This is a genomic window from Oceanobacter mangrovi (assembly GCF_019740315.1).
GTDB lineage: Bacteria > Pseudomonadota > Gammaproteobacteria > Pseudomonadales > Oceanobacteraceae > Oceanobacter > Oceanobacter mangrovi.
In genome coordinates this window covers 1-57,671 of the sequence record NZ_JAHXZR010000009.1, presented here as the reverse complement: position 1 = coordinate 57,671, position 57,671 = coordinate 1, and the positions used below count along the sequence as shown (strand labels likewise).

The 57,671-nt window shown below is 53.4% G+C and carries 54 protein-coding genes and 1 pseudogene (1 of these 55 running past the window's edge); 31 read left to right on the top strand and 24 right to left on the bottom strand.

The features are described 5' to 3' along the window. From K6123_RS17155 to K6123_RS17145, 3 genes are all read right to left on the bottom strand, one after another. Window positions 1–480, bottom strand: partial view of a DUF1513 domain-containing protein gene (locus K6123_RS17155; RefSeq protein ID WP_221799983.1) — the beginning only. The gene continues 693 nt to the left of window position 1, outside the view; only the first 480 of its 1,173 coding nucleotides appear in the window; the start codon lies at window positions 478–480; its stop codon lies off the left edge, out of view. Window positions 481–542: 62 nt separating this feature from the next. After that, window positions 543–1,982 (bottom strand): di-heme oxidoreductase family protein, encoded by a 1,440-nt coding sequence (locus K6123_RS17150; protein WP_221799981.1) that lies wholly within the window; start codon window positions 1,980–1,982, stop codon window positions 543–545. Between the two features lie 110 nt (window positions 1,983–2,092). After that, window positions 2,093–3,589 carry an imelysin family protein gene (locus K6123_RS17145; protein WP_221799980.1) on the bottom strand — a complete coding sequence of 499 codons (1,497 nt, stop codon included), beginning with the start codon at window positions 3,587–3,589 and terminating at the stop codon, window positions 2,093–2,095. 224 nt (window positions 3,590–3,813) lie between these two features. Here K6123_RS17145 and K6123_RS17140 point away from each other — a divergent pair, with 224 nt between their 5' ends. From K6123_RS17140 to K6123_RS17125, 4 genes are all read left to right on the top strand, one after another. Continuing rightward, entirely contained in the window at window positions 3,814–5,061 is a 1,248-nt protein-coding gene (locus K6123_RS17140; protein WP_221799978.1) for a cytochrome-c peroxidase, read from the top strand. Beyond that, window positions 5,048–5,593, top strand: a complete 546-nt coding sequence (locus K6123_RS17135) for an FMN-binding protein (RefSeq protein WP_221799976.1) — start codon at window positions 5,048–5,050, stop codon at window positions 5,591–5,593. Before K6123_RS17140 ends, K6123_RS17135 begins: the two co-directional genes overlap by 14 nt. Window positions 5,594–5,661: 68 nt before the next feature. Next, window positions 5,662–6,435 carry a PepSY domain-containing protein gene (locus K6123_RS17130; RefSeq protein ID WP_221799974.1) on the top strand — a complete coding sequence of 258 codons (774 nt, stop codon included), beginning with the start codon at window positions 5,662–5,664 and terminating at the stop codon, window positions 6,433–6,435. Between the two features lie 52 nt (window positions 6,436–6,487). Then, complete coding sequence (locus K6123_RS17125) at window positions 6,488–7,243, top strand: sulfite exporter TauE/SafE family protein (RefSeq protein ID WP_221799972.1); 756 nt, start codon at window positions 6,488–6,490, stop codon at window positions 7,241–7,243. A 76-nt stretch (window positions 7,244–7,319) separates the two neighbouring features. Here K6123_RS17125 and K6123_RS17120 read toward each other — a convergent pair whose 3' ends face one another. Continuing rightward, window positions 7,320–8,381 carry a 3-deoxy-7-phosphoheptulonate synthase gene (locus K6123_RS17120; protein WP_221799970.1) on the bottom strand — a complete coding sequence of 354 codons (1,062 nt, stop codon included), beginning with the start codon at window positions 8,379–8,381 and terminating at the stop codon, window positions 7,320–7,322. A gap of 686 nt (window positions 8,382–9,067) precedes the next feature. Between K6123_RS17120 and K6123_RS17115 the strand changes: the two genes are divergently transcribed. Then, window positions 9,068–10,036, top strand: coding sequence for a TRAP transporter substrate-binding protein (locus K6123_RS17115; RefSeq protein ID WP_221799968.1), 969 nt, complete (start codon window positions 9,068–9,070; stop codon window positions 10,034–10,036). Between the two features lie 159 nt (window positions 10,037–10,195). Next, window positions 10,196–10,462 (top strand): hypothetical protein, encoded by a 267-nt coding sequence (locus K6123_RS17110; RefSeq protein WP_221799966.1) that lies wholly within the window; start codon window positions 10,196–10,198, stop codon window positions 10,460–10,462. A 53-nt stretch (window positions 10,463–10,515) separates the two neighbouring features. Here K6123_RS17110 and K6123_RS17105 read toward each other — a convergent pair whose 3' ends face one another. The 7 genes from K6123_RS17105 to K6123_RS17075 form a co-directional block, all read right to left on the bottom strand. Beyond that, window positions 10,516–10,950: a hypothetical protein gene (locus K6123_RS17105; RefSeq protein WP_221799964.1), complete on the bottom strand. Its 435-nt coding sequence runs from the start codon at window positions 10,948–10,950 to the stop codon at window positions 10,516–10,518. A 213-nt stretch (window positions 10,951–11,163) separates the two neighbouring features. Continuing rightward, window positions 11,164–12,009 carry a class III extradiol dioxygenase family protein gene (locus K6123_RS17100; RefSeq protein ID WP_221799962.1) on the bottom strand — a complete coding sequence of 282 codons (846 nt, stop codon included), beginning with the start codon at window positions 12,007–12,009 and terminating at the stop codon, window positions 11,164–11,166. Beyond that, window positions 12,002–12,370, bottom strand: a complete 369-nt coding sequence (locus K6123_RS17095) for a protocatechuate 3,4-dioxygenase (RefSeq protein WP_221799960.1) — start codon at window positions 12,368–12,370, stop codon at window positions 12,002–12,004. The genes K6123_RS17100 and K6123_RS17095 overlap by 8 nt, the downstream gene beginning before the upstream one ends. A gap of 148 nt (window positions 12,371–12,518) precedes the next feature. Further along, complete coding sequence (locus K6123_RS17090; RefSeq protein ID WP_221800304.1) at window positions 12,519–13,391, bottom strand: amidohydrolase family protein; 873 nt, start codon at window positions 13,389–13,391, stop codon at window positions 12,519–12,521. 124 nt (window positions 13,392–13,515) lie between these two features. Then, on the bottom strand, window positions 13,516–14,589 hold the full coding sequence (locus K6123_RS17085; RefSeq protein ID WP_246624871.1) for a 4-oxalomesaconate tautomerase: 1,074 nt from the start codon (window positions 14,587–14,589) through the stop codon (window positions 13,516–13,518). Next, window positions 14,582–15,259 carry a 4-carboxy-4-hydroxy-2-oxoadipate aldolase/oxaloacetate decarboxylase gene (locus tag K6123_RS17080; protein WP_221799958.1) on the bottom strand — a complete coding sequence of 226 codons (678 nt, stop codon included), beginning with the start codon at window positions 15,257–15,259 and terminating at the stop codon, window positions 14,582–14,584. The genes K6123_RS17085 and K6123_RS17080 overlap by 8 nt, the downstream gene beginning before the upstream one ends. 26 nt (window positions 15,260–15,285) lie before the next feature. Continuing rightward, entirely contained in the window at window positions 15,286–16,296 is a 1,011-nt protein-coding gene (locus K6123_RS17075; RefSeq protein ID WP_221799956.1) for an amidohydrolase family protein, read from the bottom strand. A 259-nt stretch (window positions 16,297–16,555) separates the two neighbouring features. Here K6123_RS17075 and K6123_RS17070 point away from each other — a divergent pair, with 259 nt between their 5' ends. The 4 genes from K6123_RS17070 to K6123_RS17055 all read left to right on the top strand — a co-directional run bounded on the left by K6123_RS17070 (window position 16,556) and on the right by K6123_RS17055 (window position 21,564). Continuing rightward, on the top strand, window positions 16,556–17,782 hold the full coding sequence (locus tag K6123_RS17070; RefSeq protein ID WP_221799954.1) for a LysR family transcriptional regulator: 1,227 nt from the start codon (window positions 16,556–16,558) through the stop codon (window positions 17,780–17,782). 565 nt (window positions 17,783–18,347) lie between these two features. Continuing rightward, window positions 18,348–19,298 carry a Gfo/Idh/MocA family oxidoreductase gene (locus K6123_RS17065; protein ID WP_221799952.1) on the top strand — a complete coding sequence of 317 codons (951 nt, stop codon included), beginning with the start codon at window positions 18,348–18,350 and terminating at the stop codon, window positions 19,296–19,298. A 246-nt stretch (window positions 19,299–19,544) separates the two neighbouring features. Continuing rightward, a complete protein-coding gene (locus K6123_RS17060) occupies window positions 19,545–20,546 on the top strand; it encodes an aldo/keto reductase (protein ID WP_221799950.1) in 1,002 nt (333 codons plus the stop codon). Window positions 20,547–20,616: 70 nt separating this feature from the next. Beyond that, window positions 20,617–21,564, top strand: coding sequence for a helix-turn-helix domain-containing protein (locus K6123_RS17055; RefSeq protein ID WP_221799948.1), 948 nt, complete (start codon window positions 20,617–20,619; stop codon window positions 21,562–21,564). A 1,013-nt stretch (window positions 21,565–22,577) separates the two neighbouring features. Here K6123_RS17055 and K6123_RS17050 read toward each other — a convergent pair. Together K6123_RS17050 and K6123_RS17045 are read right to left on the bottom strand one after the other, a co-directional pair. Next, the gene (locus K6123_RS17050; RefSeq protein ID WP_221799946.1) at window positions 22,578–23,441 is read right to left on the bottom strand and encodes an NmrA family NAD(P)-binding protein; all 864 of its coding nucleotides are present in this window, start codon (window positions 23,439–23,441) and stop codon (window positions 22,578–22,580) included. A 47-nt stretch (window positions 23,442–23,488) separates the two neighbouring features. Beyond that, window positions 23,489–24,223, bottom strand: a complete 735-nt coding sequence (locus tag K6123_RS17045; RefSeq protein ID WP_221799944.1) for a DsbA family oxidoreductase — start codon at window positions 24,221–24,223, stop codon at window positions 23,489–23,491. A gap of 175 nt (window positions 24,224–24,398) precedes the next feature. Between K6123_RS17045 and K6123_RS17040 the strand changes: the two genes are divergently transcribed. Further along, the gene (locus tag K6123_RS17040) at window positions 24,399–24,923 is read left to right on the top strand and encodes a TetR/AcrR family transcriptional regulator (protein WP_221799942.1); all 525 of its coding nucleotides are present in this window, start codon (window positions 24,399–24,401) and stop codon (window positions 24,921–24,923) included. 521 nt (window positions 24,924–25,444) lie between these two features. On the opposite strand, the gene K6123_RS17035 is transcribed toward K6123_RS17040, so the two are convergent. Both K6123_RS17035 and K6123_RS17030 read right to left on the bottom strand, forming a co-directional pair. Beyond that, entirely contained in the window at window positions 25,445–25,909 is a 465-nt protein-coding gene (locus K6123_RS17035) for a hypothetical protein (protein WP_221799940.1), read from the bottom strand. 95 nt (window positions 25,910–26,004) lie between these two features. Continuing rightward, complete coding sequence (locus K6123_RS17030) at window positions 26,005–26,982, bottom strand: magnesium transporter CorA family protein (RefSeq protein ID WP_221799938.1); 978 nt, start codon at window positions 26,980–26,982, stop codon at window positions 26,005–26,007. 348 nt (window positions 26,983–27,330) lie between these two features. Between K6123_RS17030 and K6123_RS17025 the strand changes: the two genes are divergently transcribed. After that, a complete protein-coding gene (locus tag K6123_RS17025) occupies window positions 27,331–27,591 on the top strand; it encodes a hypothetical protein (protein ID WP_221799936.1) in 261 nt (86 codons plus the stop codon). Between the two features lie 23 nt (window positions 27,592–27,614). Further along, window positions 27,615–28,382, top strand: coding sequence for a hypothetical protein (locus K6123_RS17020; protein WP_221799934.1), 768 nt, complete (start codon window positions 27,615–27,617; stop codon window positions 28,380–28,382). Here K6123_RS17020 and K6123_RS17015 read toward each other — a convergent pair. Next, on the bottom strand, window positions 28,379–30,841 hold the full coding sequence (locus K6123_RS17015) for a DNA polymerase II (protein WP_221799932.1): 2,463 nt from the start codon (window positions 30,839–30,841) through the stop codon (window positions 28,379–28,381). The genes K6123_RS17020 and K6123_RS17015 overlap by 4 nt on opposite strands. Before the next feature lie 51 nt (window positions 30,842–30,892). Between K6123_RS17015 and K6123_RS17010 the strand changes: the two genes are divergently transcribed. Continuing rightward, complete coding sequence (locus K6123_RS17010; RefSeq protein WP_221799930.1) at window positions 30,893–31,231, top strand: pentapeptide repeat-containing protein; 339 nt, start codon at window positions 30,893–30,895, stop codon at window positions 31,229–31,231. Window positions 31,232–31,408: 177 nt separating this feature from the next. Here K6123_RS17010 and yddG read toward each other — a convergent pair whose 3' ends face one another. Continuing rightward, entirely contained in the window at window positions 31,409–32,317 is a 909-nt protein-coding gene (gene yddG / locus K6123_RS17005; RefSeq protein ID WP_221799928.1) for an aromatic amino acid exporter YddG, read from the bottom strand. Window positions 32,318–32,422: 105 nt separating this feature from the next. Further along, on the bottom strand, window positions 32,423–33,160 hold the full coding sequence (locus tag K6123_RS17000; protein ID WP_221799926.1) for a helix-turn-helix domain-containing protein: 738 nt from the start codon (window positions 33,158–33,160) through the stop codon (window positions 32,423–32,425). A gap of 43 nt (window positions 33,161–33,203) precedes the next feature. Between K6123_RS17000 and K6123_RS16995 the strand changes: the two genes are divergently transcribed. Continuing rightward, window positions 33,204–33,536: a Rieske (2Fe-2S) protein gene (locus tag K6123_RS16995; protein WP_343224011.1), complete on the top strand. Its 333-nt coding sequence runs from the start codon at window positions 33,204–33,206 to the stop codon at window positions 33,534–33,536. 21 nt (window positions 33,537–33,557) lie between these two features. Here K6123_RS16995 and K6123_RS16990 read toward each other — a convergent pair whose 3' ends face one another. From K6123_RS16990 to K6123_RS16980, 3 genes are read right to left on the bottom strand one after another with little or no spacing between them, the layout of a single operon-like run. After that, entirely contained in the window at window positions 33,558–33,980 is a 423-nt protein-coding gene (locus tag K6123_RS16990; RefSeq protein ID WP_221799924.1) for a hypothetical protein, read from the bottom strand. 58 nt (window positions 33,981–34,038) lie between these two features. Then, window positions 34,039–34,785 carry a DNA/RNA nuclease SfsA gene (gene sfsA / locus K6123_RS16985; RefSeq protein WP_221799922.1) on the bottom strand — a complete coding sequence of 249 codons (747 nt, stop codon included), beginning with the start codon at window positions 34,783–34,785 and terminating at the stop codon, window positions 34,039–34,041. Then, window positions 34,785–35,942, bottom strand: a complete 1,158-nt coding sequence (locus K6123_RS16980) for a pyridoxal phosphate-dependent aminotransferase (protein ID WP_343224010.1) — start codon at window positions 35,940–35,942, stop codon at window positions 34,785–34,787. The genes sfsA and K6123_RS16980 overlap by 1 nt, the downstream gene beginning before the upstream one ends. Before the next feature lie 363 nt (window positions 35,943–36,305). Between K6123_RS16980 and dksA the strand changes: the two genes are divergently transcribed. The 15 genes from dksA (at window position 36,306) to K6123_RS16905 (ending at window position 54,247) form a co-directional block, all read left to right on the top strand. After that, on the top strand, window positions 36,306–36,740 hold the full coding sequence (dksA, locus tag K6123_RS16975) for an RNA polymerase-binding protein DksA (RefSeq protein ID WP_221799920.1): 435 nt from the start codon (window positions 36,306–36,308) through the stop codon (window positions 36,738–36,740). An 85-nt stretch (window positions 36,741–36,825) separates the two neighbouring features. Then, window positions 36,826–37,770 carry a tRNA glutamyl-Q(34) synthetase GluQRS gene (gene gluQRS, locus K6123_RS16970; RefSeq protein ID WP_221799918.1) on the top strand — a complete coding sequence of 315 codons (945 nt, stop codon included), beginning with the start codon at window positions 36,826–36,828 and terminating at the stop codon, window positions 37,768–37,770. Window positions 37,771–37,849: 79 nt separating this feature from the next. Then, window positions 37,850–40,771: an ATP-binding protein gene (locus tag K6123_RS16965; RefSeq protein WP_221799916.1), complete on the top strand. Its 2,922-nt coding sequence runs from the start codon at window positions 37,850–37,852 to the stop codon at window positions 40,769–40,771. Next, window positions 40,768–42,183 carry a sigma-54-dependent transcriptional regulator gene (locus K6123_RS16960; protein ID WP_221799913.1) on the top strand — a complete coding sequence of 472 codons (1,416 nt, stop codon included), beginning with the start codon at window positions 40,768–40,770 and terminating at the stop codon, window positions 42,181–42,183. Before K6123_RS16965 ends, K6123_RS16960 begins: the two co-directional genes overlap by 4 nt. A 1,836-nt stretch (window positions 42,184–44,019) precedes the next feature. Further along, on the top strand, window positions 44,020–45,390 hold the full coding sequence (gene pcnB, locus K6123_RS16955; RefSeq protein ID WP_221800296.1) for a polynucleotide adenylyltransferase PcnB: 1,371 nt from the start codon (window positions 44,020–44,022) through the stop codon (window positions 45,388–45,390). After that, entirely contained in the window at window positions 45,390–45,911 is a 522-nt protein-coding gene (folK, locus tag K6123_RS16950; RefSeq protein ID WP_221799911.1) for a 2-amino-4-hydroxy-6-hydroxymethyldihydropteridine diphosphokinase, read from the top strand. The genes pcnB and folK overlap by 1 nt, the downstream gene beginning before the upstream one ends. A gap of 145 nt (window positions 45,912–46,056) precedes the next feature. Next, window positions 46,057–46,863, top strand: coding sequence for a 3-methyl-2-oxobutanoate hydroxymethyltransferase (panB, locus tag K6123_RS16945; protein ID WP_221799909.1), 807 nt, complete (start codon window positions 46,057–46,059; stop codon window positions 46,861–46,863). Next, complete coding sequence (gene panC / locus K6123_RS16940; protein WP_221799907.1) at window positions 46,863–47,735, top strand: pantoate--beta-alanine ligase; 873 nt, start codon at window positions 46,863–46,865, stop codon at window positions 47,733–47,735. Before panB ends, panC begins: the two co-directional genes overlap by 1 nt. Before the next feature lie 119 nt (window positions 47,736–47,854). After that, complete coding sequence (gene panD / locus K6123_RS16935) at window positions 47,855–48,235, top strand: aspartate 1-decarboxylase (protein WP_221799904.1); 381 nt, start codon at window positions 47,855–47,857, stop codon at window positions 48,233–48,235. Between the two features lie 247 nt (window positions 48,236–48,482). Then, window positions 48,483–50,141, top strand: a complete 1,659-nt coding sequence (gene pgi, locus K6123_RS16930) for a glucose-6-phosphate isomerase (RefSeq protein WP_221799903.1) — start codon at window positions 48,483–48,485, stop codon at window positions 50,139–50,141. A gap of 153 nt (window positions 50,142–50,294) precedes the next feature. Further along, window positions 50,295–51,332, top strand: a complete 1,038-nt coding sequence (gene mtnA, locus K6123_RS16925) for an S-methyl-5-thioribose-1-phosphate isomerase (RefSeq protein ID WP_221799901.1) — start codon at window positions 50,295–50,297, stop codon at window positions 51,330–51,332. Window positions 51,333–51,341: 9 nt separating this feature from the next. Beyond that, entirely contained in the window at window positions 51,342–51,992 is a 651-nt protein-coding gene (locus K6123_RS16920) for a methylthioribulose 1-phosphate dehydratase (protein ID WP_221799899.1), read from the top strand. After that, window positions 51,989–52,681 carry a 1,2-dihydroxy-3-keto-5-methylthiopentene dioxygenase gene (locus K6123_RS16915; RefSeq protein ID WP_425517712.1) on the top strand — a complete coding sequence of 231 codons (693 nt, stop codon included), beginning with the start codon at window positions 51,989–51,991 and terminating at the stop codon, window positions 52,679–52,681. Before K6123_RS16920 ends, K6123_RS16915 begins: the two co-directional genes overlap by 4 nt. A gap of 14 nt (window positions 52,682–52,695) precedes the next feature. Further along, a complete protein-coding gene (mtnC, locus tag K6123_RS16910; RefSeq protein WP_221799897.1) occupies window positions 52,696–53,415 on the top strand; it encodes an acireductone synthase in 720 nt (239 codons plus the stop codon). 214 nt (window positions 53,416–53,629) lie between these two features. Beyond that, window positions 53,630–54,247, top strand: a complete 618-nt coding sequence (locus tag K6123_RS16905) for a porin family protein (protein WP_221799895.1) — start codon at window positions 53,630–53,632, stop codon at window positions 54,245–54,247. A gap of 111 nt (window positions 54,248–54,358) precedes the next feature. Here K6123_RS16905 and fghA read toward each other — a convergent pair whose 3' ends face one another. Together fghA and K6123_RS16895 are read right to left on the bottom strand one after the other, a co-directional pair. Further along, window positions 54,359–55,195 (bottom strand): S-formylglutathione hydrolase, encoded by an 837-nt coding sequence (gene fghA, locus K6123_RS16900; protein WP_221799893.1) that lies wholly within the window; start codon window positions 55,193–55,195, stop codon window positions 54,359–54,361. Window positions 55,196–55,339: 144 nt separating this feature from the next. Beyond that, complete coding sequence (locus K6123_RS16895) at window positions 55,340–56,461, bottom strand: S-(hydroxymethyl)glutathione dehydrogenase/class III alcohol dehydrogenase (RefSeq protein WP_246624870.1); 1,122 nt, start codon at window positions 56,459–56,461, stop codon at window positions 55,340–55,342. 201 nt (window positions 56,462–56,662) lie between these two features. Here K6123_RS16895 and K6123_RS16890 point away from each other — a divergent pair, with 201 nt between their 5' ends. After that, window positions 56,663–57,532 carry a LysR substrate-binding domain-containing protein gene (locus K6123_RS16890; protein ID WP_221799891.1) on the top strand — a complete coding sequence of 290 codons (870 nt, stop codon included), beginning with the start codon at window positions 56,663–56,665 and terminating at the stop codon, window positions 57,530–57,532. A 17-nt stretch (window positions 57,533–57,549) separates the two neighbouring features. Here the strand turns inward: K6123_RS16890 and K6123_RS23525 are convergent. After that, window positions 57,550–57,671 (bottom strand): annotated as a pseudogene (locus tag K6123_RS23525) (IS3 family transposase); the annotation flags it as partial.

Here is a 57,671-nt window from a genome sequence, read left to right as displayed (position 1 = left end):
CGCCCAGTTACTGGTGTTACGAGCAATCAGCTTGCCGGTACCGCTACGGTAGTCCGATTCGGTTGTCAGCAGCCAGTTGCCATCCGGTGTATAGACGCCATGACCGTGCATATGGTGGCCATCGGCACACTCGAACACCTGTTCTACCGCGCCGCTATAAAGATTGACCACCAGCCCATGAGTCCCTGGACGACGGGAAAACATCACGGCCTGAGAAGGCTTGACCGGGTTCTGGGCCAGACCATGACCACGGAACTGGCTGGCAGCCGATTGCACCAGGGGCTGCTGTTCACCATCAAGAATCCAGCTGGCAAAATAGCCGGTCTCTTCATTGCCCTGGGCACTGATCCAGACTTCAGCGCCATCTAACGACTGATCAGTCACAGACTGACCGGCCATTACCCAGTTCGGTAACGCCAACAGGCCGGAGCCGATCAGCGCGGTGGATCCTGCTCCCGCCAGCAATTGCCGGCGGTTCATCTTCGGTTGCCCGGAATGCTCGAGGCATCCCTGTTGTTTTAGTTGTTTCATCATTGACCAACTCACAGTGATTCAACAAATTTGATCAACGCCTGCCGTTCACTGGCAGACAGATGAATAAAGCGCCCCTGTGCAGCTGCCGCTTCTCCGCCATGCCAGAGAATGGCTTCCTCGACAGAGCGGGCGCGACCATCATGCAGATAATGTCCGGCACCATTTACCTGGCCAAACAGACCTGCTCCCCACAGCGGTGCTGTACGCCATTCGCTGCCACTGGCATCGAAGTCTGGCCGACCATCCGCCAGGCCTGGCCCCATGTCATGCAGCAGCAGGTCGGTGTAAGGCCAGATATGCTGTCCAGCCAGATGCGGATAATCCGGGCTATCGCTCGTTATATAGTCGGGCTGATGACAAAGTTGACAGCCAGTCTGGTAAAACAAGGTACGGCCCGCGCTAACGTCAGCATCGTCAAGATTACGACGTTCAGGAACGGCCATATTACGACTGAAATCAATTACCAATTGCAATAAATCGTCAGGCAGTTCGAATCCGGCGTCATTGTTGCCATTGGTTTGCGCCAGACAAACTGGCTGCAACGGGCTGCAAGGCTGGTCAGGAAACAGTGGATTACTGATGCCAATATCATTGGCGAAGGCTGAGCCAACAATCATGTCCATGGTCGGGCGATTGGCCTTGAGACCAAACCTTCCCGGCTCGAGCTGTTGGCTACGGGCGTTCCAGGCCATGTTCTGACGGCCGGATATACCATCCTTGTTAACGTCATCAGGGTCAGCCAACGCCGCCAGATCAGCCTGGGGAATCAGTTCCAGCAGCCCCATGCCGTGAATCGCCGGGGCATTACGCAAACTGAAGCGGGTGTCGGCGGCAAAGTCGCCGTAGGCGGCATAACGCAAGTCGAGCTGGGGTTTACGCAACGCCATTTCAGACCCATCCGGGTACTGAAATGACTGCTGCAGCCATTTCACATAAGCATAGGCTTCCGGTGGCACTGCCCCTTCCGCAGCAATTTCCAGCGGCGTTTGCTTGCGCAGCTGGTGCATCAGGGCAATCGACTGGGTTTGTAGCTGATCGCCATAAACCGGATCAGGTATCACCCCCTTGCTGACAGGCACAGCTTCGCTGTCAACCACTCTGCTCATCCTCACCAGCGGGCCAAACAAGGGCGTTTGATCGTTATCAGGCATCACACTTTTGCCACCCCGAATGTGACAGGCAAGACAGGCACGGGCGTTATAGATTGGCCCCAGACCATCGCGAGCATCGGTCGCTGTTGGCGCCTTGACCCAGGGCTGGTGAGCCAGTGCCCGGCCGGCAAAGAAGTGGGGTTTGTCCTGTTCAGGATAATTGGCCACCAGCTTGTCAAAACTGGCGAACGGCGTCAGCCCGACCGTGGTTGCACCACCCGGCAGCGCTTCCGACGCATCGACGGCCGGAACCTGAAAGCCATCCGGCTCATCAGGCCAGGAACAGGCTGCCAGCAAACCACAACAAACCAGCAGAGATAAACACCAAAACCGGGACAGGCCCGGTCTGGTTTTTACACTGCTTGCTCGGAGCCAGCGGGCCCATGGCCCGCCATCTTGCAATCGGCTTACTCTTCGCATTCTGCGTCTGGAGTGGAGGTATCACAGGCAGTTGCATCATCGATGGTGACGTCACCATCCAGACCCAAGTCTTCAGCCAGGTTTTCAATCTGGGTCGCCTGGGCGTTCAGCGCCTTGATCGCCAGATAGGCTGGTTCAGTGGTGGTGGCATCCATGATCTGAACGTCAAACGGTGTACCGGCACGAGCCAGTTCATCGATAGCTTCGTATTGCTCAGCAGTTGCTGACAATGCAGTTTCGATGGCAGATTTCAGATCCGTCATGCCGGCGTCTGAGAGGTAATCATCAAAGCCATAGCCACTCACAGCATTGTCAGCGGCATCGTCGACACCATCCAGATCGCTGTCATAACCGGCGTAAACACCATAATAGCTGTTAGACACACCTTCGGCGTTCAGCCAAATATCACGATGGGTGTTATCGGAGAAACAGGAGTGTTCATCTTCCTGGGAGTTGGAGGAGAAAGCGATCTGCATACGCTCACCAGCCAGCTCACCGCGAGACAAGGTACCCATACCGGTGAGGATTTCAGTCAGCTTTTCCCTGGCTTCGGATTCGGTAGAAATGGTGGTGAAGGCAGTACGATAAGACGCGCCGTCAGCCCAACCATCACGCACGCTGGTCAGATCGTCAATCAGCTTGGCAACCGCGACTTCCAGATACTTGTGACGACGCATGCTGAGATCGCTGGAATCGTAATCCGCTTCGGTAGCGTAACCGGTAGCCAGATCAGACAACGGACGGTCACCACCAGCTGCATAGTTATAGGCTTCGTTGGATTTTACGGCGTATTCACGATCGGTACCGTCGGTGGTACTGCCATCGTCATTCAAATCCTGCCCCCACAGCAGGAATTCAATGGCGTGGTAACCGGCAATGACATCATGCTCATCATCAGCAGTGGCGGTGTTGGCCAGCAGGTCGGCAGTGATTTCGATATCGGTACGGCCAATAATGTTTTCACTGGCATCATAGTCATCAGCAGTAATCACATACGCGCCATCAACTTCTGTCCCAACCTCAACACTGTTGTCAGTTACGCCGATCTGGGCAGTAGCAAAGTCGGTAGTGTTGGTTTGTACATAGTCAATCAGGGCTTCACCCAGTGGCCAGGCGTTGATATCACCCTCAGGGCCGTCTTCGTCGGTGTAGTTGGTGGAGTCAATCGGGCTCAGGCGGAAACGGTACACTTCAGTCTGGCCATAAGGTTCACGTGCCACCAGCCAGGCTTGTTTGGCAGCAACAAAGTTTGCTTCGGTTGGATCTGCACGGAAAGTTGCCAGCGCAGTTTGCAGTGCTTCAGCAGTCGTCACCGCATCAGAGTATGCCGCGTATGCAATATCCGCATTGGTAGTCAGCAGCTTTTGGACATTATCGACATCAATAGATGAGCTATCTTTGCTATCGGATGAGCCGCCACCGCCACCACATGCAGTCAGGATGGACACTACAGCCACGGATGCTGCCATACGAGACAATTTCATAAATCACTCCTGTTGAGATTCGGTCATGCGGCGGCACAGGCCAAAAAGTTCCGCAATTGATCTGTAACAATTTGAAAAGACCGTTCAAACATTAATATCAATACGAATGATTTGCAAATGTCATTATTAAACAATTTCAATCAAATTCTTGTTATGAACTTGATTAAAGTTATAAATTTAGGAAAAGAAGCTGGTATAGACCAACCGAGATACGCAAGAACAGGATGAAAGCAACCGTGAAACGACTGGCCGTAATTGCATTAGGTCTGGCCCTGGGAGCCTGCGGGTCGTCCTCAGATTCAGATGATTCTTCTGCCTTCAGCACCCAGGAAGCCCTGGGTGAAAGTTTGTTTAATGACACTTCGCTGTCGTTTAACCGTACCCAGGCATGCTCAAGCTGCCATGATTCAGCCAAGGCATTTACCGACAGTAACCTTGATGACGAAGGCAATACAGTCGCTGTTTCACTGGGTGATGATGGTGTTTCCACTGGCGATCGCAATGCACCGACCGCAACCTATGCGACACTGACGCCAGAGTTCCAGAACGGCACGCGTACACGTTTCAACAGTCAGCAATCGGACTACAGCGGTTGGATTGGCGGACAGTTCCACGACGGCCGAGCCAGCACTTTAGCGGACCAGGCTGGCGGACCGTTTCTTAACGAAATTGAAATGGGCATGCCTAACAAGGCCAGTGTGATTGAACGTATTCTGGAAAATGACCAGTATGTCGAAGCTTTTGAACGACTGTTCGGCAGCGACGTTTTCGACGACACAGACACGGCATATACCGCATTGACAGAAGCCATTGCGGCTTTTGAAAGCACCGATGAATTTATGCCGTTTGACTCCAAATATGACCGCTCGCTACTGGATGAGGACGACCCTGACTACTATGACTATGGCGTGATTTCCAAAGTCGCTTCCGGCCGCACGCTATTTTTCTCACAGCAGTTCACCAACTGCGCCACCTGCCACCAGCTCAAACGTCAGGGCAGCGCCAATGAAACCTTCACAGGCTACGAGTACCACAACATCGGCGTGCCCGTGAATAGTGCTGTCCGTACCGCCAACGGGCTGGGAACGGACTATGTGGATACCGGCCTGCAAACCAATAACGAAGCGGTTACCGACGCCAGTGAAATGGGCAAGTTCAAGGTACCTACCCTGCGGAACGTCGCCATTACGGCTCCTTATATGCACAACGGCGTGTTCCAGGATCTGGCTACCGTGGTGAAATTCTACGATCACTGGATGACCGGAAGCAGCCACACCATCAACCCGGAAACCGGTATTGAGTGGGCAGATCCCGAAGTTACAGACACCATCAGTCTGACCGAACTGCAAGACGGTGCCTTGATTACTGACACCCGTGTCGAACAACTGGTTTGCTTTATGATGACCCTTACTGACGCCCGCTATGAAAGCCTGATCAGTGATGAGGATTGGGAAAACTGTGAAGCTGAATAACCCTCTGACACTGCTACTGGCAACTGTCTGCCTGCTGGTTGGCCACACGGTGCTGGCTGAGGAATTCCTCAGTCAGCAAGCGTTTCTGGAACAGGCGTTCGAGCATCAGCCCGCCACCAGCCAAACCCTGTGGCTGAAGCCGGAACAAAAGCAGGCCATTGAAGCCATACTCGCCCACCCTTACAAAGGTTTACGGGTGCGTTATTGGCAAAGCGCCGACCAGGCGAATCACCGTAGCGCCTGGATTCTGGAAGAAATTGGCAAGGAGCAACCGATTACCGTCGGCATAGTGATTGATGAACTGCAGATACGCAGCGTCAGTATTCTTGCGTTCCGGGAATCCCGCGGCTGGGAGGTAAAATATCCATTTTTTACCGACCAGTTTGTTGGCCAGCAGCTGAACAATGATCAGCAACTGAGCCAGTCGGTTGACGGTATTACTGGTGCAACCTTGTCGGTGCGAGCTGTGACAGCGGTCGCGCGCGTCGCACTTTACCTGGCTGGTCAGCGTCAGACTGCCAGTATCCATTGAGTTTTTTATAATCACTATTTATCAGCATCATCAATACCTATCACCAATAACGACAGACGGATTAAGTTGTGACCCTTGTAGCCCGCCTGATTCAATGGCACCGCCGTGCTGGACTACTGGTAGTCCCCATCATCCTGATGCTGACGATCACCGGCATCCTGATCAATCACAGCCAACAACTTGGTTTTGCCAGACAGCCGGTGTTTTCAGCCCTGATCGGCTGGTTATACGGTGTTGAACCACAAACGGCCAAACGCGGTTTTAGCAGTGCCGATAGCTGGATCAGCCAGCTGGGCCAGACCATTTATTTGAACGAGCAGCCGCTGGCAGAATGCCACAGCCAGTTGCTGGGAGCGCTGTTCTGGCAACAAACCCACGCAGTGCTGTGCGATAACCGCATCACCCTGTTCCTGCCCGATGGTCAGGCGGTTGAAGAACTGGCCGGTTTACCTGTTGCGGCGACGGCTTTGGGCTTGATCGATAACAACGGCGAAACGACTCTGGCTCTGGCAGCACCAGTCTGGTATCTCGATCAAAACGCCTGGCAGTGGCAAACGGCCGAGAATGGTGCTTTCCAGCAGGTTCAATGGGCGAGCAGCGAAGCATTACCGGCTGCACTGGCTGAACATCTCAATCAGCAACAACCACTGCCCGGCATCAACGTCGAACGAGTGTTACTGGACCTGCACAGCGGCCGCCTGTTCGGCCAAACCGGCGTTATTATCATCGACCTGGCCAGCTTGCTGTTTGCCTTTCTGGCTCTCAGTGGCCTCTACACCTGGTTGAAACGCACCCTGCGTTCCTCAAAAAACAAGCCGTTCAAACGTCGCCATCGTTACTGAATCTGGGGATAATCTGCGCAGCTTTCAACTGCGCTACTGCCGGGATTTCACCATGCTTGAGTGGCTTATGCCTGCCGACCTGACGCTGGCAACGTCGATATTTCTGATTATTGCTGCCGGTTTCACGTCGTTTATGACCGCCTCATTGGGCATTGGTGGCGGCTTGTTATTGCTGGCGCTGATGGCATCGACCGTACCGGTTGCGGCACTGATTCCGGTACATGGCCTGGTGCAACTGGGTTCTAACGGCAACCGGGCACTGATGACCCGCCAGCACATCGACTGGAACATGCTGAAGCTGTTTAGCGTCGGTGCTGTGATTGGTGCCCTGATAGCCTCTGCCGTCGTTGTGCAATTACCACTGTCAGTAATTCAGTTTGCGGTAGCCGGTTTTATTCTGTTTCTGGTGTGGGGTAACAAGCCCGGTAAAGCAGATCTGGGCAGCGGCGGCCGTATTTTTGCGGGCGCGCTGACCACATTCCTGACCATGTTCGTGGGCGCAACCGGGCCTTTGGTTGCCGGTTTTGTTCACCGCAATAATTACAGCAAACTGCAACTCACCAGCACCTTTGCTACTTGTATGACGCTACAGCACAGCTTCAAGGCGGTGGTCTTTACTGCGGTCGGCTTTGCATTCTTTGAGTGGCTGCCACTGGTGATCCTGATGATCGCCAGCGGCGCTCTGGGAACCTGGGTCGGCCTCAAGCTGCTCAACAAGATTCCCGCTGAGCGCTTCAAGCAGATCTTCAAGGTATTGATTACCGTGCTGGCCCTGCGGCTGATCTGGCAGGGCATTCAGAGTTTCTAGCCTGATACGATTCGAGACAACCAAGAAAGCCAGGCAGGAGTTGCTGGCAACATTCCTGTCTGGCCTTAACGAACGGTTAAACCAGCTTGCTGTGCATGGCCTGTAACAGGGTTTCAGTCTGATCCCAGCCAATACACGGGTCGGTAATCGACTGGCCGTAGACCAGCTTGCCATCCATTTTCTGGCTGCCTTCATTAATGAAGCTTTCCAGCATCACCCCAATAATCTTGTCGTTACCGGCGACCCGCTGCTCCACCACTTCCAGGGCAATCGGAATCTGCCGACGATGTTGTTTGCAGGCGTTGGCGTGGCTGCAATCAACCAGCACGCCAGCGTTGCAACCGGCGTCCTGCAACTGACGCTGGGCTTCAGCAATGCTCGCCGCATCATAGTTGGTGATGCCGTTACCACCGCGCAGCACGATGTGGGTATCCGGGTTACCCGGCGTCGTCAGCATCGCCAACTGGCCATGACAATCCACCCCCAGCGTATGATGACTGTGGCGGGCCGCCACCATGGCGTTCACTGCGGTGGTCATCGAGCCATCGGTACCGTTTTTGATGCCGGTAGGCATGCCCAGATGACTGACCATTTCGCGGTGAATTTGGGATTCTGCGGTACGGGCACCGATGGCAGTCCAGCTCACCAGATCATCCAGGTACATCATCACCATCGGGTTCAGTGCTTCAGTCGCCAGCGGCAGCCCCATCCGAATCAGTTCCAGCATCACCTTGCGGCTACGTTCAATGCCAGCCGCCATGTCGCCTTTGCCATCACGCTGCGGATCGTAGGCCAAACCTTTCCAGCCGATGTTGGTACGGGGTTTTTCAACGTAGGCCCGCATCACAATCATCAGGCGATCGCCCAGCTGGCGATTCAAGGCTGCCAGACGCTGGCCGTAATCCAGTGCGGCTTCTTCGTCATGGATTGAGCACGGCCCGGTGATCACCAGCAGACGCTTATCGTCACCGTTCATGATGTTGCGAATCTGCTGACGGTGTTGCTCAACCTGAACCTGATGTTTTTCAGGCAGCGGCAGTTGCGCCTTCAGCGTCGCTGGTGTGGCCATTGGGCGTACTGCCGGGTCATTGCTGGCAGTAGTTTGGTTGAGGCTGTTGTTGAGAGCTGGATTAGTCATTTTCTGGTCCTGTATTTCTGCATCTGAAAGTATTTTTTGTGATTAGCCTGTTGGTCCGGTGAGCAATCAGCCCCGCCAATATCGGGAGCAAATGCCACCGATGCTAAATCGCACTTTCTTCCGCAGAATCAGTACTGAACTGACTTGCTTGTTAGCTGTACTGAGCAAGCTGTACATCACAACCTCTCCACATTAACCCTTGAAAAATTCCATAAAAAAACCCCGGTTGGCAGACTGCCAACCGGGGTTCCCTTTGGCAGTCTGGCTTGGTGCCAAACTGCCGGGTGTTTTCACACTACAGGCAGCCTGGCTCCTGGCTAAAGTAGCCATAACCAAAATACCAATACGCCACAACCGCACTGCCACACGGACGCACTACCGCTGCAACTGCAGAGGTCTGATCCTTATAGTGGTGTACATGAGCTGAGGTCATTAGGGCGTAACCATTCAAATATGTAATACATCCATCCTAAACAGGAATGGATAGATTGCAACCAGAAATTTGGTATGTAGGGCCTGTACATACTATTCACGTGGTGAATAGTAGAAAAAACTTCACGTTTTTTGATTTAACCACTGTTCTGCAGCTGCCAAGGCGGCTGCCAAATGTTGCAACTTGCGCCAAACGGTATCATGGTAACGCTCCATAAAAATCAGCTCAGAAGAAACCCGTAAAGAGGCTTCATGTGAATACATTTACCCGACTGGCAACTACTTCCATCGCACTGCTTTGTAGCATTTTGGGCAGTACCCAAAACGCATCGGCAGAGACTGTTCGTTATGGTCTGGTTACCCCCCCAGGCCACACCCTGACCGAACTGACCACTCGTTTTGACGAAAACCTGAAACGCCTCAGCGATGGCCAGTTTGATCCTCGTCCATCCCGCCAGGCCAAAATGGGCGGCGAAGCATTTATTCTGGAGAATCTGGAAAGCGGTCGCCTGCAAGCAGGCATGCTGTCTACCGGCACACTGGAAAAAATCAATCCGGCATTCAATGTCTGGTATATGCCTTTCCAGTTTGAAAATGTTGAGGCAGCAGCTCGCGCCAGCCAGTCACATCAGGCCAAAGCCATGCTGAAAACCCTCGAAGCCAATAATTTGATTGGTTTGGGCTATGCCTTTTCCGGCATGCGTCAGCTGCTCTCTCCAACCGCTATCAGCTCTGTTGAAGACCTCAAAGGCAAAAAGGTACGTGCCTTTCCCAACAGCGTATTCAGCTACTGGTACAACCAACTGGGTGCCGAACCAAAAGCCATTCCGACTCGCGATATCCTGCCGGCACTGGAGCAAAACGAAGTCGATCTGATCGACTGTGATCTCGATATGCTGGTTGGCCTGAAGATCTATGAAAAGGCCCCCCACCTGCTGTTGACCAACCACATGGCTTTCCCTGCGGTCTTTGCGGTATCCAAAAGCTGGTTTGATGCACTGACACCTGAAAATCAGGAAATTGTCCGCAAGGCCTACAGCGAGGCCGAGCAATGGGGTATCGAGCGTCAGATTCAGGCCGAAAAAACCAATCTGCGCGAACTGGAGCAGGCTGGCGTCGATATCGTTCGTATGCAACGTCAGGACTTCGGTGCCGCACCGGATGCAGTGGTTGAACACTACAAGGCCGAGAATCCTGCCATTCGCCAGTTCCTGGAAATGTAAGACACTCTTGCTGACACACAAAAACCGGCCAAGGCCGGTTTTTTGTTTTCTGCTGGCTGACGCGCTGCCTTACACAAAACATGAGAAAACCACATCAGTCTTGTTATCTGTCCGCTGACGCCTTACTGTCGCGGCTGATTAACCAGCGGGATAAAACACATGAATCTGATTGAACTGGGTGAAAACACCGACGCGGAATACGACAAGGAACACAGCTGCGCAGCCAACGTTTATCCAGACTGCGACCGCCTGGTTCATTGCGTATCCCAATTCGATCAGCCGATGGACAGCTGGCAGCTCCACAACCTGCATTTTGCCGACGCCGAGGAAGTTGCGTTAGGCGACGCGGAAGACGTCGGCGAGCTGACCTATCACAGCATGATTGTGGTGAATTTCTGCCCGTTTTGTGGTGAGAAATTGAAGTAAGTTTGTTTGAAAAGCTAGAGAATGACTTAAAGATGAGTTACCCATCTTTATGACTAACTATTACATTCAGGTGAGTAATAAAGGGTTGTTCCACACTGAGGACAAAAATGCTCACGGTGATAAGTATGCTGCATTAACGCACGAACCTGTAGCTTCCCCCCTCCGCAACCAAAACACTGTATTTCCCCATTTGTAATCAAGTGGGGATATGTTCGCTTATACCAGTCGAACGTCTTTAGCCTGAAATCTCTTTCCAGTTTTTCAAATCGCTTGATCCTTTTCCATCCACCCAACAGAAGCACCAAGCCCACCAAGGCAATCCCGGCTCCTATTAACGCGGGAACATACATCACTCCAGGCTCGACCAATTCAGACCGTTCAAGCTTCGGGCCTGTAACAAACAGTATATCAATGCTACCTAAGGCGCCGTATAAAATGAGCCCGCCACCAAAGGCCAGTACAAACAATTTCGCTATGATTATTTTCATTGTCATTCCCTGGACAGATTAATCATTGGATAAGAAAGCCCAGTATCTACTGAAAGGAAAGAAGCTACTGAGCGTTAATACACAAAACCCCCAGCCGGTTGCCCGACTGGGGGTTTTGTTTTCAGGCGCTCTTTTCAGGCACTCTTTCAGGTTTGCTGCTACCAGCTGCTACGCTGCTTTATCAGAGCTGCTGTTACCTGCGCCTGTGATCGATCAGTCTTGCGGAATCAGCAACTGCACGCCAACACCTGTGTTGGAGATCGGTGATACGTAATTACGCATACGCTCTTCCGGAATGCCGTCACCCATAGCGCCACGCATGGCCAGCCACATGGCGATTTCAACCATCTGGGCGCCACCACGTTCGATCAGGTCAACGTTGCTGAACTGGGTGATCTCTTCCGGGTTGGTTACCAGTTTGTCCATGCACCAGTTGTCGAAGTCGGCATTCAGAATACCCGCACGCGGGCCATCCAACTGGTGAGACAGACCGCCAGTACCCAGCAGTACGACTTTCTGGTCCTTGTCCCAACAACGGATCGCATCACCAATCGCTTTACCAAACGCGTAGCTGCGGCTTGGCTTTGGCATTGGGTGACGTTCACAGTTGATGGCAACCGGAATCACCTTGATGCCCTGATAAGTGTGGTTTGGCCACAGCAGGGTCATTGGTACGGTGGCACCATGATCGACCTTGATGTCCTGACACACAGTCGGATCAAAATCGTTTTCGATCAGGTGGTTGACAATGTGCCAGCTCAGTTCGGTTTCACCGGTGACTGGCGGGATTGGCTTGATGCCCCAGCCTTCGTCAGCGTTCTGGTATTCCGGCGCACAACCAATGGCGTAGGTTGGCTTCTTGTCGAGCCACATTTCCAGACCGTGGTCGTTGTAGAACAGTACCGCGATGTCCGGCTTTTCTTCGCCCAGCCACTCGCGGATTGGTGGATAGATGGCGAACAGGTCGCGGTAGTACGGGGTGTCTTCCAGGCCCTTGTCGATTGCAACGCCGATAGCCGGAATATGAGATGTGGTGATACCACCGATAATCTTAGCCATTGGTTGTTTTCCCCCTGCCCTGACTGTCGAGATATGCCTGGAACTCTTCGGTAGTACGGCCTGATTGCATGCCGCCAATTACCTGCATGTTCCAGCCAAAAATACCGGCCAGTTTCGCCATGTAGTAGATGCTGCCGCCCAGTTCGAGCAACTTGTTCAGGTCCTTGTCACGCAGTGCCTGCTTGAAGTCTTCGGTCAGTTTGAATTGATCCATATAGGCTTCAGGGTCTGCCAGGAAAGCCTGACGGGCGTCTTCGTTGTTGAACGAAAAACACATCTTGTTGAAGTTGAACCCTTTGGTCGATTGCGCACCATCAAAATGGACAGTGCCTTCGACCGGCTTCATTTTGTAATCTGTCATGTTCAGCCCTCGCTGATCCAGCTATTGGGAACATCATCCATCAATCGAGCCTGATGTTCGAGAGTCTCGGATTTATCTTTTTTATAGCAAGACGCTATTAAAGCAACGGCCCAGATAGTCTGGGCCGTTTAAGATCACCGGGGTCGGATTACGCCCAATACAGACGCATCGGGTTGTCGACCAGCAGCATCTGCTGCAGTTCGGCCGTTGGTGCGATCAGCGGGATCACATCAACCAGCTTGCCGTCATCCGGTACATGAGACTTCATGTTTGGATGTGGCCAGTCGGTGCCCCACAGACAACGCTCAGGGAACAGTTCCACCAGCTTGGCCATGAAAGGCACCACATCGCTGTAGTCTGGCGCAGTCAGGGTCAGACGCTCTGGACAGGTGGTCTTGACCCAGACTTTTTCGTTGTCTTTCATCAGCTGGATGAAGCGCTGGAAGTCAGGGTGATCAACGCCCTTGGCAACGTCTGGACGACCCATGTGGTCAACCACAATGGTGGTATCCAGTTCGTTCAGGAACGGGATCAGCTCTTCCAGGTCTGGCGCTTCGAAGTAAACAACGATGTGCCAGCCCAGTGGCTTGATCTTTTCAGCAACAGACAGGAACACTTCTTTTGGCGTGCTATCAACCAGACGCTTGACGAAGTTGAAACGGACGGCACGAACACCGGCCTTGTCCATCGCTTCCAGCTCTTCAACCGTGATCGCAGGATCAACCACAGCGACACCGCGAGCCAGCTCGCCAGCGCTTTCCAGCGCGTCGATCAGGGCGGCGTTGTCAGTACCGTGACAGGAAGCCTGAACGATAACGTTGCGTTCGAAGCCCAGGTAATCACGCAGTTCGAACAGCTTTTCCTTCGGCGCATCACACGGCGTGTATTTACGCTTCGGGTGGTAAGGGAATTTTTCCGCTGGACCAAATACATGGCAGTGGGCGTCTACCGCACCAGCAGGTGCCTTGAATTCAGGCTTGCTTGGGTTGGCATGAAACGGCAGGTAATCCGGATCCATCATCATTAGTTACCAATAATTGTTATTGATGTCAGTGGCGCGGCCGTCACCCAGAGCAACAGGCGCCACGTGAATTCCGGGTCAGAGACGGGCAACACATCCGCTCTGGCCCGGCTGGTCATCCGGCTTAACCGAATACCAGCCCGTCAAACAGTTTGCGTGCAGTGCGCAGCAGTGCAGCCGAGGCAACATTGCCGTTTTCCATATTGAGGATAACGGTCATTTCGCCAATTGGGTGCTCTACTGACAGCGACTTGCGATCACCCGCTTCGACGATGGCAACTTCTGCCGCCGGAGAACCTGGCAATGCCGCCGCAGTCGCGACACTGACCGCGCCCAGTACGCCAATGGAAGCGTGACAACGGTGCGGGATAAAGGTACGGGTAGAAATAGAACCACCAGCAGTCGCAGCACTCACCATGCTCATCTTGGGAACGGATTTTTCTTTCACGTCACCCAGATTCATCAGCGGACCGGCCTGCAGACGAATGGATTCCAGTTTGGCGCGCAGCGCTTCGTTGGCTTCCAGTTCCTCACGGCTTTCAGTGCCGCTAATACCCATGTCTTCGGCGCGCATCACAACAACCGGCATGCCGTTGTCGATCATGGTCACTTCAACGCCATCAATCACATCCACCGCGTTGCCGGTTGGCAGCAGTGAACCACAGCTGGAACCTGCGGTATCCAGGAAAGTGATGGGAATGGAAGACGCGGTGCCGGGTACGCCATCAATTTTGGCGTCGCCACAGTAGCTCACCTTGCCGCCCGGAGTTGGCACGCTGGCAATGGCTACCTGACCGGTGTTCTGCATGAAAATACGCACATCGGTGGTGTCACCGGTGGCATCCACCAGTCCACGCTCGATGGCAAACGGGCCAACGCCCGCCAGAATATTGCCGCAGTTCTGGGCATCGGTAACGATGGCCTGATCAACAAACACCTGCAGGAACAGGTAGTCGACATCGGCATCTTCGCGCTCGGAACGGGATACGACAGCAACCTTCGAGGTCAGCGGGTCAGCCCCGCCCAAACCATCGATCTGGCGCGGGTCAGGAGAACCCATGACCCGCAACAGAAACGCATCACGTTCGGCCGTGTCGGCCGGCAGATCCTGCGTCAGGAAGTAGCCCCCTTTTGAGGTGCCACCTCGCATCCACATGCAGCGTACACCCGCTTGCGGGTCAAAACGCTGCTCAGACATATTTCAGACCTTTCTCTTCCAGGCGAGGACGCATGTTGTAGATGTCCAGGCCCAGTTCGCCATTGGCCATACGAACGCGCTTTTCTTCTTCCAGCGCCATACGAGCCTGGGCTTTTTCCAGTACCGCAGCCGCGTGTTCACGACGAACCACAACCACGCCGTCATCGTCTGCCACGATCACGTCACCCGGATTCACCAGCTCGTCTGCACATACCAGAGGTACGTTTACAGAGCCGACGGTTTCCTTGATGGTGCCTTCAGCGAATACGGCCTTGGACCAGACGTAGAAGTTCATCGCCCGCAGATCACGCGTGTCACGCACACCGCCGTCGATGATCAGACCAACCACACCACGGGCCTGGGCAGAAGTCGCCAGCAGGTCGCCGAAGAAACCGTGGTTGGAAGGAGACGTTGGCGCGAATACCATGATGTCGCCTTTCTGGCACTGTTCGATGGCCACGTGCATCATCCAGTTGTCGCCAGCAGCGCCAGAGATGGTCACGGCAGAACCGGCCACAGACACGTCCTGCTGGATTGGACGCATGTAGTGCGCCAGCAAACCGACACGGCCCTGGGCTTCGTGAACGGTAGCAACGCCACACTTGGCCAGACCGTCGATAACCGCCTGATCAGCGCGCTCGATATGTTGTACTACGACTGTTTCTTTCATCGTTATGACTCCAGTAGCTCGGTGAATCAGGCAGTCTTCAGACGGCTGAATACACGACGGATGTTGTTTTCGAAGATGTCTTGCTTGGCCGCAGCGTCGATCTTGGTAGTCGCATCGATGTACTTCTTGGTGTCGTCGAAGTAGTGACCGGTTTCAGGGTCGATACCACGAACCGCACCAATCATTTCGGAAGCGAACAGGATGTTCTTGGTCGGGATCACGTCGAGCAGCAGGTCGATACCTTTCTGGTGGTAAACACAAGTGTCGAAGTAAATGTTGTTCAGTACGCGCTCTTCCAGCTCGAAGCCTTTATCCAGCGCCATGCCGCGGAAGCGACCCCAGTGGTAAGGAACAGCACCGCCGCCATGAGGAATAATGATCTTCAGGGTCGGGAAGTCCTTGAACACGTCAGACATCATCAGCTGCTGGAAGCCGGTGGTATCGGCACCCAGGTAGTGGGAACCGGTGGTGTCGAAACAGTCGTTACAGGCAGCAGACACGTGAATCATCGCCGGGATGTCGTATTCACACATCTTTTCATAGATCGGGTAGAACTCACGGGCAGACAGACGGCTGCCGTTCCAGAAACCACCGCTTGGGTCCGGGTTCAGGTTGATACCGATGAAACCCATTTCTTCCACAGTACGAACGATTTCAGCCACTGATTTGGATGGATCAACGCCAGGCGACTGTGGCAGCTGGGCTACCGGTACAAAGTTCTCAGGGAACAGGTCACACACGCGACGGATCAGGTCGTTCTGGTTTTCAGTCCAGAATTTGCTGGTGTGCTCGTTACCAACGTGATGACCCATCCAGCTGGCGCGTGGAGAGAAAATAGTCAGGTCGGTGCCGCGGTCCTGTTGCAGCTTCAACTGGTTGTTGATGATGGATTCACGGATCTCATCATCAGTCACATTGAACTGTCCTTTCTCACCAATAAAGGCAGGGTCCTTGGCTACTTCTGCTTTCTGGGCATCACGCCAGGCGCCAACGCCAGGAGGAGTGGTGGTGTAGTGTCCATGACAATCGATGATCATTATTCTTCTCGCTTTGTGTTCTGGCATCTGCCGTTTCCGGCAGGAACCACGGCATGCAGCAAACATTAAAAGAGGGACGCCAGCTGCATAACTGCCTGTGGCAGCCAGCGTCCAATTCTCCAGCTCGACCGCTAACCCACAGGGTTATCGGATAGTACACTCATGGTAGGAATCCATGATTGCTACTGGCTATTTCATTTTCACTGTTACATTATTGGATTTTGCTATAGAGCTGTTTTCCAGTGGAGTTGAGCCAGTAATGGAGTTCACCATTCCCAACCTTCGCCACCTCAGGGTTTTTCTGGAGGTGAGCGAACAAAAAAGTATTAGCAAGGCAGCCCCAAGGGTATTTCTTTCGCAACCAGCCATAACTCAGGCATTAGCCCGGCTGGAAGAAATGCTGCAAACCGAATTGTTCGAGCGCCGTGCCGAAGGCATGTACCCGACCGAATCCGGCGAAGTCTGGTACAACCGGGTTGAGCGCTGCATTACCTATTTATTGCAGGGCATTCGTGAAGCCCTGCGTTATGGCTCCGGTGGCAGCCGCAACCAGTCAGCACAGCAGATGGTATCACTGTTGACCACCACCCAGCTGCGCGCTTTGGTGGCCGTTACCGAAGCCCAGAACTTCAGTATTGCCAGCCGTGCCGTTGGCGTATCGCAATCTTCGCTACACCGTGCTGCCCGTGAACTGGAACAGCTTCTGCAGGTACCGCTGTTCGAAAAAACCAGCACCGGCATCAGTGCCACCAAGGCCGCCCAGGCGTTGGCGCGAGCCACCAAGCTGGCATTTTCTGAACTCAACCAGGGTTACTCGGAAGTCAGCGCACTGCAGTTTCGCGAGGTCGGAAAAATCGTCGTTGGCAGCATGCCACTGGCGCGGACGTCAATTCTGCCTGAAGCCATTATTCGATTTAGCGAAAGCCACCCGGATATCGACATCAGCGTGGTGGATGCGCCCTACAGCGACCTGCTGCACCACCTGCGCCACGGCGATCTCGATTTCCTCATCGGCGCGCTGCGCTTCCCGCCGCCGGTCGACGACGTCATTCAGGAAGAACTGCTGTCGCCGCCGCTGGCAGTGATCTGTCGCCCCGGCCACCCGCTGATGAACACACCGAATCTGACCATCGACGATCTCGCCCAACAGTCCTGGGTGGTGCCGCGCAAGGGCACGCCAACCCGCAAGGCATTTGAAGCGCTGTTTGAAGATCGCGGCATGGCCATCCCGGATCATCTGGTCGAAACCAGCTCACAAATCCTGATTCGTGAACTGCTGCGTGGCAGCAATCGGCTGACGCTGATTTCCACCCACCAGATCGAACACGAACTCAGTTTTGGCCTGCTGTCGGTGCTGCCAATGACGCTTGAGCACACTCGCCGGGCCATCGGCCTGACCTTGCGGCAAAACTGGCAAGCCACCCCCAGCCAGATGAATTTCCTCGACCTGCTACGCCAGCAAGCTGAAATTCTGCGTGATTTGTAAATCCGACGCTCATTTATAAAACCAATACCTGATACCTGCAGGACGGTTAACCAGCTCCGGGGCAATCGCCCCGGCTGCCCAAAAGCCTTCATCAATTCATCCCGCCAACAACAGGAAAAGGCCATTCAGAGCCGTTTTCATGGACTTTTTCAACACCAGCAAGAAGCACACAATCAATATCAAATTCCGCATACAGCTTGCTCTGGATTTCATACCAAAAATTTCCATTACCAATTTTGAATAGCTGTTCTGGTTTATTAATTATTAACCACTGGACGCCAGTGATAGATTGGCCTTCTCGAACTTGGTCGTTTTGAGTTTTGTGTTGTTGCCCGCGGTGCTACCAGAGATTCTCTTCCTGGAGAAATTTCGCAGTTGGTTCACCGCGGGAGTTTTTTGTTCAAACGGCCTGTCCCACCAGTGTATTTACGACCTGCTCAGCGTGTTCTCATGGCTCTCACTCTCTTAAATGGGTATACGATGGCCAGGTCGTAAGCATATTGATGGTAATTGTTACTCCCACAAGGCGCCCCAGAGTGCCAAACGACCGATCAGGAGAAGAATAATGAGACTTTGTGTTGCAGGCGCTGCTGGCGCTTTTGGTCAGAAACACCTGGATGCTGTTGCCAACATCGAAGGCGCAGAAGTGGTATCCGTCGTTGGTACCCGTCCGGACGTCATCAAGAAAGTGGCTGAAGATCGCGGCATTCCGCACTACTGCACCGACCTGGCTGAAGCGCTGGCACGTGACGACGTAGACGGTGTACTGCTGGCAACTCCAACCAGCATGCACGCTGCCCAGGCGATCCAGTGTCTGGAAGCTGGCAAGCACGTGATGGTTGAAATCCCGATGGCCGACAACATCGAAGACGCTCGCAAGCTGGTTGAAGTACAAAAGCGTACCGGCCTGGTGGCAATGTCTGGCCAGACCCGTCGTTTCAACCCATCGCACCAGTGGATCCACAACAAGATCGCTGCCGGCGAGCTGAAAATCCAGCAGATGGATGTGCAGACCTACTTCTTCCGTCGTACCAACACCAACGCCAAGGGTGAAGCCCGTTCCTGGACTGACCACCTGCTGTGGCACCACGCCTGTCACACAGTTGACCTGTTCCAATACCAGACTGGCGAGAAAGCCACCAAGGTAAGCGCACTGCAGGGTCCGATCCACCCTGACCTGGGCATTGCCATGGACATGTCTATCGGCATGAAAGTACCAAGCGGTGCTATCTGTACCCTGAGCCTGTCGTTCAACAACGAAGGTCCTTTCGGTACCTTCTTCCGCTACATCTGTGACAAGGGCACCTACATCGCCCGTTACGATGACCTGGTAGACGGCTTCGAAAACCCGATCGACCTGTCTGGCGTTGCCGTTTCCAACAATGGTATCGAACTGCAGGACCGTGAGTTCATCGCCGCCGTTAAAGAAGGCCGCGAGCCAAACTCTTCCGTTGCCCAGGTACTGCCTGCGATGGAGACTTTGGAAGAGCTGGAGCAGTTGCTGAACGCTGAGTAATTGGTTGGAACGGCATTCAGCGGCGATTTGCTGCGTTGTTTTTCACAGCAGGGTCTGCGCCTACCGGCTTGGTATGTCTGGACTCCTGCTGCAAAAAACGCCTTGCAACTCATCCACTGAGCTACCGCTCCTGATGGAACGCTGCTGCGCCAATCCGCCCAACCAACTCCCGAAACCGGCTCTGCCGGTTTTGCTGTTTCTAAGATCACGGTTTCCTGCACTTTCTACCAGTACAAGGAGAAACACATGACTCTGAAGACCGAATTCAATAACCCCGGCATTGGCCTGGGTTGCATGAACCTGTCCCACGCCTATGGCACTCCGGTGTCAGAAGAAGATGGCATCAAGGCGCTGCACGCAGCCTTTGACATGGGTTACCGCCACTTCGACACCGCCACCCTGTACGGCGGTGGCAAAAACGAACTACTGGTAGGCAAGGCGCTGAAAGAACTACGCGGCAAGCTGTTCCTGGCCTCCAAGTGCGGCATGGCGATTGGCGAAGAAACGGGCGTTAAGGAAATTGACGGTTCCCCTGCCAAACTGCGCAAGCAAATCGAAAGCAGCCTGCGTCGCTTGCAGGTTGAGCACATCGACCTCTATTACCTGCACCGTCGCGATTTCAACACGCCGATTGAAGAATCCGTTGGCGCACTGGCTGAGCTGGTGAAAGAAGGCAAGATCGGCGCGATTGGTTTGTCTGAAGTTTCTGCCGAAACCCTGCGCAAGGCACACGCGGTGCATCCGATTGCCGCGCTGCAGACCGAATATTCACTCTGGAGCCGCAACGCCGAAATCGCCGTGTTGCAAGCCACCAAAGAACTGGGCACCGCGTTTGTTGCGTTCAGCCCGGTTGCCCGGGGTTTCCTCGCCAACGGCCTGCCAACCATGGCAGAGCTGGAAGCGCTGGAGCCAAAGGATATTCGTCGCAACATGCCACGCTTCTATCCGGAAAACTTCCAGGCCAACCTGCCGCTGCTGGAAAAATACCGTCAGATTGCCGAATCTGCAGGCTGCACTCCGGCCCAGCTGGCACTGTCCTGGGTTTGCGCCCAGGGCGATCACATCGTACCCATTCCTGGCACCCGTTCGATTGCGCATATGGAAGAAAACCTCCAGGCCGGCAACGTCAAACTGTCCGCCGAGGTGATTGCTGAACTGAACCAGCTGATTAACCAGAGCACAGTGACCGGCCCACGTTACAGCCCGGCACAACAGACTGAGATCGACACCGAAGAATTTTCGGCCTGATTGATCTCCCCTGCGACCGGTCCATAACGGGCCGGTCGTCTGGTCGCAACAAAAACAACAAGATACGACTATGAACGAACCTCAGCATTTATCCGGCAAACGAGCTCCGCGTCAGCCGATGACGATTTCGCATTACACCCTCTATAGCGAAGCGCCATCCGAGCGAGACCCCGAGTTCGTCCACATCGAAGACATCCCCAGTCGGGCTCGCCTGTTCAACTGGGAAATCAATGTGCACACCCACCCCAACATGTACCAGCTGGTGTATGTCAAACGCGGCCGGGTGCGGATTGTGATTGATGGTCAGGAAACCCAACAGCAAGGCCCGGTGATCATCAGCGTGCCGGCCGGCGTGGTCCATGGTTTCGAATTTGAACGTGAAGCCACCGAAGGCTGGGTGATTACCGTTTCCCAACTACTGATTCACGACGAATATTTTTCACGCCAGTTTCCATTCCCGCAGCAGTTGCTGGAACAACCCGGCATTACGCCGCTGGAAGGTGGTGAAGAGCAGGAATTTATCCATCAAGGCATTCGCCAGCTGGATTATGAATACCGCCACGAAGCGGCGGGCAAAAAAGCCATGTTTGCCTGGCTGCTGTTCAGCCTGATGACCCGGCTGGGTCGTCATATCGAACGCGACCCGGAAGCAGCACCGCAGGACCTGCACACAGACCGCTTCAAAAAACTCAACCAACTGATTGAACAGCATTACCGCCAGCATCACCCGGTAGAGTTTTACGCCGAACAACTGCGCACCACACCCGCCAGCCTCAGCCGCACCTGCAAACAGGTATCGGGCAAAAACATCACCGACCTGATTTACGACCGCATTGTGCTGGAAGCCCAGCGTATGCTGATTTATTCCAGCATCCCGGTATCACTGATTGGTTACGAACTGGGCTTTACCGACCCAGCCTACTTCTCGCGCTTCTTCCGCCGCCGGGTTGGTCTGGCCCCCTCCGAGTTCCGCGAACAACGCGATGCACCGGAAAACGGCAATCGGGCCAGCGCCTGAGCCAGGCCGCCGTACGCTGATTCCGTTATCAACCAATCGCGGAATCAGCCATTCCCCTCCAAACGAGAGCATCACTGTCAGCAGCAGAGTGAACTCAGACGGCACTTCAGTTTATCCGGCGCAGGAGACGGCCTGACCACAACCTGAAACAAAAAGGAGTCTGTTGCAGGTGCTTTTTTGAAGATTCCAAACTGTAGGATGCTAATAGCCGAAGGCGTATTACATCAATCAGGAGGCCTGAGATTATCCGACGGATCTTGTTGAGAAAAGCGCTGAAAATCACTGCCCCCCCTTTTTTTGATCATAAATGTATGCATGTGGCGCATATAATGGAAAGCACACCCAAAGCAATGTGCGCTTTTCAGCAGGCTTGCGCACTTTCCCGAGCGCTGCTACGGTAAGCTCCTGATACATGGACGGTTCTTGCGCAGGTTTACAGCCATATGCGTAAGTGAAACTGGTGTTAGTGCGCAGCCTGCCCGGCTGGGCCTGCTTTCTCAGAATGGATTGATCTGAAAATGGAATTTAATCCCTATTTTTCAGATAGTTATCCTGTCTTTTCAGAAACTGGCTTACCCAGAAAGTGTGCATGCGCACTGACAAACTGTTAACAAGATGGAAGAATCCTGACTAACTAATTGGCAGTTGATCTTCCTTAATTCAGCGATCTACCTTTACACCTAAACGTATTTCATCAATAAGGTTTTCGGCTCCAAAAAATATAGTGTTCGCTGTTATCTAGTTGGTGGCGAGGTTGTCGGCATCGTGTAGTCATATAAAAAGCTTGAGGTTCTTTACGACTACTAAACTTGGTGAAGCGCTAATAAATATTGATCAATATCTAGCTCAATGCTGGACATTTATGAGTTGTTGATTTTCTAAATTGGCTTTTTACAGATTCATTTAAGTATTGATGCAAATTTTCTTCACTATTCAATCAAGCTTACCCTATTGGGGTTTCAGTTTTTTACCAATGAAACTCAAACTGGATAAGAATATAAACCTGAACTTTATCAATCTGCGAATGTTTGCTTCAGAAATTCGCTTACTGAAACTGGATTGCGCCCTATCAAGCTAGCTAAGTCATTAGAGGGGTTATCGAAATATCCGGAATTCACTTGGTTCGCAAATCCCACTAATGCTTGTATTGCAGCCTCTGGAAACGAATCACTTGTTAAGCTCTTGATGTAATCATCGGTTTCAGGGGACGAAAAAGGAATGTCTTTCCCAGTTACCTTGCTTATTTCATCTATAATTTCACCAAAACTAACTGATTCGATCCCACCCAAATCATATGTTTTGAAATCATGTCCCTGAGAACATAGGACATTGGCTGTTGCTAATGCCATGTCGGTGCGTGTAGCAAACGAGATTTTACCTTCTCCAACAGGCGCATGATACCCACTCTCTAAAACGCCTTGACCTAATATTTGAGGGATAGATTCCATGTATGGAGAGTTACGCAAGATGACATAATTTAACCCCGATTTTTTTAAAGCGTATTCAGTCCATCCATGCAAGTCTTCTGACAAACAACTTTCATCAATAGCGGTGCTTCTTTGCGTGCTTGTGTAGATAACTTGTTTTACATTGGCAGTTTGAGCGGCCTTGATGACATTTTCATGCAGTGTAAAATCGGCAAATGCTTCCCCACTTGAAATAAAAAGCAATTTGTCGATGCCCTGAAATGCGGATACGAGGGATTCATAGTCATTGTAACTACCAAATCTGATGTCTATACCTCTATCCGATAAATCATTCGTTTTATCATTTTGGCTTCTAGCAAGTGCTGCAATACCATTTGAAGGCACATGTTTATTAAGTTCATTAATCGTTGCAAAACCGAGCTGACCAGTTACACCTGTTACTAAAATCATTTCATCCTCACTATTTATTCTTTATGTTCATAATATCAATTTAGTATTCATTCGGAAATGATACAGCCAGCATCCCCACAGCTTCTTGCAGAAGGCATGTTATCTAGTTTTTCTTTTTCTAATACTGACTGGATGTAGTGTTTGAACTGCTCTTTTGAATTAGCTCCTGAAATTTCGTATCGATTATTGATGCGGTAATAAGGAACACTTTTAACCCCCATTCGTTGACTGTTTGAGATGTCATCCTCAACAATATTTTTGAATTGCTTCTTGAGTAAGATACTTTTTACGGATTGCTCGTCTAACCCTTCATCGACGGCTATGGCTATCAATTGGTCGATATCTGCAATATTCCACCCTTTAACAAATGCAGCTTCCATGAGTCGGTCAGAAACTGTGTTCTCAACCCCTTGAGTTTTGGCATAAGCAACCAAACAATGGGCATCAAATGTATTCACCATCCGTACTTTATCCATATGGATAATGAGTCCTGACCTTTTTCCAGACTGCTCTATTTGCTTCGCTCTATCGCGTGCACTATCAAGATCCATCCCATATTTCAGAGCAACTTCGTAAATAGACTCTGGATCACCCTGCGTTGGGTTTGTTTGGTAGCTTCTGTGCTCCTTGGTGAATCTTACGCCTAGATCATTGAGGGCACTAGTTATATTCCACTCGCCAATGAAACACCAAGGGCAAAGATAGTCTGACCAAACCTCCACAGTAATCGAGGGCTTCTGGCCTGCCTGATTCACTTCTTTATGGTTATTTTGGTTCGTCATAACTTGCTATTACCCCACTAACAATTAAAATAAACACATATTTACTAACCAGCATATGTTATTAACTGCAAATTTACGAGGCACCTGTAAGAAGTGCAATAGACAGGTTTTTCATTAATGTTGGTTAAACAACACTAACCAAGAAAGTGTTGATAAAAAGTTTATGGGGTGACTTGTGGATAGAAGAATTGAACGAACACAGAAAGCTATTTTCGATGCGTTATTAGAACTCATGAATGAAAAAGATTTTGATAAAATATCAATTAACGAAGTCGCCCAAAGAGCCAATGTAAACCGTGGGACTATTTATTCCCATTACTCTGACAAAAATGACCTGTTAAAAAAATACATCGCTAGTTGTATCGCTCCATTTCAACAAGAATGTTCATCAGAAAGTCCAGAAGTGCTTATGCTGACTACATTTGAGTACATCGAAGAAAATGTCGAGGTCTTTAAAACATTACTTATGAATGGTGGTGCAACATCATTCAAAGAAACGTTGCAGGAAATGGTTTTTTCAGGCTTAACAAAGGCAAATCAAAACCATCACGATAAAGATTTTATTCATCAAGAAATAAAGTACCATTTTGTCGCTTCTGCTATGACGGGAACCATTGAATGGTGGGTTAAAAGTTCTACGCGTTACGAGCCAGAGATTATGGTTGAACATATTTTGCACCTCCTAAAGAAGTTACAATGACTGCTAACCGACTTTTTTCTAGAAGTAGATAGTTTAGATTAATTTGGGGACAGTCGGAATTCTATTGGCACATTGGCGGGACCACGACCACGTCGTCCTTTTCGTCGATTCGGATCAGGCAAATGGCTGGAGAAGTATGGATATGGATTAAACCGGCCGTGTTATTTGATCCAACAAACGCGGTTTATTGATGCCGAACTTGCTTGCCCCAATCTGTACTCGTAGAAATCATGAGTGGCAGTCCTGTCTTCTCGTTTCTGCTTCCCGTGCTGTATTCCCTTATCAGAAATAACGTCGTAAGGAAGCCCCTACGACGTATTATCAAGACCAAATTACCAAATCATTATTTTTCGTTATTTGAATCACGACCAAACCTGGGGCCCTTGCCATTTCTCATAAGAAGTACAAAGGTAACTAACAACATAAATAAAAACATATCGTTACCAAAGTATCTAAAAGCCCCCCAAGCGATCACTACGGCAACAACACACCCTAGTAAAAAAGCTAAGTTTTTCATAAATTCAGGCATATTCAAAAGAGTTTGGAACGTTCCTGGCCTTCATTGCAAAGCTACCCTGATAAGTCACTTGAGTTCCTAAAATCTCTGGATTAAGAGAGTAAAAAGTTTTCCAGCCTGGAAACTCCAGTCCATTTCTTTCGACAAATACAAACAAATCAGATATCTGGGATCCACATCCTAGTGATCTTCCTGCCGCTACAGACAAGCTACCAATAGCAGCGCCTGTGTATGCTGAAGCGCCGATTGAGGCAGCCACAGCCAACTGCTCAAGTCCTGTCGTAGCACCAATCAACTCGGCCATAGTCGCGCCTTTTCCATGCTGACTTAGTGTTCCTGACATCGTACTCATGGTGGCTATTGCAGAGTTGTACGTATCAAATAATGTGCCAGGAACAGGCAATCCCAAAGCCTTCATATTCTCATCAAAGTATTTTTTAAAATCTCCAGATTTATAACATTCGCCCATATCTATCTCCTTATAAATAGAGGATTCACCATCTCAATTATAACCATCCACATCTGATAACCATTTAACATTTATCAATATCCTGACAAACATGTCTACAGCCATTTATGCTTGCGGAACCAGCTCAGTAAACCCAGCGCAATACTGATCATTACCGCCAGCAAAATGAAATATCCGCCTTTAAAATGCAGCTCGGGTATGTAATCGAAATTCATACCATACAGCCCGGCCAGAAAGCCCAGCGGCACAAAAATCGCCGTAATTACGGTCAATACCCGCATGGTGTTATTCAGCTGGTGCGAGGTCACCGCCAGGTAACCATCAATCAGGTCTCCACAGATGTCGTAGAACATCGAGGTCAAGCTGGCCAGCCGTTCAAAGCGGTCATGCAGGTCGTTGATGGTGTGATCCAGCTCGACGCCTTCGATATCAAAGCCAATCTGATCACTGTCTTTCAGCTCGTCGGTGATGTTCTCGTGATAGTTAAAAATCCGCCGCATCTTCACCAGCCGCGAACGATATTGCATCAGCTGTTTCATCAGGTCGTCAGAGCCATGAGCATGAATGGCATCTTCAACCTCACTGAGCTTGTCCTCAAACGCCAGCAGGTGATTAACGTAAAAACCCGCCGAGGTATGCATAATGCGCAGCGCCAGCTGTGCCGGACAACGCTGCAAATGCACTCCGCCATTAGCCTTCATAAGCTGATCAACACTGTTCGCCGGCAACGGGTGATAACTGATCAGCAACCGCTCACTGACAAAAAACGAAATCGACTGTGACTTCCAGTGCAGATCGCTGTCGAGCTCGGCAATGCCGCGATACAGAATAAAGGTCTGATCATCGAATTCTTCCAGCTTCGGCGGGTGACGTTCGCGCTGGGCATCTTCAATCGCCAGCGTGTGGCAACCCAGCTCCAGCAAGAACTGCCGCTCCGCCTGCTGGTATTCCTTGCCATCTGACATCAAATCCAGCCATAAGCGGCCGGAACCGCTGTCGCGCCATTGTTGCAACAGCTCTTCACCGCCAGTCTGGCTCTGGCCAAGTTCATCAACAAAAAGTGTTCGAATCATGGAATGTCCCTTGTCATAAAAACCGACTGCCAAGAAAGCCCGCTATCTGGTTACGCCAGCAACCGGCACTCGCAAGGTGGCACTAATATCTATCAAACACCGACCCCATACAGGCTCATTGGTTGCATCCACAGCGGCGGCATCATCGAGCGATTCACAATCAGTCTGGTTCGACCTCATTTGAGTCACCAACAAGCTGGCATGAAACACGGCCCGGGATGCTAGAATCTTCAGAAAGCGTGAACCAGTTCCAGTGGTTGGTTTTGGTTAATCATAGCCCCGCAGCAGGCCTTTTGGAGAAAGAGCCCTGGTTTGCGGGCATAGGCTTATCGAATAAACGGAATTGTTATGAACTCAAAGATCGCGTTCGGCCTGTTTTGCTCATTGATACTGACAGCCTGTGGAGGCAGCAGTGGTTCCGGCTTCAACTCAGGGTCATCGTCTGATTCCGGCAGTAGCTCATCCTCCGACTCCAGTACAACCAGCTCCAGTGGTTCCGGCACGGCTGATGATTCCACCACCCTGACCTGGGTTGCACCATCGTGGGATCAGGCGGTTACCTACGAGACAGAAACCCTCTCTCTGGTGACCACTCCACTGATGACCTGACCACACGAGTCAAACTACTGGCGTTGCTGGATATCAATGGCAACCAGTTGACCCCGGATGCCGTGGCGATTTTTGAGGCGGCGCTGTATCCGGATAATTACGACGCCAGCTTTACCGTTGCCAGCCTGTTCTGGGGCTTCACGCCGGATAGCGATTCATTGGTCCACACTGACCTCAGCCGTGGTGAAAGCTATTTTGTCGCCGTGAAAAATACCAGCCTCGATTACAGCGCGATTCAGCGCGTCAGCATTGGTGACGAAAATATATTCCGCACCGGCTATGTCACCTTACCCCTCGACTGCACCATGACGGATGGCGTTATGACCAGCTGCAGTAGCCTCGACAGCAAATACGTCGGCGGCTCCTATCAAATTGCCGTGCAGGCCGATTCCCGCATGGCTGATACCAGCTGGGATTACCTGGGTAACGACGACAGCTACCTGTCTGGCCAGCCGGAACAAACCTCGTTGCTGTTGTTCAAGCTGGATTCAACGCCCGTAGAAGATGCCGATAGCGGAGAGTCAGTATTTGAGGAAGGCGAAAACGGGATGACGGCGACGTTTGCATACGATGATCCCAGCTGCACCTATAACTATGTATCAGATCCTGTGCAGATAACGGAAACCACCACTCTGACCGCCCTGAACATCAGCTATATCGGTTATGGCATCAACGGCACCTTTGTTGCTGACAGCAGCTGTACCTGGACCACAACTACAACTACAACCACAGCAAGCGTCAGCACTGTCTCATCAACAACTGGCACAGGTTCAGATACAGCCGCAAACTAACCAAACAGCGACGCCTGAGTACCCAACAGGTCATCAACGTCGTCGCCGGTAAAATGAAAAATGGCTTCGGCCAGGGGGCGTAGCTGTTTGTCGATATAGTGCTGGTAGTCCGGCGCGGCCAATGGGTATTGCAGGTCGGAATCCTCCCCGTCGTACAAGGGCTCAGGTCCGGCGGCAGTGATTCGATATTCGATCACACCACGGCCGTTGCGATACATTGGCAACAGGCCGTTTTGCTGGCGCCAGAAGTCCAGTTTCATTGCCGCCCGCGCATGGGGCGGCACGTTGCGCTGATACAGGTGTAAGGGCTGCCGCAGCCGCTTGCGGTAACTGAGCTGGTCGTCCAGCTCGCCGTTCAACAGCTGTTTCACCAACCCGCGCACCCAGTCAGCATAGGGTTGCTGCAGGAAAATTTTCTCATACAACTGCTGCTGGAATAGCCGCGCCAGCGGTGTCCAGTCGGAGCGCACGGCCTCCAGTCCCTTGAAGACCATTTCCGGTTGGCCATCGGCATTGGTAATCAGCCCGGCATAACGCTTTTTGCTGCCGGTTTCGGCCCCCCGAATCGAGGGCATAAAAAAGCGTCGGTAATGGGTTTCGTATTCCATCTCCAGAAAGCTTTCAATGTTGAAACGATGCTGTAACTGCTGCTGCCACCAGAGGTTGAGATTCCGCACCAGCTGCTGCCCTATCTGGTCGGCTTCGTCGTCCGACACCGATTTGCGCAACCAGACAAACACCGAATCGGTATCGCCATAAATCACTTCATATCCCTGCGAGGCGATCCATTCCGAACTGGCCAGAATGATTTCGTGGCTGCGTTTGGTGATTGAAGCCGATAAGCGGGTATCGTGAAAGCGGCAGCCTTCCGAACCTAACACCCCATAGCAGGATGCCATAATCACCTTGATGGCCTGTGCCAGCGGTTTGTTACCCTGCCGTTTGGCCTGATCCCGCCGCTGCCCCAGCATACGGATCAGATCCGGTAACACATGCCGTTGCTGGTGAAAACGAGCGCCAAAAAATCCCGGCACCCAATGGTCGTTAGGTAAAGTCTCAGCGGCGTCAGTCGTCAGCCCTTCTATTAAACCCATAGGATCAATCTTGAAGGTGCGAATAATCGACGGATACAGACTTTTGAAATCCAGCACCAACACGTGTTCGAACAGCCCTGGACGGGAGTCCATCACGTAACCGCCAGGGCTTTTTTCCGCCTTGTAGCCCTCGCCCATATTCGGTGCGATGTAACCCGCCCGATGCAATCTGGGCAGATAGAGGTTTTCAAACGCCGCCACCGAACCGCCCATCCGATCCAGCGCCAGGCCGGTCATCAGGCTGCGCTCGATGGCAAACTCAAACAGTTTCACCTCGGCAAAAATCCGCCAGACCAGATCACAGTCCTGCAGGTTATAGGCGGCAAAACTTGCGATATCGGTTTCATACAAACGCTGAATGTCATGACCGCGCTGACTGCCGGTCAGCAGCTTGGAATCACCTAACAGTTGTTCGGAAACGAAGTTGAGCGAGAAACTTTCGAACTGGAAGCTGGCAGCCCGCAACAATTCGATGCCATCCAGCGCTACCCGCCCGGCCATCTGCACCGACACCCGATCCGGCATATCCCGACGGCGCCGCCACTTCAGCCGGGAACCGTCACGGCCCCAGGTCATGGTTATGCGGTGCTGGCGGTACAGCTGCACCAGCACGTCGATGTCGAACTGGATCAGGTTCCAGCCAATGATGGCATCCGGGTCAAGCCGGGCCAGTAACAGGTTAAGCTCGGCCAATAAGTCCGCTTCCGTGGCAAAACGGCGAATATCGAGCGCGGTATCGTTTGCCGCCTGCGCAGCACCATGTTCGTTGACCAGTAACACCTGACGGAAATTTTCAGCCACCAGCCCAACCGAGTAGAGCTTGACGCTTTCACCCTGGCGGGGAATCGAGGTTTCAATATCGAGCGACAACCAGCGCAGCTGCGGCCGGTAATCGCCGGGCTTCATACGTGTCTGCTGAATCAGCAGGTGTTCACTGATGTCGTCGACGGCTGCCACGGCAGTCTCTTGCTGCCATTGCAGTTCAGCAGCGCCATAAACAAAACGCTCCATCAGGTAGCGGTCCGTCGGACGGATATCAACTTCGCGGCAGACTATGCCCTGCTCGGCCAGCAAGTCACGCCAGCGATACAAATAGCTGGCGGGTAAATAGCAACCGCACACCGCAGTCTGATCAAAGCTCTTCAGCGCCAGCGCACGAAACTGAATTGGCCAGCCCAGCGTGCTTGCCATGGCGGCGGCGCGCTGCTGTTCGGACTCGGCGATAAAACACACTGCCGGTTGCCGCAGCGTCTGTTTGATCGATCCGGTTGGCGAATGCCACCAGAACGTCAGCTCTGAATCCTGCTCACCGGGCTGATCTGTCCAGCTACTGGTTAATAAAAAGGCTTGCGACCGTCGGTTCATGCAGGCTCATCTATACTGATTTGCATAAAGTCTAAATCAACGAGGTTTTCCATGGCCACACCAGGCATCAGTCAGGATCCCCTATACCAGATGCTGAGACACGACGACGTCACTGGATTCAACCAGGCGATTGCCGATGGCGCCAGCTGCGACCTGCGCGGCACCGACTTGCGCGGACTGGATCTGCGTGGCATTCACTTTCAGGGCATGGATCTGACCAACGCCTATTTCCGTGGCGCAGATTTACGTGGTATCGACTTCCGCGGCTGTCGACTGGATGGGGTCAGCCTCGCCAATGCCCGCGTCAGTGGTTGTTATTTCCCGACTGAAATCAGTGCCGATGAGCTGCGGATGTCGGTCGAGCTGGGGACCCGCTTGCGTCATCCATAAGTCGCTGAACGCAACCAAATGAGCCAGCCAAAAAATAAATGAGAATTATTCTTGACTAATTAAATGAGAATCAATATTGTTTGCTTATCGACGTTAGCGATAGCGCCGGTGTTCAGTCACAGTATTCAGGCTGTGGGTGATCTCTCTCATCAAGCTAATCACGGTTGCTTTGGCCGCTCATTGAGCGGCCATTTTTTTATCCTTTTTACCAGACCAGGACGCCAAAAAGGCACCGCAACTAATAGCTACTGCTGCCAGACCAATTTCCAGCCGCCATTCACTCTCACCCACCAGTAACAGCAGTGCCACGGATATCAGCGGCGCAAAGTAGGAAATCACTCCCAACAAAGCCAGATTGCCGTGTTTCATGCCGTAGTCCCAAGTGAAAAAAGCGATGCCAACCGGGCCAACGCCCAGCGCCACTAACGCCAGCCATTGCAAACTGTTGGCCGGCCAGACGCTGGTTTCCAGCAGCAAGTGCATCAACAGCGCCAAGCCCGCCGTAGCCAGACAAAACCAGCCTGCAGCATCGGTTGGCACCGCTTGCATCTTGCGGGTAGTGACGGAAAAACCGGACCAGATCAGCGAACAGCCAAAGGCCAATAAATAGCCATTGAGGTAATCGCCATCAAAGCGGGTATCACCGCCAGACAACAATAACCAGCACCCTGCCAACGCCAACAGCGCCCCCAGCAGATGGTTCCATAACAACGGCAAACCGGTCACCAGGGTGCTCAGCAGCACGATAAACAACGGCCAGAGATAGGCAATCAGGCTGACTTCCACGGCCGGAGCCAGATTCATGGCGGCGAAATAACAGGCGTGGTAACTGAAATAACCACCGACACCCAATAACCAGGCTGGCAATGGCTGCCGGGCATATTGCAGACCACTTTCGCCACGCCACCACCAGCGGATTTGCATCACCAGAAAGGCGGTGGCAAAGCTGATTGCCATCAGCTGGAAGGGCGGAATCTGGCCGCCGGTCAAACGGGTAAACAGCGCCAGCGAGCCCCACAAGGCAACAGCGCTGGAGCCGACCAGGGTCGCCAGTGCCGGTGAAACCCGGCTTTCAGAAGCAGTCATAAGAAAATCTTTCCGAGGGTCTGCGAAACGCCGCAGTCTAGTCGATTGGCAACAGCAAAACCTGTGGGATTCGGAACACTTGCTGTTGGCTTTCGCGCAGTGGCATCAGTTACGGAACTGTTGCCGATACTGCCGTGGTGACAGCCCGGTTTGCTGGCGAAACCTGTGACTGAAGGCGGTTGGCTCGCTGTAACCCAGCTGCTCGGCGATTTGCTGCACGCTGGCGCCGGATTGCTGCAACAGCTGACGGCCATGCCACATTCTGACGCCCAGCTGATAGTCCCGCAGACTTTGGCCGAGCTGTAACTGAAACTGCGCCAGCAACTGCCGACTGCTCCAGTGCACCGTGCGGGCCAGCTGATTAACGTCGAGCGGCTCAGCGTAATGCTGGTCGATCCAGCGCCGCACCTGGGCGATACGGCGGGCCGCCGACGCATCAGTCAGTGACACCGCAGGCGTTGGCAACAACTCCAGCAGCAGACTGCTCATTTGCCATTGCAGACCGGGCGTCAGTGTGGCCTGTTGGAATTGATGATCCAGGCACTGGATATAACCTGCCAGACCAGGGTGCAGTGAGATAAACGCAGGCAACGGCTGTAACTTCAGCTGTTGTTGATCGAGCGCCAGATCCAGTACCAGAAAGCGGTTATCGCCTGCCGCCGCAAAGGCGTGCTGCTGACCCGCCTTCACCACCGCCAGTTGGCTACCGGCCTGCACCAGCCCCTGCTGCTGATCAATTTCCATCTCCAGCGTACCCGTGACCGGCAACACCAGCTGACAATAGTCGTGACTGTGGCGGTGTTGTTCGTGACTGTAACTTCGCTGGTAGAATCCGGGTTGCATTGGTTTTTACCTGACACTGACTGATAAATCCGGAGTCTGACCCGTGACCGAATCATTGATCCCGCTGTGTTCACTCGATGAGCTGCTACCCGGCACGGCCCGGGGCTTTGAGCTAAATGACAAACCTGTACTGGTGGTACGACAGGGCTCAAACCTGTACGCCTACCACAATTCCTGCCCGCATCGGGGGATTCGGCTGGAATGGCAGCCGGACCAGTTTCTCGATATCGACAACCATTTTATCCAGTGCAGTACCCATGGCGCGCTGTTTAACATTCATGACGGTCTGTGTATCGCTGGCCCTTGTGTTGGCGACGCCTTGCTGCCACTGGCTTGCGAGGTTCGTGACGGCCAGATCTGGCTGCAGCCGGAATAATCAGGCTACCGCATCAGAGCCTTATTCAAACAGCTTTTTCATTTTTTCCTTGCCGCTCTCATAGCCGTCCTGCACGGCTTCCTTGCTGTTTTCATAACCCTCTTTGGCCATGTCCTTGCCTTTGTCGTAACCCTCTTTGGCCATATCCTTGCCTTTGTCATAACCTTCCCGGGCAAGCTCCTTGCCCTTGTCATAACCATCGCCAAGCGCATCCTTGCTGGCTTCATAGCCTTTTTTGGCCAGCTCGGAGCCTTTATCGACGCCTTTTTCGACCAGCTCACCGCCTTTGTCAGCACCTTTACCGGCGACTTCCTTGCCGTCTGAAAACCATTCCTTGCCCTTGTTAACGATCATATCCCAGAGGGATTCTTCTTCCTCGGCCGCCGCCGGGTTAGCCAACAAGGCAGTCGTGCAACACATGATCGAAAGTAACAGTCGTTTCATACGCTTCTCACTCTGAAAGGCCACGAGCGCTAGCTCTGAAGAGCCAAAAGTGGCTTGGTTAAATTGCTCGCAATGGCAAGGGTTGGCTGACATCCAGCTGCATACTGGCCGCAGTTTCATCAAAACGAACCGGCCAGGCGATGACCCTTACGCCCTGCTGCTGTACCTCGGCCAGTGCAGCGGCATAATCCAGGTCTACATCAGCAGCCGCTGCCACCTGCTCAATACCTTCCAGTGACACACAAAACAACAGGATCGCCTGGTGACCTTGCTGCTGCAATTGCGCCAGTCGCCGCAAATGCTTGAGACCCCGTTCTGTACGGGCGTCCGGGAAACAACCCAATCCGACTTGCTGTTCGTGACGTGGCAGAGTCAGACTTTTTACTTCTATATATATAGAAGGCTGTTGCTCACCACTGATCAAAAAATCCAACCGGCCATCTTCGACCCTGGGCTCCTTGCGCAGTTGCTGATAACCATGCAGCCAGTGCTGACTATCCGTTTTTGATGTATCCAACTGTGCCAACAAGGCTTCTTCAACCAGCTGATTGGCGCGCGCCGTGTTCACACACGCCTTCCAGCGACCGGCAACTTCCGTCCATTCCCAACTGTAGGGCAACTTGCGTTTGGGGTTCTGGCTGTCCCACACCCACACCCGGCAACCCGGATCGGCACAATGGGTCATGGCACCGGTGTTGGCACAGTGAGCGGTAATCAACTCACCGTTATCCAGTTCGATATCTGCCAGAAAGCGTTTGTAACGCTGAATCAGACGGCCGCTCAATAATCCATTCTGATACTTCATCAGGCCGCCTGTTTGAGCCAGTTGGCCAGCCGCTCTACCGCCAGCTTGAGCCGTTCAATATCGGCGGTGAAGGCAAAACGCACATGAGTCAGCGCCTGATAATCACCGAAGTCGACACCCGGCGTGAAAGCAACGCCGGTTTCACGCAGCGCCCGCAAGCAGAAGTCGAGGCTGTTATTGGTAAAACGGCTGGCATCGGCATAAACGTAGAAAGCACCATCAGGCGTCACCGGAATGTTGAAACCCAGTTCCGGCAGCGCTTGCAGCAGGTAATCCCGGCGCTCAGCCAGAATCGCCCGGCGCTGTTCCATAATCGCTACGGTTTCATCATCAAAGGCCGCCAGTGCCGCATATTGGGCCGGTGTTGATGGAGCCAGAAAGACGTTTTGAGCGAGGGTTTCCAGAGTTGGCACCCAGCTTTCTGGTACCACTGTCCAGCCCAGCCGCCAGCCGGTCATGCCAAAATATTTGGAGAAGCTGTTCAGCACCACAGCGTCATCGGCAACCGACAGTACCGTCTCTGGCTCACAGGTGAAGTTGAGGCCCTGATAGATTTCATCAACCCAGAGCTCACCACCCAGTTGTTTGGCCTGGCTATTCAGAGCAGCCAGTTCATCAAGCGACAGCACAGTACCGGTTGGGTTGGCCGGGCTGGCAACCAATGCCGCCTTCGTCGACGGCTGCCAATGCTGCCGTAGCATGTCCGGGGTCAGCTGATAACGCTCAGCCGGACCAGCAGGCACCAGCTGACCATGAGCTTCAAACAAGGCGGCAAAATGGCGGTTACATGGATAGCCCGGGTCGGCCAGCATCAACTGCTCCCCCGGATTCAGCCGGGCAGCAGCCAGTAGCAGCAGCGCTCCGGAAGCACCAGGGGTCAAGACAATTCGGGCCGGATTGACCGTTACGCCAAAACGCTGTTGATACCAGCCAGCGATCTTCTGGCGCAATTCAGGAATCCCCAGCGCCGGGGTATAACCGGTTTTACCAGCAGCGATGGCTGCCATACCGGCACGGGCAATCGGTTCCGGCGTGGTGAAGTCCGGCTCGCCGACTTCCAGGTGAATAACGTCCATGCCGCCAGCCTGCAGCTGTTGGGCTTCTGCCAGCAGGGCCATGACCTGAAACGGTGCAATACGCTGGTTGCGTTCTGCCATACCGGACATTCTTGAATCGTTCAATGCCGTCGCCTTCCCAAATAGTTTTGTCAAAAAAGAACCAGCCAGCATTGTGCCAGAAGTGCGCTAATTTACGAGCCAAGGGGGCTGGCAGCGGCCTGATCACGGTTCATTGCGGCAGATTTTACCAACACCCTGTTTCCTCAGTGGCAGAATCCGGGGCATGATCTGTGTTGGGATAGCCCTACGAAACAGTTGGCGCTTGCGCAGGAATCTGATAGTTTCCCCGCCTTATTATTTTTGGGGCCCGTGAAAAGGACGGTAATCAGGCCATCTGAAACCGATTTTTCGGGGCAATGTGTTCGGTTGCTTGAACCCAATAACGTGTGAGGCAGCAATACCATGCCGCAAGAGAAGAAAGAATTTGCTCTGACAGATTTCACTCCGTATCAGGCTTCCCCTGATGAAGAGTACATGAGCGACGCTCAGCTGGAGCACTTTGCGGAAATCCTTCGCAAGTGGAAACAGGAGCTGATGGAAGAGGTCGATCGCACCAAAGAACACATGCAGACCGAGCTGGAAAACTACGCGGACCCCAACGACCGTGCCAGCCAGGAAGAGGAATTCAACCTCGAATTGCGTACCCGTGATCGCGAGCGCAAGCTGATCAAGAAGATCGACAAGACCATCGACAAAATCGACAAGGGTGATTACGGTTTCTGTGATGCCTGCGGTGTTGAGATTGGTATCCGTCGTCTGGAAGCCCGTCCAACAGCCGACCTCTGCATCGACTGTAAAACCCTGGCTGAAATCAAGGAAAAACAGCTGGGTGTTTAATCCTGTTCAGGGCGCTACGGCGCCCTGTTCTGTTTTATGAGTCTCTCTTTCCAGTTCCTTCCTGCCCGTTTTGCTGGTTGCACCTATGCCAGATTTTCCTGCTGATTCCTTCGCTGCTCCCTACATCGGTCGTTTTGCGCCCTCTCCTACCGGGCCGCTGCATTTTGGTTCCTTGCTGGCAGCACTGGCCAGTTATCTGGATGCGCGCCAACAGCATGGCCTATGGCTGCTACGGATCGAGGATATTGATCCACCACGGGAAGATCCAACGGCGGCCAGCCGGATTCTGCAAATTCTCGATGCCTACGGGCTGCACTGGGATGGCGAAGTTCGTTATCAGAGCCAGCGTCACGACAACTATCTGGCAACGCTGGATCAACTGATTCAGCAAGGTGATGCCTTTGCCTGCGCCTGCTCGCGTAAACAACTGCAAAACACCCTGCATCTGGATGGCCACTGTCTTGCTCCGGTACCAGAAAACCCGGACTTGCCCGACAGCTGCGCCTGGCGTTTCAAAGTCCGCTCCACGCAGCAAGAGCCGCTCTGTTTTGATGATCGTCTGCAAGGGCAATTCTGTTTGTCACCGGCACAGGATATTGGTGATTTTGTAATTCGTCGGCGCGACATGCTGTGGTCTTACCAGCTGGCAGTGGTTACCGACGATCACGATCAGGGAATCAACCAGATCGTTCGGGGCATCGACCTGATCGATTCAACCCAGCGGCAACTATTGATCTATCAGGCGCTTGGCTGGCCAGCGCCGATTTATGCCCATATCCCGGTGGCAGTGGAACAAAATGGCCAGAAGCTCAGCAAACAAAATCTCGCACGGGCGTTAGAACCTGACGATTCCGGTAGTACCCTCTGGACTGCGCTGCAATGGCTCAAGCAGTCTCCCCCCATTGAACTGCAGCAAGACGGCAACCAGCGCTTGCTGGACTGGGCTATTCAACACTGGAATCCGAACGTACTGACAGGCCAACAACAGCTGGCCGCTCCGGCACAGTTCCAGCGTTTGCCAGGCAATTGAGCACTCAACTTTAGCCGCCCTCCTGTTCCGCCACGCTTGTGGTAATCTTGGCCGTTGTTTTGTTGCTACGGACCCCTGCATGACCTTCAGTCTTGGCCTGTTACTACTGATTCTGCTTGGCTATTTGACCACCCTGTATCTGAGTGCCTATGCAGTAGAACGAGGCTGGGTGCCGCGTCGCTGGGTTCAACAACCGGCCGTTTATCTGTTGTCGCTGGGGGTATTCGCCAGTGCCTGGAGTTATTACGGCAGCGTCGCGCTGGCGGAGCTGTATGGTTATGGCTATCTGGCTTACTTTGCCGGTCTGGCTGGGGCCTTCCTGCTAACGCCGCTGTTATTGCGGCCTATTTTGCGTATCACCCGTCGTTATCAGCTCAACTCGCTGGCTGACCTGCTGGCATTCCGCTATCGCAGCAAACGCGCCGGTATTCTGGTCAGTCTGTGCATGCTGGGGGTGGTGTTACCGCTGCTGACCCTGCAAATCAAGGCCGTGGCCGACACCATGAGCATGCTGTCGCCGGGCTGGAGCAAGGGCGCACTGGCGCTGGGCTATGGCCTTATTTTGCTGGTACTGACGGTGCTGTTCGGTGCCCGTCAGATGACGCCGCGGGAAAACCACGAGGGGCTGGTGTTCTCGCTGGCACTGGAGTCGCTGATCAAGCTGCTGGCAATGGCAGCACTCTGCATCATTCTGATTTTTGATGTGTTACCGGAGGCCACCTTTGGTGGCAGCTGGCTAATGTCGGCGCATGAATATCTGCTCGACCGCCCGGCCGCGCCGCCGAATGGCTCCTGGCTGGCGCTGTTTATCATGTGTCTGGCAATCACAGTGGCGATGCCACACACCTTCCATATCACCTTTACCGAAAACGTCAGTAACCGGGCCTTGCGGCTGGCCAGCTGGGCCTTCCCGCTGATCCTGCTGGGGCTGGCATTGACGGTGCTGCCGCTGATCTGGGCCGGGGTGATTACCGGCCAGGCATCACCGGCAGAATATTTTTCACTGGCGCTGGGGATGGATACCAATAATCCCTGGATTGCCCTGATGGTTTTCCTCGGTGGTGTTTCCGCTGCCACCGGGGTGAGCATCCAGATGACACTGGCGATTTCCGCCATGCTGCTGAACCACTTGCTGTTCCCCAACTATCAGCCCAGTCCGAAACAGGATTTCTATCGCTGGTTGTTGTGGTCCCGGCGGCTGCTGATCATGTGTGTGCTGGCGGCGGCGATGGTGTTTTACGGCATGTTCGCCGACCGTCTGGATATCAACCGGCTGGGGATTCTGGCTTGTGGCGCGGCAATGCAGTTCCTGCCCGGCATCATTGGTTTGCTGTACTGGCGCGGCGCCAGCAAGATGGGCTTTCTGGTTGGCCTCAGTCTGGGTATGGCAATCTGGACACTGGGACTGCTGCTACCGTTCCTGCTCGATCATACCCAATACGCCAGTTGGCTCAGTATTCCGACAGAAGAAACCTGGTATCGCATTGCACTGCTGAGTGTGATCGCCAACTTCTCCAGCTTTGCGCTGATCAGCTTCAACCGCCGTCCCAGCGAAAACGAACTCAGTACTGCCGAAGCCTGTGTGATCGCCGCCAAGCGTCCCAGTCTGCAGTTACTGCAGGCGGAAAACTCCAATGACGCCATCATGGCCCTCAGTCGCCCGCTTGGTCGTTACATGGCCGAACGCGAAGTGCATCAGGCGCTGAAAGATCTGGACCTGCCGGGTTATGAAGACCGCCCACATGAGTTACGCCGCCTGAGGGTCAGACTGGAAGCCAATCTGGCCAACCTGCTTGGCCCAACCGTGGCCCAGGACATTATTCGCCGCTACCTGCCACTGCAGGAAGGGCCGGTCATCAGCAACGACATTTACTTGATCGAACAGCGGCTGGAAGGCTTCAACGACCGACTCTCCGGTCTCGCCGGCGAGCTCGACCACCTGCGTCGTTACCACCGCCAGACCCTCGAACGACTGCCAATGGCCACCTGTGCCCTGACCGAAGATGGCGAGATTATGTTGTGGAATCAGGCCATGGTGGAACTGACGGGGCTGTCAGCCGAACGGGTGTCAGGTACTATGGTCAGCCAGCTGCAGCCACCCTGGGGGGACCTGCTGGGACGATTTATTGATGCGCCAGCACTACACGAGCATAAAAAGCGGGTGGATATTGATGCCCGCCCGCATTGGTACACACTGCACAAGTCACTGATTCAGGCCGGTAACGGCCAGCCCGGCGGCATCGTTTTGCTGGTTGAAGACCAGACCGATAACCAGTTGCTGGAACGCGAGCTGATTCACAGCGAACGACTGGCCTCGATTGGCCGACTGGCAGCCGGTGTCGCCCATGAAATTGGTAACCCGATTACCGGCATCGACTGTCTGGCCCAGGGCATAGAGTACGAAACCGATAACCCGGAGCTGATTGAAATCGGCCAGCAGATTCGCGAACAGACCCAGCGGGTGTCGCGCATTCTGCAGTCGATGATGAACTTTGCCCATGCCGGTAACCACACCACCGAACATGAAGAAGTCAACATCCATCAGTGTATTGCCGATGCCATGCAGCTGCTGCGACTCAGCAAGCGCAGTATGGATATTGAATTTGTAAACCAGTGCCCCGGTGATCTGGTGGTGATTGGTGATTCACAGCGGCTGGTGCAGGTGTTCGTTAACCTGCTCAGTAATGCCCGCGATGCCAGCGAGGCCGGCCAGCAAATCATTGCCAGCGCCGAAGCCGACCAGCATCAGGTCATCGTGCGGGTAATCGACGCCGGACACGGTATTCCGGCAGATGTACAGGAACGGGTGTTTGACCCCTTCTTTACCACCAAGGAAGTTGGCAAAGGCACCGGCCTTGGTCTGGCGCTGGTCTACAGTATCGTTGAAGAACACTACGGCCAGGTACAGATCATCAGCCCGGTGAACGAGAATGGCGGCACTTGTGTTAAAGTCAGTCTCCCACGTTACCTTCCGGATAACAGGATGGAAAAAAATCTATGAGTCGTATTCTGGTCGTCGAAGACGAAGCCATTATTCGTCAATCGGTTCGTCGCCTGCTGCAGCGTCACGAATATGAAGTTACTGACGTAGACAGCATCGATGCCGCGCGGCAACAGAAGCTCTCGGATTTTGACCTGATTATCACCGACCTGCGCTTGCCTGGTGGCCAGGGCACCGACCTGATTGAACTGGCCGGTGACACACCAGTACTCATCATGACCAGTTATGCCAGCCTGCGTTCCGCTGTCGATGCCATGAAAATGGGTGCCCGTGAGTACATCGTCAAACCGTTTGACCATGGCGAAATGGTTGAAGCGGTACAAAAGATTCTGGCGGAACCCCGCCAGCGCGCCAGCGCGCCAGCGGCCAAAGCGGTTGCTAGTGACGACGTCAATCCTGAAGTGGCACAAAAAGCGGCTGCCAATAACGGCATTATCGGCAGCTGCGACGCCATGCAGTCATTGTTCCGCAAGATCAGCAAGGTAGCACCAACCGATGCCACCGTACTGATTCATGGTGAATCCGGTACCGGCAAGGAACTGGTCGCCCGCGCCCTGCACGAACAAAGCCGCCGCAGTGGTGCCCAGCTGATTTCGGTTAACTGCGCCGCGATTCCGGAAACCCTGCTCGAGTCCGAATTGTTTGGTCATGAAAAAGGGGCCTTTACCGGCGCTGCCGCCCAGCGTCAGGGACTGGTTGAAGCCGCCAACGGTGGCACCCTGTTCCTCGACGAAATTGGTGAGCTGCCACTGGAAGCCCAGGCCCGTTTGTTACGGGTACTCCAGGAAAGTGAAATTCGCCGGGTGGGCTCGGTGCAAAGCATCAAGGTCGATGTGCGTCTGATCGCCGCGACCCACAGAAACCTCAAGGAAATGGCCGCCAATGGCGAATTCCGGGAAGACCTTTATTACCGCCTCAACGTCGTCGAACTGACCCTGCCAGCCTTGCGCGAGCGTGGTGAAGACGTGGTTGAACTGGCCAACTACATGCTGTCGCGCGCCTGCAGCCGCATGAACCAGCCAGCCATGGCGTTTGACCAGGTTGCCCTGCAAGCCATCCGTCAGTACAACTGGCCGGGTAACGTGCGGGAGCTGGAAAATGCCGTTGAACGGGCAGTGATTCTGGCCGAAGACAACCATATCAGTGCCGACCTGATGGGGATCGACCTGTCACCGGACCGCTACATCAGTGATGCCATGCGGGAAAATCTGCTGCAAAACAACAACAGCCCGGAACCGGTTGAGCAACCCCAGGCTCACGGCGATTTGTCACTGGATGACTACTTCGTACATTTTGTACTGGAGAATGAAATCCGTATGACCGAAACCGAGCTGGCCCGCAAACTGGGAATTTCCCGCAAGAGCCTGTGGGAGCGTCGTCAGCGTCTGGGCATCCCACGTAAAAAGAAATAATCCCCGCACGCGCCGGTAACAGGTAACACTTCCGGTAACACTTTTGGGTATCCAGCCGCACCAGCGGCTGGTTATCACAGCAGCCACACCCGCATTCACACCCCAATTTGCAAGCTTGTGTCAGCAACTCCGTTGATATTCGTCATAATGTTTCCTTACTGCGCCAAAATTCGTTCCCTGACAGCCAAAGATCCACTGCAACGACACACATCAAACAGGTTACCCACTAAAAAGTGTTACTGATCACAAAGTGTTACCCGCATACACCGGAAGTAGCACATTTTTCGCTACCCAAGGTAACACTTTGGAATGAAATCCATATTCAAACCGTTATAAAAAATATCTCCGGTACTTCTTAAAGTTAATTAACTTACTGATTTATAAGGACTTTATAGATTTAACCAGGATCAAAAACCAAACATGGCATGCATTTGGCTCTAGTAAGCCCACAACAAGAACAACTCCTCGAAATAAAAATAACACCGAGCCAGTTGTCCTCGCCGCCAAACAAAAATAAATTTGCGGCGACGAGTGTCAGAACAAGAAGAAGTTAAGCTCTCTCGCAAACCCCCGCTACCGTCAGGTAGCGGGGGTTTGTTCTTTATGGGCTGCTGAAAATGCACTACTAAAAAGTGGCCTGCTGAAAATTTCCTTTCATACCACCCACCATCAGAGTCACAACAGCGCGAAGAATTTTTCCGAAACAATTCCGCCCGAGCTGGCATCAACCAGTCGGTTCCGTGAACTGCTACCAAAGTGCTACCAACTGGCCCAAAGTGTTACCCCATCTCCACCCAAAGTGTTACCCATCATCCCGAACTGCGTAACACCAACCGGGGAACTTTCTGGTATAAATCTATAAGTCTTTGTTTTTAAATACTTTTTAAAAGTTGGCATGCGAGTGGCAATAGTAAGTTCAAGAACAAGAGCTGCACAGCACCAAATAAAAATAACAAGGTGCCCATCAGCCAACGGGCCGACAATAAAAATAACAACCGGCCTGGCTCAACAAAAAAGAAGACTGCTCTCTCCAGCAACCCCGTGGGCCCACACCCACGGGGTTTGTTATTATCTGGGGTCTGCTCAGACCAATCGAGCAACCATCCCTCACGCTCCCCCTGCCGTGATCTGACGAGTTCCAGCCCGCTGTTTTCCGGCCATTCAATCCTGTCGTTTCGATAGCCATTTCTTTTCACAGCAAGCCTGACCATACCGCCTGATGAGATTCAGCCGATACGGAAGAGCCTGATCCGGTTGCCAGATACCACTCTCCTCCAGAAGTTTCATAGCCTATGGTCGTTGTCCTGTTACGTTACCTTTGGCCCAAAGTGTTACCTGCTACCACAGCTGTTACCTAAGACCCCGCCCAGCGGTAACAAAACGGGCCAAATTCAGGTAACAGCTTGCCAGAAAAATACATAAGCCATTGTTTTATAAGGAATTTAAAAAACTGGCATAGGAATAGCTTTATTAGAATCAAGTCGCCACTAACAACAATAACAAGCGACAACACAGCGGGTGACAATAAAAATAACAACACCTGCTCCAAGACAGCCCCGACAATAAAAATAACAAGGGGCTGATCTGATCCGGTTGTTTCGAATGCATGGTGCCACTGATAAAAATAAAAACAGGTGGCACTGGATATTCAAAAGAGCGGATACCCAGTCCGAGCGTTGAGGGACGACTAACAAAAACAATAAAGGGCCTCCCCATAAAAGCCGCAAATCAGCGGCTTTTTTGTTTTCTGGCCTCTAACAACGTTACCAATCCGGCTTGGCGCTGGTACACTCCCGCCTTTACTGCGAATAACCAATCTGAACTTCAGTGAAGCGCATATCCAATTTTATCAAGCACATCTTCCAGCCAGGCTCTGATCATCGGGAAGAAACTCCCGCACTGCAGATCATCAGCCGGGATGAACATTCCATCAGCCGCAGCCAAATCAGCGATGCCGCTCTGAAGGTACTTTATCGCCTGCACAATGCTGGCTATGAAGCCCTTCTGGTAGGCGGTGGCGTTCGCGACACCCTGTTGGGAATGTCGCCCAAGGATTTCGATGTTGCTACCGATGCAACACCGGAACAGGTTAACAAGCTGTTTCGTAACTCGCGTCTGATCGGCCGCCGTTTCAAATTGGTTCACGTGGTTTTTGGTCGTGAAGTCATTGAAGTTGCGACTTTCCGTGCGCCACCAACCGACGAGCATTCCGACAAGATTGCCGCAACCGGTGATCAGGGCATGATTTTGCGCGACAACGTGTATGGCAATCGCGAAGAAGATGCCATGCGGCGCGATTTCACCATCAACGCCCTCTATTACAACATTGCTGATTTCAGCCTCTACGCCTACGCCGGTGGCTGGCACGATCTGAAGCAGCGTCAGCTTAGGCTGATCGGTGATCCAGAAACCCGTTATCGCGAAGATCCGGTACGGATGCTGCGGGCGATTCGTTTCCTCGGCAAACTCAATGGTTTTACGCTGGCACCGGATACTGCAGCACCGATTCCGATGCTGGCACCCTTGCTTGAGCAGATTCCATCGGCCCGTATGTTCGATGAATGCCTCAAGCTATTCCTCGCCGGCAAGGCCTGTGAAACCCTTGAACTGCTGCGTAACTATCAGCTGTTCGGGCATATTTTCCCGGGCACTGAACAGTGCTTGCGTGATGACGATCAGGCCTGTGAACTGGCCCTGAACACCATGCGAAACACTGACAAGCGCATTCAGGCCGGTAAGTCAGTCACTCCGTATTTCTTCCTGGCATCACTGCTGTGGCCGCAAGTCGCACGAGTCGCACGAGAATTTGAAAGTGCTGGTATGGCACCTCATCCAGCCTTGCAAAAAGCGGCCGACCGCGTGTTGGCCCAGCAAATTCGTCACACCGCGATTCCCAAGCGTTTCTCGATCCCCATGCGGGAAATCTGGGAGCTGCAATTGCGTCTGCCGAAAATCCAGAGCCGCAAGGCACGTGAGCTGCTGACGCATCCACGCTTCCGTGCCGCCTATGACTTCCTGTTGTTGCGAGAGCAATCGGGCGAAGATCTGGGTGGCGTTGGCAAGTGGTGGACCCGTTTGCAGGAAGATGAAGGCGTGCCAGAAGCACCACGTCGCAGCAAAAGCTATACAGATGAAGAGCAGCGCCCGCCACGCAAGCGCCGCCGTCGTCCAAGCAGCAGCCAGAATAACAATCAGAGACGCGGCTGATGGCCATTTGTTACCTTGGCCTCGGTGCCAATCTGCAACAGCCATACGAGCAGTTGCGCAGCTGTCTGGCGGCACTTGAGAGTCAGCCGGATCTTGAGCTGCTCGACTGGTCCTCCTTTTATGGCAGCAAACCGGTTGGCCCCCAGGACCAGCCGGATTACGTCAATGCCGTCGCCCGTATCCGTACAGAGCTGGCTCCAACGGCCCTGCTGGATTGTTTGCAGGCGATTGAAAACCAGCAAGGCCGGGTACGCCTGCGCCGCTGGGGTGAGCGAACTCTCGATATAGACATTCTGCTGATTGACCAGCTGCAGCTGAACAGCGAACGTTTGACCGTGCCGCATATCGAAATGGCCAACCGTCTGTTTGTGTTACAGCCGCTGGCCGAACTGGCACCTGAGCTTCAGTTACCCGATGGCCGTCTGTTAGCGCCGCTGATCGCTGCGATCACAGACCAGCCACCTCTGCTTCCGCTTGGCAAACCGGCCAGGCACCAGCTGGAGAATCCGGCAGCTTCCTGAGCCCAACAGGCACCTGTCAATTTTTGTACAGCTGGTTACCCAGATACTTGCCTGAAAAGGAAAGTTACCGCACCAATATTGACTTGTGCTCACCAATCCGCACCATAAGCGACCACCATTTGACCTGTACCACCGGGGGAACACAATGAGTCCAATAAATCTCCGCTCTTTGCAGGCGCTGAAGTCACAGCAACAGAAATTTGCCGTGCTCACCGCATACGATGCCACCTTTGCGCAGCTGGCTGCCGATGCTGGTATCGAATCCCTGCTGGTCGGCGACTCGCTGGGAATGGTCCTGCAAGGTCAGCAAAGCACCCTGCCGGTAACACTGGAAGAAATGGTTTATCACACCGCTTGTGTAGCTCGTGGTAACCAGCGAGCCCAGCGCCCTGCCTTCATCATGACCGACCTGCCCTTTATGAGTTATGGCACGCTGGAGCAAGGCATTGCCTCGGCCCGCGCCGTGATGCAAGCCGGCGCCCATATGGTCAAGATTGAAGGTGATGAATGGCTGGCGCCGCTGATTACTTCACTGGCTCAGCAAGGTGTGCCTGTTTGTGCGCACCTGGGTCTGACCCCACAAGCGGTCAACAAGCTCGGCGGTTACCGCGTGCAGGGCCGCGAGCAACAGGCCGCTGATGCCCTGGTAAATGCTGCCATGGAATTGGCCGATGCCGGTGCCGATATGATTTTGCTGGAATGCGTCCCCTCCTCGCTGGCCAGGCGGGTCACCGATGCGGTTGCGATTCCGGTGATTGGCATTGGCGCTGGCAACGCCACCGATGCCCAGGTACTGGTAATGCACGACATGCTCGGCCTCAACAGCCAGCACGTACCCAAATTTGTTAAGAATTTCATGACCGATGGCCGCACCGTTCAGCAAGCCTTCAAGGCTTATGCTGACGAAGTGAAGGCTGGCACTTTCCCATCCGCCGAGCATGAGTTTGCCTGATGAAAACCATCCATAGCGTCGCCTCGCTGCGCGCTGAAATCCGCGCTGCCCGTTTGGCAGGCAAGGACATTGGCTTTGTTCCCACCATGGGGAATCTGCACGAGGGCCATATCAGCCTGATTAGTGCAGCCAAACAACAGCAGTGCTTCACTGTCGCCAGTATTTTTGTCAATCCGTTACAGTTTAACGATGCCGATGATCTGGCGCGTTACCCGCGTACACTGGATGAAGACAAGGAAAAGCTTTTTTCGGCGGGATGTGATCTGTTGTTCGCCCCGGACGTCGAGGAAATGTACCCCAACGGCCAGCATCGCCAAACCACTGTACATGTGCCGCATGTTTCAGAAGGTCTCTGTGGCGGCAGCCGCCCGGGCCACTTTGACGGTGTCGCCACGGTCGTTACCAAGCTCTTCAATATGGTCCAGCCGGATCTGGCGTTTTTTGGCGAGAAGGATTTCCAGCAGGTCGCGGTCATTCGCAAGATGGTAGAGGATCTGAACATGCATCTGGAAATCGTCGCTGTACCAACTGCACGCGCTGCAGACGGTCTGGCGCTGAGTTCCCGTAACGGCTATCTGAGCGAAGAACAACGCATTCAGGCTTCGGCGCTGTATCAGGCACTGAAAAGCATCACCGACGGTCTGCAACAACGCAAGTTGATCAGCGAGCTGTTAAAACACGCCACCGAATCCCTCACCGACGCCGGTTTCACGCCCGATTATCTGGAAGTCCGTCATGCCGACGACCTCAGTCTGATCGACGATTCCGCCCTCGAAACGGGTGAGCGTATCGTTGTGCTGGGCGCCGCCTGGCTCGGCAAGGCACGTCTGATCGATAACATCTCGGTGACATTGAACCGCCATATCGATTAGGGCATACTTCGTCCCCCTTCTGAATCGGTCAATTATTGAACACCCGCTTCAGAAGGAGATCCCAGGCCTTTTGCGCCTTGACATCCTTGCGCAATGCCACAGACATTCAAGGGGTTACCATGCAGTCCATTATGCTGAAAGCCAAACTTCACCAGGCTCGCGTTACACATTCAGTACTCAACTACGAAGGCTCCTGTGCCATCGATGGCGAGCTGCTGGATATGGCCGGTATGCGTGAATTCGAACAAATCCAGATTTACAACATCGACAACGGCAAGCGTTTCACCACCTATATCATCCGAGCGGAAGACGGCTCTGGCATGATTTCAGTGAATGGTGCAGCGGCTCACCAGGCCGATGTTGGTGATCGCGTCATCATCTGTACCTTCGGTAACTTTGAACAAGCCGAACTGGCCAGCTTCAAACCGAAAATGGTTTATCTGAACGCCGACAACAGCGTCAGCCACACCAGCTTCGATATCCCGGTACAAATGGCCTGATCCCTGCCATCATACCCATAGCTGCCCGGCCAGTGCCTGGCAGCTATTTTTTTGCCTGCTGTTCTGAACCCAGACTTTGAAATCTGACGTTCACGACTGCCAACCTCACAGCAGCCAGTAAAGTTTCTATTTAGTAGCTCCAGCGGCGGCGCCAAAGTCTCCACTACCAAAGCAGACCATTTGTCACTTTGAAGCCCTCCGCCCGCTTCCGTATACTTGTGTAATCACACAGCATCAAGGACGCAACATGTCTCTGGCAAGCAGCCTGATACAATCGGAAATCTGGAAAACCCTGCAAATTCATCACGAGCAGATTGGTAACGACCATATGCTCGACTGGTTTAAACAGGACCCCAACCGGTTTGAAAACTTTCATCTCGACGCTGCCGGCCTGAGTCTCGACTACTCCAAAAACCGGGTTACCAAAGAGACCATCGGCTACCTGCTGCAATTGGCCGAACAACGCGAGCTGCCCGCCCAAATCGAAGCCATGTTTAATGGTGAGTCCATCAACCGCAGTGAAAACCGCCCCGCGCTGCACACAGCCCTGCGTAATTTCAGTGATCGTCAGATCATGGTCGACGGTACCGACATCATGCCGGAGATCCGCGAGACCGTGCAGCGGATGGAAGAGTTCTGCTGGAAGATCCGTCGTAATCAGTGGCGCGGCTACAGCAATGCGCCTTTTACCGACGTGGTATCGATTGGTATCGGCGGATCTTTCCTTGGCCCCAAACTGGGTTCCAGCGCGCTCAAGCCCTACTGGGACAGCGGCCTCAACATCCATTATCTGGCCAACATCGACGGCACTCACATTACCGAGATTCTCAAACGCCTGAACCCGGCTACCACCCTGTTTATCATTCAGTCGAAGTCATTCGGTACCCAGGAAACCCTCAAAAATGCGATGGCCTGTCGCAGCTGGTTCCTGAACAATGGTGGCAGCGAAGAATATCTCGCCAAACACTTCACCGCAGTTTCGTCCAACGTCGAAAAAGCCGTCGAGTTTGGCATCGCCGAAGAAAACATCTTCCCGATGTGGGACTGGGTCGGCGGCCGTTATTCCATGTGGTCGGCGATTGGCCTGCCGCTGGCTCTGGCAATTGGCATCGACAACTTCCGCGACCTGTTACGCGGCGCGCACGCCATGGATGAGCATTTCCGTACCGCACCACTGGCCCAGAACATGCCAGTGATCATGGCTTTGCTGGGAATCTGGTACGTTAACTTCTTTGGGGTGAACTCCCACGCTATTCTGCCGTATGACCATTACCTGCGCTCACTGCCAGCGCATTTGCAGCAGCTGGATATGGAGAGTAACGGCAAATCCATCACCCTCGACGGCCAGCCGGTTCAGTACAACACCGGCCCGGTGATCTGGGGTGGCGTGGGTACCAACGGCCAGCACGCCTTCCACCAGCTGCTGCATCAGGGTACCCATTTTTCACCCTGTGACTTCATCATGCCGATGTGCAGCCACAACCCGATTGATAACTTTCACGCCATGTTGGTCTCCAACTGCCTGAGCCAGAGCCAGGCGTTGCTGCAAGGCAAATCGGAAGAAGATGCCATGGAGGAACTGGTTGCTGGCGGTATGAGCCAGGCCCAGGCCATGGTGCTGGCACGCCAGAAAATGATTCCAGGTAACCGCCCCAGCAACACCCTGTATTTCCCCAAATCGACTCCTCAGATCGTTGGTGCCCTGATTGCGCTGTACGAACACAAGGTGGCTGCCCAGGGCATGATCTGGGGCGTCAACTCGTTTGACCAGTGGGGTGTGGAACTGGGTAAACAGCTGGGGGGTAAAGTGCTGTCGGCACTCGAAAGCGACCAGATTCCATCTCACTTTGATGGCTCCACCAACGGTCTGGTGCGCGCCTTCCACAAGATGCAATCGCAGCTTTAATCACAGCAATCGACACAGACGGCGCCAGCCGTTCTGTGTCAGCCCAATTTCAGCCCTGCCAACGCGACATCCCTCGGCGCTGGCGCTAGAATAGCGCCCTTTCCAAAGCATCCTTGCTGCCCATTCACTTGTCGGTCTGGAATTTTCACGCCCATGTCTTCATCAACGCCCCATGCTCCGTCTTCTGCTGGCCACTCAACTGGCGTTGTCGCCATCGAATGGCGTCAGCAATCGCTGTTTCTGCTGGACCAACGAGTACTGCCTCACCAGCATCAGATGATTGAATGTCGTACTGCGGCTGAAACCGCCGACGCCATTCGCGATATGGTGGTGCGGGGTGCACCAGCGATTGGTATCAGTGCAGCGTACGGTTTTGCCCTCGATGCGTTGGCGGGTCGAGATTTACAGGCCGCCTACAAGGTGCTGGCGGAATCCCGCCCGACTGCGGTGAACCTGTTCTGGGCACTGGAACGCATGGCCAGCCTGAATACCAGCGATGGCCAGGCACTGCTGGCCGAAGCCCGCCGCATTCATGAAGAAGATATTCAGGCCAACCTGGCGATGGGACAATTTGGTGCCAGTCTGATCAGCGACGGCGTGCAGGTTTATACCCACTGCAATACCGGCGCGCTGGCGACCGGTGGCCATGGCACCGCGTTGGGCATCATTCGCAGCGCATTTGCCGACGGCAAAATCCAGCACGTCTACGCCGGTGAGACCCGGCCGTGGCTGCAAGGCGCTCGTCTGACTGCCTGGGAACTGATGCAGGATAATATTCCGGTATCACTGGTATGCGACGGCGCTGCCGCCCAGCTGTTCCGGGCTGAAAAGCCGGAATGGGTGATTGTGGGTGCTGACCGTATTACCGCCAACGGCGACGTTGCCAACAAGATTGGCACCTACAGCCTGGCGGTTCATGCCCGTCATCATGGCATGAAGTTCATGGTAGCAGCGCCAACCACCACCTTCGATCTGAGCCTGCCAAGTGGCAATGCCATTCCGATCGAACAGCGACCAATGCATGAAGTCACCAGCATTCAGGGCGTTCAGGTAGCACCGGAAGGTTGTCATGCCATCAACCCGTCATTCGACGTGACTCCGGCCGAGCTGATTGATGCCATCGTTACCGAGCGCGGCATTATCCGTAACCCGTCCACGGAAGCCGTGGCCGCGCTGTTCGCCGCTAACTGAGGCCGGGGCATGATTGAATTTGATCCGCAGCAGTTTCAGCAAGCGGCTGAAGATCTCTGTCGTTACGGCAAGCAGCTGTATGACCGCGATTGGTCACCCGCCACCAGCTCCAATTATTCAGTGCGTCTTAATGACCAATGCTGTGCATTAACCAGCTCGGGCAAACACAAGGGTGAGCTGACGCCAGCCGATATTCTGGTGGTCGACTGGCAAGGCCAGCCACATAGCGCCGGAAAACCCAGCGCCGAAACCCTGCTGCACACCCAGCTATATGAGCGCGATGCCAGCATAGGTGCGGTATTGCACACTCACAGCCAGTCGGCAGTGGTATTGTCACAGGTCCTCGCCGACGAGGTTCTGGTGCTGCAAGGCTGGGAGTTGCTGAAAGCCTTTGCCGGCCAGACAACCCATGAATGCCGGATGGAAATCCCCCTGTTTGCCAACGACCAGGACATCGACCGTTTGTCGAAGCTGGTTGAACAGCGCATGCAGCAACATCAGCAAGGCCATGCCTATCTGATTCGCGGCCATGGCGTGTATACCTGGGGACGCGACCTGGCTGAGTGCTTCCGCCATCTGGAAGCACTCGAACATCTGTTCAGTTACCAGTTGGAATTGCTGCGACTGGGTCTTGCTACCGCTGCCACGAGGAGCTTATGAGAACACCACCCAAGACACGCTATCAAATGCGCCGGGAACAGAACCTGCGGGACTTTCGCTCTCGCCATCTGAGTTTGCGACCGCTACGCAAGCGTCACCACAGTCAAAATTCAGCCGAACTGGATCTGGGGAGTAATACCAGCATGAGCAACTTGCGCATCTATTCTGAAAAAGACACCACCCAATTGCTGTTCAACAGCGATGTTCACAGCCGTATCACCGAAAAGCTCAACGAAGTCGGCGTGCGTTTTGAACAATGGCAAACCGACGCAGAGCTGGCCCCAGGTGCCGCTCAGGAAGAGGTCATTGCCGCTTACCAGACAGATATTGATCGCCTGATTAACGAAGAAGGCTACCAGACTGTTGATGTTGTCAGTCTCAATACCAGCAACCCGAAAAAAGACGAGCTGCGTCAGGTGTTCCTGCGCGAACATCGCCATAGCGAAGATGAAGTGCGTTTTTTTGTTGCTGGCGAAGGTCTGTTCAGCCTGCACATTGGTGACAAGGTTTACGAGGTGCTGTGTAGCCAGGGCGATCTGATCAGCGTGCCAGCCAACACCCCACACTGGTTCGACATGGGTCCTAACCCGCACTTTATCGCCATTCGTCTGTTCAACAACCCGGAAGGCTGGGTTGCCAACTACTCAGGTGATGAAATCGCCAGTCGTTTTAATCGGCTGGAAAACTGACGGAGATTCGCCCAATGAGTATCAAAGTCATCCTGACCGATGTTGAAGGCACCACCTCCTCCATTTCATTTGTGAAGGAAGTATTGTTTCCCTACGCAGCCGAACACCTGTCCAGCTATGTTCGCAGCCATTTCAACGATGAGATTGTGCAGCAGCAACTGGCCGCGACGGCTGAACTACTGCTAGAGGAATCACCGGGTAGTGAAGTCAGCGCTGCGGATACCGATGCCCTGATCAATATTCTGCTGGAATGGATCAGTGAAGACCGCAAGGCCACGCCGCTGAAAACCCTGCAAGGTCTGATCTGGGAAACAGGCTACCGTAACGGTGACTATCAGGCGCATATGTACCCGGACGCCACCGCCAATTTAAAGCAGTGGCATCAGCAAGGGCTGGCGCTGTACGTTTATTCTTCCGGTTCGGTCCAGGCACAGAAACTGTTTTTTGGTTTCAGTCAGGATGGCGACCTGCTGCCGCTGTTCAGTGGTCATTTCGATACAGCCGTAGGTCACAAGCAACAAGCAGAATCCTACCGTAATATCCTCCAGCAGCTGCAACAGCAATATACCGGTCTGCAGGCAAACGAAGTGCTGTTCCTGTCAGATATCGAAGGCGAACTGGACGCCGCTCATGAGGCCGGACTGCAAACTTGCTGGCTGCTGCGGGAAACCCCGGTTCCGGCGAATACCAGTCATGCAGCCGTTAGTTCATTTGATCAGATTCAACTCGACTGAACTGGCTTTACGCCCCGCTGCGCCGGGGCATAAAACGACACTTCCTCCACCTAACGACCGATCCACTGCGACCCGTAATGTAGTCTGTGTATGGAAATGTCATTCCGTTCAATAAATCAGGTTCAGGCCATTGACCCAGTAATGTAATGAAAATCTAATAGCCTCGCTGTTAGATGTAACAGCTTTATCACTTGGCCGATACAAGGACGTCCATATGTTGAAACACTCCCTCATCGCTACCGCCATCCTGCTGGCTTCCTCTACGGTATTTGCAACACCCGACTATGAAGGCTGGTACGTCGGTGGTAGTTTCGGTGGTGCTAGCATTGAGCTGGATCCTGACGAGTACAACTACTTCGATTACGAACGCACCAGTGCAGCTATTACCTCCATTTACGGCGGCTACAACTTCACCAGCTGGTTTGGTGTCGATTTCGATGTTACCCAAAGCAGTGAATTTGACGCCGGTGCCTCCAATGCCGATGCCAAACTTTTTGGCACCTCGGTCGCTGGAATTTTTCACTGGCGGTTCAGCAACCATATCAGCCTCTATGGCCGCACTGGTATCCAGTTTTTCCAGATGGAGCAAACCGTTGATTACCTGAATGGTGACGAGAGTAACGACTGGACAGGAGCAGGATTGGTCGGTGGTATTGGCGCAGAGTACCAATTCAACTCCGGTATCACTCTGCGGCTGGACTATCGTCGCACCAGCACCATCGAGCTGGACGTAAAGGAAAAAGACGACGATGGCAACTATTACTACTGGGATGACAGCAGTTACGACCTCAGCTATAACGCCACCACAATTGGTATGCACTATCAGTTCTGATAATCACTGATCGGCTAACAAGGCAACCGCCAATAAAAAAGCCAACCTGTCAGGTTGGCTTTTTCGTTTACGACATCTGGACCGAACAGCCGTTCGGCTCATCAACCTGAATCAGGCACCCAGATGGCCAGCATGGAACCGCAGGTGTTCTTCGATAAAGCTGGAGATAAAGTAGTAGCTGTGATCGTAACCACTGTGCAGACGCAGCGTCAGCGGGTAGTTAGTTGCAGCCACCGCAGCTTCCAGCGCTTCCGGCTTCAGTTGTTCTGTGAGGAAGTTATCCGCCTCCCCCTGATCCACCAGCGCCGGGGTACGTACATCACCTGCAGCTTTGACCAGCTCACAGCTGTCATGTTGCTTCCACAACTCACGGTCGTTACCCAGATAAGTGGTGAACGCCAGCTGGCCCCATGGGCAGTTAGCCGGATTGGTAATCGGGCTGAAAGCCGATACCGAGGTAAACATGCCCGGGTTTTTCAGCGCAATGGTCAGTGCACCGTGACCGCCCATGGAATGACCGGCAATGGCTTTTTTGTCTGACACCGGGAACGTAGCAGCAATCAGCGCAGGAAGCTCGTTTACCACGTAGTCGTACATGCGATAGTGCTTGCTCCACGGCTCCTGCGTCGCGTTGACATAGAACCCGGCACCCTTGCCAAGATCATAACGATCTTCATCGGCCACACCTTCGCCGCGCGGGCTGGTGTCTGGCGCCACAATCGCAATCCCCAGTTCCGCCGCAACACGCTGGGCACCGGCTTTTTGCATGAAGTTTTCGTCAGTACAGGTCAAGCCGGAGAGCCAGTACAGCACTGGCACTTCAGCCCCCTGAGCCGCTTTCGGCGGCAGATAAATCGCAAAGCGCATACGACAGTTCAACACAGCCGAGTCGTGCTCATACTGCTTGTGCCAACCATCAAACACCTTGTTCTGGCTAATCATTTCCATTGGATTTCTCCCGGGTCTTCAATTCACCGTAGGATGGGCCCCGCCCATCAGGTAGTTGGGCAAGGCCCAACCTACCAAAGGTATTTGTCTGCGTCCGACGTCAGAGCCTGCGCGGCCCGCCTGGACATCAGACGCAAAAGCCGATCAGTAGTGAATTACAGAACGGATGGACTTGCCTTCGTGCATCAGATCAAACGCTTCGTTGATCTGTTCCAGTGGCATGGTATGGGTGATGAAGTCGCTCAGGGCGAACTTGCCTGCCAGGTAGTCTTCAACAATGCCAGGCAGTTCGGAGCGGCCTTTCACGCCACCGAAAGCGGAACCGCGCCATACACGACCGGTAACCAGCTGGAACGGACGGGTAGAGATTTCCTGACCGGCACCAGCAACACCGATGATGACAGACTCACCCCACCCCTTGTGGCAGCACTCCAGCGCAGAACGCATCACATTGACGTTACCGATACACTCGAAGGAGAAGTCCACACCACCGTCAGTCATCTCAACGATCACTTCCTGGATTGGCTTGTCGAACTTGGTTGGGTTGATCAGATCAGTTGCACCCAGTTTCTTGGCCAGTTCAAACTTGGATTCGTTCAGGTCGATACCGATGATACGGCTGGCGCCAGCCATCTGGGCACCAATGATGGCAGACAGACCAATACCACCCAGACCGAAGATAGCAACGGTGTCGCCCTTCTGAACCTTGGCAGTCTTGCTTACCGCGCCCATACCAGTAGTCACACCACAACCCAGCAGACACACTTCTTCCAGTGGCGCTTCCGGATTTACCTTGGCCAGGGAAATTTCTGGCAGTACGGTGTACTCGGAGAAAGTGGAGCAACCCATGTAGTGGAAGATTGGCTCACCGTTGCAAGTGAAACGAGTAGTGCCGTCTGGCATCAGACCTTTACCCTGGGTCGCACGTACCGCGCTGCACAGGTTGGTTTTGCCGGACTTGCAGAATTTACATTCGCCACATTCTGCGGTGTACAGCGGGATTACGTGATCGCCCACTTTCAGACTGGTCACGCCTTCACCCACAGATTCAACAATACCGCCGCCTTCGTGGCCCAGAATCGCCGGGAACACGCCCTCAGGGTCATCACCAGACAGGGTGAAAGCGTCAGTGTGGCAAACACCGGTAGCAACGATTTTTACACGTACTTCACCGGCTTTTGGTGCAGCTACTTCTACTTCTTCGATGGACAGTGGCGCACCGGCCTTCCAGGCGATTGCCGCTTTACACTTGATAACGTCAGTCATGATGACACTCCTGATAGATAACTTTTGCCTTCCGGGCTGTTACAGACAGCCAAATCCGCAAAGCGTTTTAACGGGCATGGCCGCTGTCCTGAAAGAGGCACAACGAGCCAGACACTCAAATTTTTGAGATCACAATTCTAGTTTTTTTCAGATAGGATATAATCCCGTCGATTTGCAATTGATCTTTACGAGTGAGTAATAATGGCCCAGTGGGAAGGCATCCGCGAATTTGTAGCCGTGGCCGAAACCGGCAGTTTTACAGAAGCGTCCAACCGCCTGAAATTATCGGTTGCCCAGGTCAGCCGTCAGGTCGCGGCTCTGGAAGAGCGACTGTCATCGGAACTGTTGCACCGTACCACCCGCAAGGTCTCGGTTACGGAAGCTGGCCAGCTGTTTTACCAGCATTGTCGGCCGCTGCTGGACGGTCTTGAAGAGGCTGAACGGGCACTAACCTCGCTGAGCCATCGCGCCAGCGGCATCATTCGCCTGACTGCACCTTTCACCTACGGCGAAGGCCACCTGTCACCACTGTTAAACGAATTTCTCGCCATTCATCCGCAGGTCCAGCTGGAATGTCAGCTGACCAACCAACGACTTGACCTGATCGAAGGTGGTTTTGACCTCGCTATCCGACTTGGCAAGCTGGAAGACTCGTCCATGAAAGCCCGCCGTCTGGCAACCCGCAAACTGCATCTGTGCGCCTCACCGGAATATTTGCGCAATCACGGCGAGCCCCACTCACTGTCTGAATTACAGCACCATAATTGCTTGCTTGGCACCCTTGATTACTGGCGTTTTCGGGAAGGCAACCGTGAACGCATCTTGCGTGGCAGTGGCAGCCTCAGAACCAACGGCGGACTGGCACTGGTCGACGCCGCCCTGAAAGGTATCGGCCTGGTGCAACTGCCGGATTATTACGTCAAGGAACATATCGAAACCGGCAACCTTGTTGAACTGCTACCGCAGTTCCGCCCTGAAGCCGAGGGTATCTGGGCCTTGTATCCACACAGTCGACACCTCTCAACCAAGGTGCGCCTACTGGTGGATTTTCTGGCGGAGAGATTAGGTTAATAAACCAGACCGGGGTTCTACCCCGTTTTCACGGACGGTTTAATAAAGCCTAAAGTTTGTTGTCTTGTACCGCGAGTCTACGTCTCATTCTTGGGTTATGGAACCGCTCGATGTAGTCGAAGATATCGGATCTGGCTTG

What these genes read in the sequence shown, in the direction of transcription:
- K6123_RS17090 (WP_221800304.1), bottom strand. Translation starts at nt 13,391, where the DNA reads ATGATGGATCCGGATTACCTGCCGTTTCATGCCAACCCAAGCAAGCCT.
- K6123_RS17105 (WP_221799964.1), bottom strand. Translation starts at nt 10,950, where the DNA reads ATGAAAATAATCATAGCGAAATTGTTTGTACTGGCCTTTGGTGGCGGG.
- panC (WP_221799907.1), top strand. Translation starts at nt 46,863, where the DNA reads ATGAAAACCATCCATAGCGTCGCCTCGCTGCGCGCTGAAATCCGCGCT.
- K6123_RS17080 (WP_221799958.1), bottom strand. Translation starts at nt 15,259, where the DNA reads ATGAAAGAAACAGTCGTAGTACAACATATCGAGCGCGCTGATCAGGCG.
- mtnC (WP_221799897.1), top strand. Translation starts at nt 52,696, where the DNA reads ATGAGTATCAAAGTCATCCTGACCGATGTTGAAGGCACCACCTCCTCC.
- panD (WP_221799904.1), top strand. Translation starts at nt 47,855, where the DNA reads ATGCAGTCCATTATGCTGAAAGCCAAACTTCACCAGGCTCGCGTTACA.
- K6123_RS16960 (WP_221799913.1), top strand. Translation starts at nt 40,768, where the DNA reads ATGAGTCGTATTCTGGTCGTCGAAGACGAAGCCATTATTCGTCAATCG.
- K6123_RS17000 (WP_221799926.1), bottom strand. Translation starts at nt 33,160, where the DNA reads ATGCAACCCGGATTCTACCAGCGAAGTTACAGTCACGAACAACACCGC.
- K6123_RS17145 (WP_221799980.1), bottom strand. Translation starts at nt 3,589, where the DNA reads ATGAAATTGTCTCGTATGGCAGCATCCGTGGCTGTAGTGTCCATCCTG.
- K6123_RS16895 (WP_246624870.1), bottom strand. Translation starts at nt 56,461, where the DNA reads ATGACTGACGTTATCAAGTGTAAAGCGGCAATCGCCTGGAAGGCCGGT.
- K6123_RS17025 (WP_221799936.1), top strand. Translation starts at nt 27,331, where the DNA reads ATGAACTCAAAGATCGCGTTCGGCCTGTTTTGCTCATTGATACTGACA.
- K6123_RS17035 (WP_221799940.1), bottom strand. Translation starts at nt 25,909, where the DNA reads ATGGGCGAATGTTATAAATCTGGAGATTTTAAAAAATACTTTGATGAG.
- K6123_RS17015 (WP_221799932.1), bottom strand. Translation starts at nt 30,841, where the DNA reads ATGAACCGACGGTCGCAAGCCTTTTTATTAACCAGTAGCTGGACAGAT.
- K6123_RS17010 (WP_221799930.1), top strand. Translation starts at nt 30,893, where the DNA reads ATGGCCACACCAGGCATCAGTCAGGATCCCCTATACCAGATGCTGAGA.
- mtnA (WP_221799901.1), top strand. Translation starts at nt 50,295, where the DNA reads ATGTCTTCATCAACGCCCCATGCTCCGTCTTCTGCTGGCCACTCAACT.
- K6123_RS17140 (WP_221799978.1), top strand. Translation starts at nt 3,814, where the DNA reads ATGAAAGCAACCGTGAAACGACTGGCCGTAATTGCATTAGGTCTGGCC.
- sfsA (WP_221799922.1), bottom strand. Translation starts at nt 34,785, where the DNA reads ATGAAGTATCAGAATGGATTATTGAGCGGCCGTCTGATTCAGCGTTAC.
- K6123_RS16920 (WP_221799899.1), top strand. Translation starts at nt 51,342, where the DNA reads ATGATTGAATTTGATCCGCAGCAGTTTCAGCAAGCGGCTGAAGATCTC.
- K6123_RS16905 (WP_221799895.1), top strand. Translation starts at nt 53,630, where the DNA reads ATGTTGAAACACTCCCTCATCGCTACCGCCATCCTGCTGGCTTCCTCT.
- K6123_RS17030 (WP_221799938.1), bottom strand. Translation starts at nt 26,982, where the DNA reads ATGATTCGAACACTTTTTGTTGATGAACTTGGCCAGAGCCAGACTGGC.
- K6123_RS17075 (WP_221799956.1), bottom strand. Translation starts at nt 16,296, where the DNA reads ATGATCATCGATTGTCATGGACACTACACCACCACTCCTCCTGGCGTT.
- K6123_RS17050 (WP_221799946.1), bottom strand. Translation starts at nt 23,441, where the DNA reads ATGATTTTAGTAACAGGTGTAACTGGTCAGCTCGGTTTTGCAACGATT.
- K6123_RS17060 (WP_221799950.1), top strand. Translation starts at nt 19,545, where the DNA reads ATGACTCTGAAGACCGAATTCAATAACCCCGGCATTGGCCTGGGTTGC.
- fghA (WP_221799893.1), bottom strand. Translation starts at nt 55,195, where the DNA reads ATGGAAATGATTAGCCAGAACAAGGTGTTTGATGGTTGGCACAAGCAG.
- folK (WP_221799911.1), top strand. Translation starts at nt 45,390, where the DNA reads ATGGCCATTTGTTACCTTGGCCTCGGTGCCAATCTGCAACAGCCATAC.
- yddG (WP_221799928.1), bottom strand. Translation starts at nt 32,317, where the DNA reads ATGACTGCTTCTGAAAGCCGGGTTTCACCGGCACTGGCGACCCTGGTC.
- K6123_RS17055 (WP_221799948.1), top strand. Translation starts at nt 20,617, where the DNA reads ATGAACGAACCTCAGCATTTATCCGGCAAACGAGCTCCGCGTCAGCCG.
- panB (WP_221799909.1), top strand. Translation starts at nt 46,057, where the DNA reads ATGAGTCCAATAAATCTCCGCTCTTTGCAGGCGCTGAAGTCACAGCAA.
- gluQRS (WP_221799918.1), top strand. Translation starts at nt 36,826, where the DNA reads ATGCCAGATTTTCCTGCTGATTCCTTCGCTGCTCCCTACATCGGTCGT.
- dksA (WP_221799920.1), top strand. Translation starts at nt 36,306, where the DNA reads ATGCCGCAAGAGAAGAAAGAATTTGCTCTGACAGATTTCACTCCGTAT.
- K6123_RS17065 (WP_221799952.1), top strand. Translation starts at nt 18,348, where the DNA reads ATGAGACTTTGTGTTGCAGGCGCTGCTGGCGCTTTTGGTCAGAAACAC.
- K6123_RS17045 (WP_221799944.1), bottom strand. Translation starts at nt 24,223, where the DNA reads ATGACGAACCAAAATAACCATAAAGAAGTGAATCAGGCAGGCCAGAAG.
- K6123_RS17085 (WP_246624871.1), bottom strand. Translation starts at nt 14,589, where the DNA reads ATGTCTGAGCAGCGTTTTGACCCGCAAGCGGGTGTACGCTGCATGTGG.
- K6123_RS17100 (WP_221799962.1), bottom strand. Translation starts at nt 12,009, where the DNA reads ATGGCTAAGATTATCGGTGGTATCACCACATCTCATATTCCGGCTATC.
- K6123_RS16915 (WP_425517712.1), top strand. Translation starts at nt 51,989, where the DNA reads ATGAGAACACCACCCAAGACACGCTATCAAATGCGCCGGGAACAGAAC.
- pgi (WP_221799903.1), top strand. Translation starts at nt 48,483, where the DNA reads ATGTCTCTGGCAAGCAGCCTGATACAATCGGAAATCTGGAAAACCCTG.
- K6123_RS16965 (WP_221799916.1), top strand. Translation starts at nt 37,850, where the DNA reads ATGACCTTCAGTCTTGGCCTGTTACTACTGATTCTGCTTGGCTATTTG.
- K6123_RS17120 (WP_221799970.1), bottom strand. Translation starts at nt 8,381, where the DNA reads ATGACTAATCCAGCTCTCAACAACAGCCTCAACCAAACTACTGCCAGC.
- K6123_RS17125 (WP_221799972.1), top strand. Translation starts at nt 6,488, where the DNA reads ATGCTTGAGTGGCTTATGCCTGCCGACCTGACGCTGGCAACGTCGATA.
- K6123_RS17110 (WP_221799966.1), top strand. Translation starts at nt 10,196, where the DNA reads ATGAATCTGATTGAACTGGGTGAAAACACCGACGCGGAATACGACAAG.
- K6123_RS16890 (WP_221799891.1), top strand. Translation starts at nt 56,663, where the DNA reads ATGGCCCAGTGGGAAGGCATCCGCGAATTTGTAGCCGTGGCCGAAACC.
- K6123_RS16990 (WP_221799924.1), bottom strand. Translation starts at nt 33,980, where the DNA reads ATGAAACGACTGTTACTTTCGATCATGTGTTGCACGACTGCCTTGTTG.
- K6123_RS16980 (WP_343224010.1), bottom strand. Translation starts at nt 35,942, where the DNA reads ATGGCAGAACGCAACCAGCGTATTGCACCGTTTCAGGTCATGGCCCTG.
- K6123_RS17070 (WP_221799954.1), top strand. Translation starts at nt 16,556, where the DNA reads ATGGAGTTCACCATTCCCAACCTTCGCCACCTCAGGGTTTTTCTGGAG.
- K6123_RS17095 (WP_221799960.1), bottom strand. Translation starts at nt 12,370, where the DNA reads ATGACAGATTACAAAATGAAGCCGGTCGAAGGCACTGTCCATTTTGAT.